This is a genomic window from Leptospira yasudae (genome assembly GCF_003545925.1).
Taxonomy (GTDB): domain Bacteria; phylum Spirochaetota; class Leptospiria; order Leptospirales; family Leptospiraceae; genus Leptospira; species Leptospira yasudae.
The window spans coordinates 656686-714356 of sequence record NZ_QHCU01000001.1; the positions used below are offsets into that span (position 1 = coordinate 656686).

55 protein-coding genes (2 of these 55 only partly in view) are annotated in these 57671 nt (G+C 44.8%); 30 read left to right on the forward strand and 25 right to left on the reverse strand.

The features are described 5' to 3' along the window. Both DLM76_RS03255 and DLM76_RS03260 read right to left on the reverse strand, forming a co-directional pair. Positions 1–802 carry the 5' portion of a HEAT repeat domain-containing protein gene (locus tag DLM76_RS03255; protein WP_118954983.1) on the reverse strand. Its footprint begins 77 nt before the window's first position, so the window shows 802 of its 879 coding nt (coding positions 1–802); its start codon is at positions 800–802; its stop codon lies beyond the left edge, outside the window. 50 nt (positions 803–852) lie between these two features. Next, positions 853–1413 carry a polyhydroxyalkanoate synthesis regulator DNA-binding domain-containing protein gene (locus DLM76_RS03260; RefSeq protein ID WP_118954982.1) on the reverse strand — a complete coding sequence of 187 codons (561 nt, stop codon included), beginning with the start codon at positions 1411–1413 and terminating at the stop codon, positions 853–855. 76 nt (positions 1414–1489) lie between these two features. On the opposite strand from DLM76_RS03260, the gene DLM76_RS03265 reads away from it, so the two are divergent. From DLM76_RS03265 to DLM76_RS03275, 3 genes are all read left to right on the forward strand, one after another. Then, complete coding sequence (locus DLM76_RS03265) at positions 1490–2362, forward strand: hypothetical protein (protein ID WP_118964333.1); 873 nt, start codon at positions 1490–1492, stop codon at positions 2360–2362. Between the two features lie 55 nt (positions 2363–2417). Then, positions 2418–2615, forward strand: coding sequence for a KTSC domain-containing protein (locus DLM76_RS03270; RefSeq protein ID WP_118964334.1), 198 nt, complete (start codon positions 2418–2420; stop codon positions 2613–2615). A 68-nt stretch (positions 2616–2683) separates the two neighbouring features. Continuing rightward, on the forward strand, positions 2684–3151 hold the full coding sequence (locus DLM76_RS03275; protein WP_118964335.1) for a MarR family winged helix-turn-helix transcriptional regulator: 468 nt from the start codon (positions 2684–2686) through the stop codon (positions 3149–3151). A gap of 3 nt (positions 3152–3154) precedes the next feature. Here DLM76_RS03275 and DLM76_RS03280 read toward each other — a convergent pair whose 3' ends face one another. Then, positions 3155–3691, reverse strand: coding sequence for a peroxiredoxin-like family protein (locus DLM76_RS03280; RefSeq protein ID WP_118964336.1), 537 nt, complete (start codon positions 3689–3691; stop codon positions 3155–3157). A 172-nt stretch (positions 3692–3863) separates the two neighbouring features. Here DLM76_RS03280 and DLM76_RS03285 point away from each other — a divergent pair, with 172 nt between their 5' ends. Continuing rightward, positions 3864–4793, forward strand: a complete 930-nt coding sequence (locus tag DLM76_RS03285) for an alpha/beta fold hydrolase (protein ID WP_118964337.1) — start codon at positions 3864–3866, stop codon at positions 4791–4793. Positions 4794–4814: 21 nt separating this feature from the next. Here the strand turns inward: DLM76_RS03285 and DLM76_RS03290 are convergent, their stop codons facing one another. The 3 genes from DLM76_RS03290 to DLM76_RS03300 are packed head-to-tail and all read right to left on the reverse strand — an operon-like array spanning position 4815 to position 6226. Next, on the reverse strand, positions 4815–5360 hold the full coding sequence (locus DLM76_RS03290; protein ID WP_118964338.1) for a GyrI-like domain-containing protein: 546 nt from the start codon (positions 5358–5360) through the stop codon (positions 4815–4817). Positions 5361–5367: 7 nt separating this feature from the next. After that, complete coding sequence (locus DLM76_RS03295; protein WP_118964339.1) at positions 5368–5874, reverse strand: hypothetical protein; 507 nt, start codon at positions 5872–5874, stop codon at positions 5368–5370. A gap of 1 nt (position 5875) precedes the next feature. Next, positions 5876–6226, reverse strand: coding sequence for a PadR family transcriptional regulator (locus DLM76_RS03300; RefSeq protein ID WP_118964340.1), 351 nt, complete (start codon positions 6224–6226; stop codon positions 5876–5878). 234 nt (positions 6227–6460) lie between these two features. On the opposite strand from DLM76_RS03300, the gene DLM76_RS03305 reads away from it, so the two are divergent. Genes DLM76_RS03305 through DLM76_RS03315 form a run of 3 tightly spaced genes read left to right on the forward strand, consistent with a single transcriptional unit; the run spans position 6461 to position 8713 of the window. Continuing rightward, a complete protein-coding gene (locus DLM76_RS03305) occupies positions 6461–7291 on the forward strand; it encodes an ankyrin repeat domain-containing protein (RefSeq protein ID WP_118964341.1) in 831 nt (276 codons plus the stop codon). Beyond that, positions 7288–7974: a TetR/AcrR family transcriptional regulator gene (locus tag DLM76_RS03310; RefSeq protein ID WP_118954972.1), complete on the forward strand. Its 687-nt coding sequence runs from the start codon at positions 7288–7290 to the stop codon at positions 7972–7974. Before DLM76_RS03305 ends, DLM76_RS03310 begins: the two co-directional genes overlap by 4 nt. Further along, positions 7958–8713 (forward strand): PPK2 family polyphosphate kinase, encoded by a 756-nt coding sequence (locus DLM76_RS03315; protein WP_277749312.1) that lies wholly within the window; start codon positions 7958–7960, stop codon positions 8711–8713. The genes DLM76_RS03310 and DLM76_RS03315 overlap by 17 nt, the downstream gene beginning before the upstream one ends. A gap of 268 nt (positions 8714–8981) precedes the next feature. On the opposite strand, the gene DLM76_RS03320 is transcribed toward DLM76_RS03315, so the two are convergent. Both DLM76_RS03320 and DLM76_RS03325 read right to left on the reverse strand, forming a co-directional pair. Next, a complete protein-coding gene (locus DLM76_RS03320; protein WP_118964343.1) occupies positions 8982–9740 on the reverse strand; it encodes an LIC10244 family PerRA/PerRB upregulated protein in 759 nt (252 codons plus the stop codon). Between the two features lie 251 nt (positions 9741–9991). Next, a complete protein-coding gene (locus DLM76_RS03325; RefSeq protein WP_118954969.1) occupies positions 9992–10753 on the reverse strand; it encodes a YqjF family protein in 762 nt (253 codons plus the stop codon). 461 nt (positions 10754–11214) lie between these two features. Between DLM76_RS03325 and DLM76_RS03330 the strand changes: the two genes are divergently transcribed. The 3 genes from DLM76_RS03330 to ccrA all read left to right on the forward strand — a co-directional run bounded on the left by DLM76_RS03330 (position 11215) and on the right by ccrA (position 14602). After that, complete coding sequence (locus tag DLM76_RS03330; protein WP_158586364.1) at positions 11215–12543, forward strand: M43 family zinc metalloprotease; 1329 nt, start codon at positions 11215–11217, stop codon at positions 12541–12543. A 23-nt stretch (positions 12544–12566) separates the two neighbouring features. Continuing rightward, entirely contained in the window at positions 12567–13091 is a 525-nt protein-coding gene (locus DLM76_RS03335) for a hypothetical protein (RefSeq protein ID WP_118964345.1), read from the forward strand. Positions 13092–13354: 263 nt separating this feature from the next. Continuing rightward, complete coding sequence (gene ccrA, locus DLM76_RS03340) at positions 13355–14602, forward strand: crotonyl-CoA carboxylase/reductase (RefSeq protein WP_118964346.1); 1248 nt, start codon at positions 13355–13357, stop codon at positions 14600–14602. A 231-nt stretch (positions 14603–14833) separates the two neighbouring features. On the opposite strand, the gene DLM76_RS03345 is transcribed toward ccrA, so the two are convergent. Next, positions 14834–15817 (reverse strand): phenylacetate--CoA ligase family protein, encoded by a 984-nt coding sequence (locus DLM76_RS03345; protein WP_118964347.1) that lies wholly within the window; start codon positions 15815–15817, stop codon positions 14834–14836. Between the two features lie 277 nt (positions 15818–16094). Here DLM76_RS03345 and DLM76_RS03350 point away from each other — a divergent pair, with 277 nt between their 5' ends. Next, complete coding sequence (locus DLM76_RS03350) at positions 16095–18971, forward strand: SpoIIE family protein phosphatase (protein ID WP_118954964.1); 2877 nt, start codon at positions 16095–16097, stop codon at positions 18969–18971. After that, positions 18961–20571, forward strand: a complete 1611-nt coding sequence (locus tag DLM76_RS03355) for an N-acyl amino acid synthase FeeM domain-containing protein (RefSeq protein WP_118954963.1) — start codon at positions 18961–18963, stop codon at positions 20569–20571. Before DLM76_RS03350 ends, DLM76_RS03355 begins: the two co-directional genes overlap by 11 nt. Here the strand turns inward: DLM76_RS03355 and DLM76_RS03360 are convergent. Beyond that, complete coding sequence (locus tag DLM76_RS03360) at positions 20559–21503, reverse strand: alpha/beta hydrolase (RefSeq protein WP_118954962.1); 945 nt, start codon at positions 21501–21503, stop codon at positions 20559–20561. The genes DLM76_RS03355 and DLM76_RS03360 overlap by 13 nt on opposite strands. Positions 21504–21726: 223 nt before the next feature. On the opposite strand from DLM76_RS03360, the gene DLM76_RS03365 reads away from it, so the two are divergent. Further along, positions 21727–24075 carry a phosphatase domain-containing putative toxin gene (locus DLM76_RS03365; RefSeq protein WP_118964348.1) on the forward strand — a complete coding sequence of 783 codons (2349 nt, stop codon included), beginning with the start codon at positions 21727–21729 and terminating at the stop codon, positions 24073–24075. Positions 24076–24106: 31 nt separating this feature from the next. Here DLM76_RS03365 and DLM76_RS03370 read toward each other — a convergent pair whose 3' ends face one another. Together DLM76_RS03370 and DLM76_RS03375 are read right to left on the reverse strand one after the other, a co-directional pair. Beyond that, a complete protein-coding gene (locus tag DLM76_RS03370; protein WP_118964552.1) occupies positions 24107–26245 on the reverse strand; it encodes an adenylate/guanylate cyclase domain-containing protein in 2139 nt (712 codons plus the stop codon). 76 nt (positions 26246–26321) lie between these two features. Next, entirely contained in the window at positions 26322–28436 is a 2115-nt protein-coding gene (locus tag DLM76_RS03375; RefSeq protein WP_118964349.1) for an adenylate/guanylate cyclase domain-containing protein, read from the reverse strand. 177 nt (positions 28437–28613) lie between these two features. Here DLM76_RS03375 and DLM76_RS03380 point away from each other — a divergent pair, with 177 nt between their 5' ends. The 3 genes from DLM76_RS03380 to lsa25.6 all read left to right on the forward strand — a co-directional run bounded on the left by DLM76_RS03380 (position 28614) and on the right by lsa25.6 (position 32135). After that, on the forward strand, positions 28614–29915 hold the full coding sequence (locus DLM76_RS03380) for a sugar-binding protein (RefSeq protein ID WP_147455773.1): 1302 nt from the start codon (positions 28614–28616) through the stop codon (positions 29913–29915). A 718-nt stretch (positions 29916–30633) separates the two neighbouring features. Continuing rightward, entirely contained in the window at positions 30634–31380 is a 747-nt protein-coding gene (locus DLM76_RS03385) for a hypothetical protein (RefSeq protein WP_147455774.1), read from the forward strand. A gap of 83 nt (positions 31381–31463) precedes the next feature. After that, complete coding sequence (gene lsa25.6, locus DLM76_RS03390) at positions 31464–32135, forward strand: Lsa25.6 family adhesin (protein WP_118964351.1); 672 nt, start codon at positions 31464–31466, stop codon at positions 32133–32135. Between the two features lie 29 nt (positions 32136–32164). Here lsa25.6 and DLM76_RS03395 read toward each other — a convergent pair whose 3' ends face one another. Continuing rightward, positions 32165–32578, reverse strand: a complete 414-nt coding sequence (locus DLM76_RS03395) for a DUF1761 domain-containing protein (protein WP_118954956.1) — start codon at positions 32576–32578, stop codon at positions 32165–32167. An 83-nt stretch (positions 32579–32661) separates the two neighbouring features. Next, entirely contained in the window at positions 32662–33573 is a 912-nt protein-coding gene (locus DLM76_RS03400) for an AraC family transcriptional regulator (RefSeq protein WP_118954955.1), read from the reverse strand. Between the two features lie 125 nt (positions 33574–33698). Here DLM76_RS03400 and DLM76_RS03405 point away from each other — a divergent pair, with 125 nt between their 5' ends. From DLM76_RS03405 to DLM76_RS03420, 3 genes are all read left to right on the forward strand, one after another. Then, positions 33699–34550: an NmrA family NAD(P)-binding protein gene (locus DLM76_RS03405; RefSeq protein ID WP_118964352.1), complete on the forward strand. Its 852-nt coding sequence runs from the start codon at positions 33699–33701 to the stop codon at positions 34548–34550. 186 nt (positions 34551–34736) lie between these two features. Further along, positions 34737–35282 (forward strand): YbhB/YbcL family Raf kinase inhibitor-like protein, encoded by a 546-nt coding sequence (locus tag DLM76_RS03410; protein ID WP_118954953.1) that lies wholly within the window; start codon positions 34737–34739, stop codon positions 35280–35282. 393 nt (positions 35283–35675) lie between these two features. Next, the gene (locus DLM76_RS03420) at positions 35676–37016 is read left to right on the forward strand and encodes a hypothetical protein (RefSeq protein ID WP_118954951.1); all 1341 of its coding nucleotides are present in this window, start codon (positions 35676–35678) and stop codon (positions 37014–37016) included. 239 nt (positions 37017–37255) lie between these two features. Here the strand turns inward: DLM76_RS03420 and DLM76_RS03425 are convergent, their stop codons facing one another. The 3 genes from DLM76_RS03425 to DLM76_RS03435 all read right to left on the reverse strand — a co-directional run bounded on the left by DLM76_RS03425 (position 37256) and on the right by DLM76_RS03435 (position 39435). Continuing rightward, positions 37256–37834 carry a DNA-3-methyladenine glycosylase I gene (locus tag DLM76_RS03425; RefSeq protein ID WP_118964353.1) on the reverse strand — a complete coding sequence of 193 codons (579 nt, stop codon included), beginning with the start codon at positions 37832–37834 and terminating at the stop codon, positions 37256–37258. A 216-nt stretch (positions 37835–38050) separates the two neighbouring features. Further along, complete coding sequence (locus tag DLM76_RS03430) at positions 38051–38452, reverse strand: DUF952 domain-containing protein (protein WP_241548169.1); 402 nt, start codon at positions 38450–38452, stop codon at positions 38051–38053. Continuing rightward, on the reverse strand, positions 38422–39435 hold the full coding sequence (locus DLM76_RS03435; protein WP_118964354.1) for a DUF2804 domain-containing protein: 1014 nt from the start codon (positions 39433–39435) through the stop codon (positions 38422–38424). The genes DLM76_RS03430 and DLM76_RS03435 overlap by 31 nt, the downstream gene beginning before the upstream one ends. 288 nt (positions 39436–39723) lie before the next feature. Here DLM76_RS03435 and DLM76_RS03440 point away from each other — a divergent pair, with 288 nt between their 5' ends. The 5 genes from DLM76_RS03440 (at position 39724) to DLM76_RS03460 (ending at position 45803) form a co-directional block, all read left to right on the forward strand. Next, positions 39724–41112 (forward strand): SBBP repeat beta-propeller lipoprotein, LipL53 family, encoded by a 1389-nt coding sequence (locus tag DLM76_RS03440; RefSeq protein WP_158586365.1) that lies wholly within the window; start codon positions 39724–39726, stop codon positions 41110–41112. A 71-nt stretch (positions 41113–41183) separates the two neighbouring features. Then, the gene (locus DLM76_RS03445) at positions 41184–41879 is read left to right on the forward strand and encodes a hypothetical protein (RefSeq protein ID WP_118954946.1); all 696 of its coding nucleotides are present in this window, start codon (positions 41184–41186) and stop codon (positions 41877–41879) included. A gap of 58 nt (positions 41880–41937) precedes the next feature. Further along, positions 41938–43023, forward strand: a complete 1086-nt coding sequence (locus DLM76_RS03450; RefSeq protein WP_118964356.1) for a metallophosphoesterase family protein — start codon at positions 41938–41940, stop codon at positions 43021–43023. A gap of 1 nt (position 43024) precedes the next feature. Then, complete coding sequence (locus tag DLM76_RS03455; protein ID WP_118964357.1) at positions 43025–45343, forward strand: ATP-binding protein; 2319 nt, start codon at positions 43025–43027, stop codon at positions 45341–45343. Positions 45344–45410: 67 nt separating this feature from the next. Then, on the forward strand, positions 45411–45803 hold the full coding sequence (locus DLM76_RS03460; protein ID WP_118954943.1) for a TIGR04452 family lipoprotein: 393 nt from the start codon (positions 45411–45413) through the stop codon (positions 45801–45803). Here DLM76_RS03460 and rlmD read toward each other — a convergent pair whose 3' ends face one another. The 6 genes from rlmD to DLM76_RS03490 are packed head-to-tail and all read right to left on the reverse strand — an operon-like array spanning position 45804 to position 50756. Next, the gene (gene rlmD / locus DLM76_RS03465; RefSeq protein ID WP_118954942.1) at positions 45804–46985 is read right to left on the reverse strand and encodes a 23S rRNA (uracil(1939)-C(5))-methyltransferase RlmD; all 1182 of its coding nucleotides are present in this window, start codon (positions 46983–46985) and stop codon (positions 45804–45806) included. It abuts the gene before it with no gap. 37 nt (positions 46986–47022) lie between these two features. After that, on the reverse strand, positions 47023–47634 hold the full coding sequence (locus DLM76_RS03470) for an ankyrin repeat domain-containing protein (protein ID WP_118954941.1): 612 nt from the start codon (positions 47632–47634) through the stop codon (positions 47023–47025). Positions 47635–47692: 58 nt separating this feature from the next. Beyond that, complete coding sequence (locus tag DLM76_RS03475; RefSeq protein WP_118964358.1) at positions 47693–48541, reverse strand: helix-turn-helix domain-containing protein; 849 nt, start codon at positions 48539–48541, stop codon at positions 47693–47695. A gap of 23 nt (positions 48542–48564) precedes the next feature. Beyond that, positions 48565–49185: a GNAT family N-acetyltransferase gene (locus DLM76_RS03480; protein ID WP_118954939.1), complete on the reverse strand. Its 621-nt coding sequence runs from the start codon at positions 49183–49185 to the stop codon at positions 48565–48567. Positions 49186–49236: 51 nt separating this feature from the next. Next, complete coding sequence (locus DLM76_RS03485; protein WP_118964359.1) at positions 49237–49878, reverse strand: CBS domain-containing protein; 642 nt, start codon at positions 49876–49878, stop codon at positions 49237–49239. A gap of 2 nt (positions 49879–49880) precedes the next feature. Continuing rightward, on the reverse strand, positions 49881–50756 hold the full coding sequence (locus DLM76_RS03490) for a J domain-containing protein (RefSeq protein WP_118954937.1): 876 nt from the start codon (positions 50754–50756) through the stop codon (positions 49881–49883). Between the two features lie 146 nt (positions 50757–50902). Between DLM76_RS03490 and DLM76_RS03495 the strand changes: the two genes are divergently transcribed. The 6 genes from DLM76_RS03495 (at position 50903) to DLM76_RS03520 (ending at position 57079) form a co-directional block, all read left to right on the forward strand. Then, positions 50903–52804, forward strand: a complete 1902-nt coding sequence (locus DLM76_RS03495; RefSeq protein ID WP_118964360.1) for a carbon starvation CstA family protein — start codon at positions 50903–50905, stop codon at positions 52802–52804. Next, entirely contained in the window at positions 52801–53349 is a 549-nt protein-coding gene (locus tag DLM76_RS03500) for an NUDIX hydrolase (RefSeq protein WP_118964361.1), read from the forward strand. Before DLM76_RS03495 ends, DLM76_RS03500 begins: the two co-directional genes overlap by 4 nt. 64 nt (positions 53350–53413) lie before the next feature. Further along, entirely contained in the window at positions 53414–55192 is a 1779-nt protein-coding gene (gene lsa66 / locus DLM76_RS03505; protein WP_118964362.1) for a fibronectin-binding adhesin Lsa66, read from the forward strand. 6 nt (positions 55193–55198) lie between these two features. Then, positions 55199–55945 (forward strand): NRDE family protein, encoded by a 747-nt coding sequence (locus tag DLM76_RS03510; RefSeq protein WP_118964363.1) that lies wholly within the window; start codon positions 55199–55201, stop codon positions 55943–55945. Positions 55946–55953: 8 nt separating this feature from the next. Further along, the gene (locus DLM76_RS03515) at positions 55954–56334 is read left to right on the forward strand and encodes a PilZ domain-containing protein (protein ID WP_118954932.1); all 381 of its coding nucleotides are present in this window, start codon (positions 55954–55956) and stop codon (positions 56332–56334) included. A gap of 154 nt (positions 56335–56488) precedes the next feature. Next, positions 56489–57079 carry a class I SAM-dependent methyltransferase gene (locus DLM76_RS03520; RefSeq protein WP_158586366.1) on the forward strand — a complete coding sequence of 197 codons (591 nt, stop codon included), beginning with the start codon at positions 56489–56491 and terminating at the stop codon, positions 57077–57079. A gap of 73 nt (positions 57080–57152) precedes the next feature. Here the strand turns inward: DLM76_RS03520 and DLM76_RS03525 are convergent, their stop codons facing one another. Together DLM76_RS03525 and DLM76_RS03530 are read right to left on the reverse strand one after the other, a co-directional pair. Further along, entirely contained in the window at positions 57153–57503 is a 351-nt protein-coding gene (locus DLM76_RS03525; protein ID WP_118964365.1) for an LIC10260 family lipoprotein, read from the reverse strand. After that, positions 57500–57671 carry the 3' portion of a hypothetical protein gene (locus DLM76_RS03530; protein ID WP_118954929.1) on the reverse strand. It continues 167 nt past the right edge of the window, so the window shows 172 of its 339 coding nt (coding positions 168–339); the start codon falls outside the window, past its right edge; it ends in the stop codon at positions 57500–57502. The genes DLM76_RS03525 and DLM76_RS03530 overlap by 4 nt, the downstream gene beginning before the upstream one ends.

Consider the following 57671-nt stretch of genomic DNA (forward strand, 5'->3'; position numbering starts at 1 on the left):
GCACGTTTTGTTTGTCCTCGATCAACAGCGCTTGACGAAGATAAAATTCGGCAGCCTTCAGATCCACTTCTCCAAGAGCCATGGAAACTCTGTAACGAACGGAGGGATTCTCGCTTTTGAGCATATCGCAAAGTGAATAAAAACTTTTATCCGCGACTTTCATGATGTTAACGATCGAGTTGAGAAGCGCCGCTTTCGTAAAATCGTTCTTTTCCTTTTCCAAAGTGGAAACGAGAAAGTTCACAGTTTCCTTCCGGTTCATATATTTCAAACCGTCCGCAGCGGAAGCGCGGATGTAATAGTTCGGGTGACTGAGAGCGTTTACGAGAACGTCTTCGGATTCTTTCGCATAAGGATAACTTCCGATCGTTCTTAAAATTTCGCCGACCGCGATCACCATCGTATAATCATCCTTAGACGTAAAATAAGGCTCGTCCTTTTCTTGGATGGTGGGTTCGAGTTTCTTGTATTCTTCGATGGTCGGTTTAATCGCGATTTCCTGATCCATTACGGCGAGCGCTTGAGCGACCGTAAACTTGAGATAAGGATGATTTTCAAGGGACTTAGGAACTTTCGGATTTCCGCGAAGCGCGTTCAGAAGAGGACGAACGGCGAGTTTGTTATTCACAAACTTGAGATAATCCGCGGCGTCGACTCTTTCCTCGTAGGAGCCGGTATCGAGCTTTCGGATCTGTTCGAAATACGCTCTATCGGCGTATTCTACCGCCTTATCGCCGCCGGCAAATAAAGGCAAAACACTGATAGAAGACAAAATGATAGAGATCGAAATATTCTTAAACATGGAATTCCCTCTCTTGTAATATCGGTTTTTGAAATCTTCGGCTTAAAGTTTCAGGCTTCCTTTTCTTTTACACTTTCCGCAATTTTGCGGATTTTTTCGGAAAGGTCTTCCAATGGTAAATCGGTTTCGGCGGATTCTTCCAGCTCTTTTCCGATTTTTTTGAGGTCTTCTTGAATTCTAAGTTTGTTTTCGGAGGCGCGGCTGGCCATGTGGGTCAACAGGTCGTCGCGGTATTCGGTCGCCATTTCCAACTTGAGTTCGCCCAAGGAGATCATGGATTGAAGAATTTTTTCCAAACGATCGCGAGTCAGATAACTCGCACCGATTCCGCCTAAGACCAACCTTCCGAACAAGGAACTTATGTCCTTACCCGTTTCGCGGATCAAAGCGGAAAGCATGAAGTTGGAGAATTCTTCGTTTCTTTGACCGAGAGAAACCTTGAGAAAGGTTTGTCCGAGAATTTTCGGAGTGATATCGGAACCGGACATATTATCGATCACACGGATTTCTTCTCCGTTGATGATCATCTCCGCGACGTCTTCGAGAGTAATCGTCTTACTCGTCTCGGGGTCGTAGAGTCGTCGATTCGCGTATCGTTTCAGAAGTTTCATTTTAATTGGTTGCGTCTTTTACGCGTCGCACAATTCTAGAATTCGCCGGAAAAGCCTTCGGTCAAGCAAAATACCCATGGCAAGCCTACTGTTCGATTGTCTCTTCTTAACCGGACTTACCAAAAAAGAAGAGAAGCTTCTCCTCTCTCTCTTGGATTGGAAAGAAATTTCAACGCAGGAATGGGCAGGAGCGGGAAGATTTCCGGAAACGGGACCGGGACAAATCGTCGTTCGTAAATCGGTAGAACCCGATTCTTTGCAAACGGCGATGGATTGGTCCAAACAACCTTTGTTGATCGGAAGAATCGAATCCGCCCTACTCAAAAATCTCTTCGAACACGGATTGAATTACTTTCTCGATCTAAACCGACTACAAATCGTTGACGTTCCTCTCGAAACGCTTACTCAAAAAAAAGAATTAACTTCGATCGTCATCGGACCCGATCCGCTTTTATACCAACGAATCCGCGCTCATCTCAAAGTATTGGGATGGGAAACGGTTCCTTGCAGGGAGCTAACGTCGCTCAACGATCGATTTAAGGAATACGAACCCGGACTTCTTTTCGTCGACTGGGAAAGAACGAACGTAAGGGAAACCGTCGATCGATTAAGGAATCTTCCCCAACGAGCGGTGTTTCCTCCCGTAATCGGAATCCGCGACGTCAAACGCGAAAATCTGTTTCAGGATCTCTCCGCGGGAATCCGCGATTTTTGCGAGGATCTATATTCAGAAAAAGAAATATTAGAAATATTGAATCATTCGATTTTCGAACCCGAAAAGGAGAATTTCGGAACACAACCGTTTCGACGAATGGTTTTCGAGTTCAGAACCGGAAGCCGACCGACGGGAATCCGAATCGAAAAGACCGCACCGATCCGGTTTTCCAATTCGAACCTGGAAAAAATCAAACTCGGAAAAATCCTGAGTTGGATGTCCGAGTTTCTTTAGGAAAGGACGGAAAACTCTTTCCGAATTTCCCGTTCCGATTAGGGTAGAATCCGGTATGCTCGAAACGCACTACATATCCTCTCCCGAAATCGAATCGATCGGCTACGACTTGGAAACCGGCGATCTTGTAATCCGTTTTCGAAGCGGAGAAGAAAAAAAATACGCGGACATTTCGAAAGAAACATACGTGTCTTTGATGCAATCCGGATCGAAAATGAAATTCGTCGAAACGCTCGGCGAGCCGCTTTCTTAAACGCGGTTCAAATTTTATTATTGAAGCAATGATTTTTGAAGCAACTATGGATTTACGGAGAATGAACCATGTCCTCTTCCAAAGAAACCAAAACCTCCTCTTTGATCGAAACCGCGTTCGCATATTACTTTCATCGAACCGATCGTCTATTGAGGCTGCACTTCACCAAGCTGATGACCGATCACAAAGAGGACATCACCGTCGAACAATGGCTTTTACTGAACCAACTCTCCGTAACCGGAAGCGCGTATCAAACCGATCTTGTGGATAAAACGTTCAAGGATAGACCCAACGTAACTCGGCTATTGGACGGATTGGAAAAAAAGGATCTTGTTCAAAGGGAAGACGACTCCGAAGACAGAAGAAAATTCAAAGTCGTTATTACTAAAAAAGGAAAGGCTCTTTTGGAAAGAACCGTTCCAAGAATGCTGAAAGAGAGAAAACTCATCTACAAAGGATTGAGCCCTTCCGATCTTCAAACCTTGAAACGGATCTCGGAAACCATCGAAGCGAACGTGTTAGACGGCAGGATCTGAACTTCAATTCAAATGAGTTTCCAAATCCTGAAGCGGAATATGGTCCGTAACTTTTTTGGAAAACTTGGCGATCTGCACCCGTAAATCCGGACCGATCAAAAACTCCGCGGGCATTCGATCCATCTTCATCCCCGGAACCAATTTCATTTCAAAACCCATTTCTTCCGCTTCCTTAATTTCCTTTTTGGAAGTAAGAATCGTTTTGAAAACTCCGAGCCAGGAAGTGCCCACACCGTATAAACGATATAACTTTTCGGAAGGATCGGGGATTAAGGAAAACGGAATCGATTTTTTTCCTACGCTTTCCCGAATACTTTCGGGCGTGGATTCGAAAACCGCCAGAATCCGAAGCCCCTTTTTTTCAAGTTCGGGATACGCCTTTAAAAGCTGATGAACCCGTAAATTACAAAGGGCGCATTCCGCGTTTCGAAAAAAGGCCAAAAGCGTATATTTACCTTTCAAATCCGCAAGACTGATGTTTTTTCCCAGATAATCCCGCACCGCGAAATCTTTAGCCGTGTCTCCCGTTTTCAGTTTCATAAAAATCTCCTTTCTGATTCTGTTTTTAAGTTTAGACTCATTTTGTTGCCTAAGCAACAATTATTTAAGCATCATAAATCGAAAATAGGCATTTTTTACTCGGATTTTTCGCAATCACCAAGGGGAGAAAAACCCTTGACTTTCGTTCTTAAAGCCCTATTTTCCTCGGATCATGAAACGAATCACGATCGCAGTCTTATCCCTTTCGGTCTTTATTCTTCTCGCGCTTCCCTTTCTTGCGGACGGAGAAAACGGAGTCATCGATGCGGAAGTTCGCGCAAGAAGCGGCGGTTCGTTTGCACAAGGAAGAGACGGGTCGATTCATTATCAATTCGAAGGTCCGGAAAACGGCGAGATCGTAGTCTTGGTTCACGGTTTGTCCATGCCGCTTTTTATCTACGGCCCGATATCGGCCGTTCTGCAACGCGAAGGATTTCGGGTATTAAGAATGGATTTATACGGAAGAGGACTTTCCGATAGACCGGAAACTCCGTATAACAACGATCTCTATGAAAGACAGCTTTCCGATCTATTCCAATCTCTGAATATTCAAAAACCGGTACATTTAATCGGAACGTCTATGGGCGCCTTGGTCGCGATCCATTTCACCCTCAAATATCCGGAAAAAGTGAAAACGCTCGGACTCATCGCCCCTGCCGGATTGCCGATGGAAATTCCATTGGTGGCAAAATTGTCCCGTCTTCCGATTTTGGGAGATTATATGATGAAGTCGTTCGGAGATCGGTCATTGCTCCAGGGAACCAAGAAAAGTTTTTACGAGCCCGAGAAATTTCCCGACTTCGGTTCCCTTTTTCAGGAACAAATGCAATACAAGGGTTTTAAACGAGCGATTCTTTCCAGCTTGAGAAACATGCCGTTAGAATCCTTCGAAGAAGAATACAAACGTTTAGGAACATTCAAAATTCCTAAATTATTAATTTGGGGAAAAGAAGACAAGGTGGTTCCGTTTAAAAACAGCGAACTTGCCTTGCAACTTCTTCCCGGAATCGAGTTCGTACCGTTAGACAACGCAGGTCATATACCGCACTATGAAATTCCGGAAAGAGTCGCTCCAAAATTGGTCGAATTCTTAAAACGTTAAACGAACGTCATAGAAACCGAGTCAATCCAACGAAAGAAGATAAGTCGTCTTATACGTCGTAAGGGGTTCGTAGATTTCCATCGAAGCTTTTCCTTTGATATCGCATCCTTTTTCTTCGCAAGCTCTGAAAATCTTCGGATAAACCTTATAAATTCCTAAAAAGATCGAAAGAAAATTCTTAAGAGGAAATTCCGCGACGAGATATTTTTTCGCTGGAATGGTTCTCGCCTTCAGTTCGATGGAAAGACCGTCCGGAATTTTGGAAATGGGTTCCGCAAAAATAGCCCCGACTTCGCTACGCAGTTTGTCCTTCGGAACTTCGTTCGGATTGTCCAAATAGATCCCGAATAATTTAAAGTCCTTGAATCCTTTTTCGGGAAGTTCCTTCTGGAGAACTTCGAACGTTAAACCGACATTGCGATAATCTCCGATTCGCTCGTGCGAAAGAATGTAGAACGGCCCTTGTGTTTCTTCCCGAACCTGAACCCGATCGAATGCGCCCATATAAAACAAAAAACCGACGAGCGCCACGCCCAAAACTAAAATACTCAACGCGAGAATTTTCATAACCACCTCAAAGAATTAAAATTAAGAAGAAGGGAACGATCAAACCGTAATTCAAATACAGCCAATACGAGTATCGATTCAAAACGGTTCGTTTCTTTTTTGAGAAGAACAAGTCGCGAACCAAAAGAAATCCGGCGACGAATAAAAGGAAAGGAAGAAAGAACTCCGCGGACTTGTTTCTTTCATACGGAAAGTTGTGAAAGAATTTCAGCCAGCCTTCCCCTCCCACGAAAAAACTCGCGAAGATCGAAAGCAAAAACAAATCCCAAGGAATCAGAATGAAGATTCCGAACGCAGTACTGCGATTGTGCCTCCAAACGAGGGAAAAAACCTTTTGTTCGCTCGCAATTCTTTCCCGAAAACCGGACAAAAGAATATCAAACAAATCGAATATTCTAAATTTTCCTTCCGTATACGAATCCTCCAAACCGCTCAGAATCGCATTCTTATACGTTTTGGAATAAGAAGAAGGATAAGCGAATTCCACGAAGAGTTGAAAACATCGAAAGATCATCTTAGTTTTCCAGAAGATCCAATTTCTTGGCCCGTTTTAATGCGGATTCCATCTTTTTCAATTCGTGGATCAAAATCTCTTTTCCATCCGGAGTGATTTCATAATAGAGCCTTCTTGGGTCGTCCCCCGGTTCGAGTTTTCGTTTGGAATGTCGAATCCAACCGTAACCGCGAATCGATTCCAAGGTTCGATACAGAGTTCCGGGGCCTAAACGAAAATTTCCTTCCGAAGAAATCTCGACCGATTTTGCGATTCCATATCCGTGCTGCGGCCCTTCCGCCAGTGAAAGCAGAATATGAAACATAGCCGGAGTGATTCCTTTGATTTCGGAGAATTCTTCCTTGGCTCTCATATATATCCATTATAGATATATTCATATCGGACACAAGTAATTTTTCGTTCCAACACGGGGATCGCATCTTCACTTCGAAATTCTCTGGGGGAAACGCAAACCACGATAAAAACTCGGGTCATTCTCCATTTGGAAAAGCTCCACGGATTTTTTTTGAACATGTTCAATTTTTTTGATTGAAAAAATTCGGTGAAGGTGTTATTTTTTGAACATGTTCAAATTTGGAGTTAAATTATGAAACGCATCTTTGTTTGGGCTCTATTCTTCGGAATCAGCGCCTCGGCCTTTGCGGATTCCCAATCCGATTTCTTTGAATCGGTTCGAATCGGGAATCTCGCGAAGTTGGAAAAAATCTATTCGGAAAGTCCGTCGATGTTCGACAACACCGATAGTCGCGGCAGATCCGCGGTTTTTTACGCGATCGAAAGCGGAAACCCTTCCGTAGTTCAGTTCGTGTTGGATCGCAACAACAGGATCGACACACCTGATAACGCGGGAGAATATCCGATTCACTACGCAGCGAGAATGCCGGACAGCAAAATCGTTGATTTGGTTTTGATTCGCGATTCTTTCAGCGGCTATCTGACACGCAACGGAGAGAACGCTCTCGATATCGCATCCCATTACGGAAACAACAGCGTCGTCGCGTATCTGTTGGCGAAAGGTCTTAAGTATTCGAAGCCGGGTTCGGGTCCGTTCACCATCGGACTTTACGTCGGATATTTGATCATCAGCATCCTAATGACTATCTGGGTTGCGAGAACTCTTTTCAACAACGGAAGAATTTTTCTGATCCAGATGTTCAACGGGGAAGAGAAACTCGCGGATTCGATCAATCATCTTTTGATCGTCGGATTTTATCTGATCAACATCGGCTATATAAGCCTTTCCTTGACCTCCAGTCAAAAACCTTTAGACCTGGCAGAATGTATCGAAATTCTCACCACAAAAGTCGGTGTCGTACTTTTGCTTCTGGGAGCGATGCACTTTTTCAATCTCTTCCTGTTCGCAAAATTCAGAAAGAAAATTTCCCACACTTTCGGAGAAGCTGAAGTTCCCGCATGATTCGGAAAAAATCGAAAACGCAAAAAGAGACCGGCAAGTCGCAACAGACCCGGTCTCTTCTTTTTAAAACCGCGATTTCCTTATTTCAGAAAGAAGGTTATGACGAAACCACGATGCGCGCCATCGCGCAAAAGGCGGGCCTTGCGGTGGGCGCTTCGTATTATCATTTTAAAACGAAGGAAGACATCGTTCTGGAGTTTTACAGACAGACTCAAGACGACGCAAACATTCAAAATAACGAATATTGCAAAATCGAATCCGACTTGAAGGCCAGGGTTAAAAACGTCATTCGATACAAGTTGAGCCAGTTTCAAGGATACGAAAAATTCCTGCACGTACTCGCAAGGAGCGGAGGAGATCCCCAGCATCCTCTTTCCCCTTTCAGCAAAGAAACGAAGCAGATTCGGGAAGACGCGATTTCTCTTTTTAAAAACGCGATCGATTCCTCCAAGGATTCTCTGCCTTCCGATTTAAAGGAAGAACTTCCCTCGTTGTTCTGGCTCTTTCAAATGGGAATCATTTATGTTTGGCTGTTCGACGGATCGGCTCATAAGAAAAAGACCGAACTTCTTTTGGATAAGGGTTTGGATCTTGTATTTCAACTTTTAAAACTTTCCTCATTGCCGATCTTTCGATCGGTCCGCAAATCCATTCTATCCATAATCGATCTTTTCAAACAATAACGCGCAGGAACCGGAACGTATGAATCTCGAAAACGCAGACACTCTTCCTCCCAAAGAAAAAATCAAAGAAGAAGTCCTTCTAAAAACGGAAGAGTATCTCAAAGAACTTTCCGGACTTCAGGAAAAATTATACGCGCAGAAAAAACGTTCGGTCTTGATTCTTTTGCAGGGAGTGGACACTTCGGGAAAGGACGGAACGATCAAACACGTTTTTGCGGGAATCAATCCGCAAGGATGCTGCGTGAAATCCTGGACCAAGCCGAACTCGGAAGAGATCCAGTACGACTTTTTATGGAGAATCCACAAATACGTTCCTCCGAAAGGGATGATCTACATTCACAATCGATCGCATTACGAAGACGTGTTGATGCCTAAGATTTTAGGAACTCTTTCGGAAAAAAGAATCGAAGAACGATTGGAATCGATCCGCGATTTCGAAAAACATCTTCAGCGCGAGAACGAAACTCTGATTCTTAAATTCTTTCTGCATATTTCCAAGGAAGAGCAAAAACAAAGAATCACGGAACGCCTATCGGATCCCGATAAAACCTGGAAATACGATCCGTCCGATCAGACGACGCAAGACCGTTGGGACGATTATCAAAAAGCGTACGAGACGATCTTTCGATATAAGGAACAGGAAAAAGAATGGAACGTGATTCCCGCCGATAAGAAATGGTTCCGCAATTATCAAATCGCCAAAATTCTTTGCAAAGAATTGGAAAAGATCGTTTCTTAAATCGGCAAATAAGAACGTGTAAGAGACGACTTGCATTTGCGGATAAGAATCACGAAAACGTCATCGATGAAATTCTCAATCCGCAAAACAAAAAAGGCCGAATTTTAACATTCGGCCTTTCAACTCCTAACTAAGAAGTCCGGTTGTCGTTTTACAGCGTGTCTCAAATCTTAATTATACTTTGATAGAAAGGCAAGCTGCAAGGTTCTGTCCCTGACGCTGCGATCCTTAGAGAGCAGTGTCATTGAGTTTTCTTTGGGACAGGTTCTTATAAGGCCCGATTCATTCCCTTTTTAGAGGCAAAGACGCCGAGAATTTTCAACTGCGCTTCCTTTACCTTTTCCGAGCTATCGTAAGAATCGTCCGACCTCATCAATTCCTTCATGAGCCAGCGGGAGGATTCTCTATCAAGAAAATCTAATACTTGAATCACGAGCTTTTCACGCACGCTTTTCAACGCCTCCGCAAGATCGGGAAGACTCACTTGTCTCAACAGATCCTTCAGCTCGTTGTAAGAAAGAGAATGAAACGCGCGGCTCAACAGTATGTCCGAATCGATCTGCGGTTTCGAATTGCAGAATTCCGCGTAAAAATCGTTGAGAAGGATCGTATCGATCTCCTTTCTTTTCTGAGTTACGAAATTCCAAAAACTTTCCTGATACGATTCCCCGAAATAAGAAGCCACTTTTTCCAGAAACACGGTAATGTGCAGCTCCTTCTGAATCGCCTCCATTCCTTCGAGTATGATGATTCTATCTAATAATTCTTTTCCTTCGTAATTTCCGGAAACGATATAACCTTTCAGGATATTGTGGACGTTTTCCGCATCCATTCCGATTCCCATCAGATCGAATCCCTTTCTCAGAAGAAACGGATGTTCTTCGGAATCGAAAGCATCGATCAAAAAATATTTTCCAAAGACATAACACTTCTCGCTGAGTTCCAACATCATCCCTAATGTTTTCAGACTTTTTTCGCGATCAGAGTCTTTGCAGATAAGTTGATCGGGTCGTATGTGTGCCAGCATGCCTTCGTTTCTCCGAAATGGTATTGTCGATTCTTGATAAACCTCGTTCCGTTTTAAACGCGAGATTTCAATCAGTGAATTCTTTGTGAATAAAGATGCATCAATAGACGTGCGAATGCTTTTTTTTCAAACCCTTTTCCGACATTTTCCGAAGGAAAACCGCAAATTCTTTCCTCAATTTTCGTCGCTTCTAATCCCTTCGTTTTAGTTTGGACCGCAAATGGACTCTTCGTATTCAAATTCCATCAGCCTTAAGTCATGGGAATCATCGGATACAGAGCTACTTTCAAAGATTGCGAGTAATGAATCAAAGGTTCGGTTTGTAAAACGGGGATTCTATGACTTTGCAGAATCGTGTTTTCGTAGATTTTACATTCACCTTTTTGCAACGGCCAGGGAAGATGATGCACTTCGGCGCGGTAAATTCTTCCCGAAGAATCCTTACAATAAAGACAATATCGTTCGGTCAGCCAATGCTCCAGCGTTCCCGGCTGCGATCGATACGGTTCGGAAATCGGTTGATAGACCGCGTAAAATCTGGCGTGGTTCGCGCGAGCATCGGTTCGATCACTATAAAATGTTTTTTGAATATTCTTTCTTTGCAATGTCATATCCGCGTTGAGATACGGAAGATGAAAGAATTTTCTCGCGATTTCAACAACCAGGGGATTGCTCGCATCCAAACTGAAGAAATATACGCCGGGTTTATCCTGGGCTCGAACGTAGGTTCGGACGTTCAATTCTGGAAAGTAAGAAAGCCAAGGAAGCGGCGGAAGATAGGCAGGCCGTACGCCTTTCATGCGAAAGGGAACCAATCCTATATAGGCTTTTCCTTGATGCGTGTCCGCGTTCAATCCTTTCGGAAGAACCTCTTCCAAAAAGCCGATCGGAATTTCCCAGTGAAGGAAGGCGAGCTCTTCCCAATACTGAATCATGAACGGTTTCGCTTTCGGCAAAGCCCAAGGTCGATGTGCGGTTTGGCTCAGTATGGATGAAAGTGAATTCGGATTCATCGCGGGATGAATTTACATTCTCCATTGGGAACGAATAGAAGTTTTTGCGGGAACTTCTGCATTTTGCGAAAGGCTTTAACGGATAAAGGCCGTATTCTCTTTCAAGGTAAAGCGATTCGTTTTGAAGAGTAGGAAAAGTTCTTATATCGATTCAGCCCTAAAGTAAGACACGACCTGTTTCTTTTTTTAATTTAAATCTTACCCCATGACAGAAACTCGTTTTAACAAGACGCTTCAGCCGCAATCGATTGATTCGAAAGAATGCGACACTTACGCACATATCATTTTATAAATACGGACACCTCCGCTAAAAATCAAAACGGTCTGTCTGCTTTCTCCATCCACTTCGATAGGAATAGACAAAGGTTCCCTATATGAAAAAGAATTTTAAAAAGTTTCTCCTCTCATTCTTAATCGGTGTTTCATTCGTAAATTGCCCCGGAGGCGGTGGCGGTTCGGATATGTCCTCCCTTCTTTTCTTGGTTATGGGTAATGGAACCTCCAATTCAGGCAGCAACAAACCGAACACACCGGCTGCAGCTCCCTGTATGGAAAAGAATTCGTTTACGATTTCCAGCGGAACTGCTTGGACCTTCAGCGGACTTCCCTACTATTACTCGAGCGCAAAAACGTTCATATTATCTCCATCGAAACCTTCTTCGATTTTTTATGCGAAACAGGATCATTCTTTCAACGATCCGAATACGGATTATCGTCCCGTACTTCCGACCTTTTATGATTCTTCCGGTAACAATTTCTTAAATAGAGAACCTTGGAACGTGTTTACGGTCGCTTCGATGGCTCCGTACGGCTCCAACGGTTTTTATTATGCGAATAAGTATGTAAGCAACAGCTCCTCCTCGGGACAACTCAACGCGGTGGACTTTAATTTTCCGGTCAATCCGGCCACGACAAACGCGAGTGCTTCGATCGTTACGAACTGTAGAAAGTTGGACTCTGATGAACAATTCTTTTCCACAGGCGGAGGTTCTTCGAACACAAACGGGTTGAGCAAGGTTTGGACCAATCGCAGAAAATTGAATGTGAATCTGATCTTTATCAAAGACGGAATCAACCGTGCTTATCCGAATCCGACGGAAGCGGGTTTACAAACCGCTTTGGATCGATGGAAATCGATCTATTCTCAAAACTCGGTGAAAATCGACATTCAATTCACGGTCACGGAATTGGATTCTTCGGAATTTCTTTCCCTTTCTTCTCTTTCCACGGATTTTTATTCGGTCGCCGGAAGTTTGGGAAAACTATTCGTATCCACTTCTTCCATTCAATCGGATACGGCTTTAAATCTTTTTATCGCAAGAGATGAAACCGAAGTCGGCGGGGTTCTCGGTATTTCCGGCGGCGTTCCGGGCAGCGTCGGTCTCAAAGGAACGCCTCAATCCGGGATGATCGTGTTTATCGAACCGCATCGTTCTTCGGGGACGGTGGGTTCCATTCTCAGCGCCACGGACCAAAGTTTTCTCGGCGATACGATGGCTCATGAGGCCGGTCATTTTCTCGGATTGTTTCATACGGTGGAACGCGCAGGTCAAAGCGGGTCGACTTATCCGAACCGAACGATGGATCCTCTGATCGAAACTCCTCTTTGCACTTCCACCCGAAACACGAACGGAAACGGAGTCGTGGACATTTCGGAATGCAGCGGCACCGGTTTTTTCGACTCGGGCGCTTTGAATCTAATGTTCTGGGCAGGAGACGGCGTGACTCAACAAACGCAGCTCACCGGAGAACAGGGTTGGGTTTTAAGAATGAACCCCCTCGTTTACTAAACTCAATTAGGAAATTCTAAATTATGAAACGCTTAATCTACCTTATTCTTTCGATTTTGATTCTTTCCGTTCCGGTTTTTGCGGAGAATCTGGACCAACAAAAACTTTCCAATATCAAACGCGCCCTTTCCGTTACGAGACATCAGGAAGACCTGAACGAACTTAAAACGGAACTCGAATCCTACGCGTCGGACCCTTCTCCCTATTTGATCGCGGTGATTCAGGAACCGGGAACCAGGGTTTATATCCGCACAAGAGCTTTGAATCTGCTTCAGTTTTATTCCTCGGAGTCAAACGCGCAGTTCTTGGAATCGAAAATCTCCGCCAACGACGAACATGATTCCGTCCGTAAATTCGCGATCCGTAGCTACGCGATTTCACAAAGAGGCCAATCTTCGAAGGTTGAGTCCTTTTTAGGAAAATTCAAAACCGATTCTCACCTGGGGGGTTTTGTCCAGAGAACCCTGAAGGAATACAACACAAACGGCCAATTGGAAAAGAAACATTCCCCGAATCGGGAATTCGACCGTTCTCATTTGAAAAAGTAAGTTTTGACTCCTGGGTTAGCGGAAAAGGCCCTTTCGGTGATTCCGGAGGGGCCTTTTTTGTGGGAACTCTTACATTTTTGTCGCACGAAGAAATTCCGTTCTTCCCGCGACTGTAGGAACTCCAACGTTTCATAACTTAAGGGATAATTCCCCTTCCGAAGCCGTCAGAACTCCTTCAAAAACGGGCCGATTCTCCCTAAAAACGTAGGAACTCCCCCTAAAATTGGTGTAGATCAAATACCAAAGTTCAGAAATCTGTGCACATGAGCCAAATTGAATCCGTACCAATCGGAACCCTCCCACCCTTGGGACAGGTTCCTAAAAAAATGTATGCGCAGGTCGTTCGTCCCGAGCGCTACGGCGATCCGATCAAAGCAATTCAGGAAGAACTCATCGATGTTCCAGAAATAGCTCCGGACGAGGTTCTCGTCGCGGTAATGGCAGCCGGTGTAAATTATAACAATGTTTGGGCCGCTCTCGGATTTCCCGTAGATGTTATCGCCGCAAGAAACAAAAAAGGCGAACCGGAAAAGTTCCATATCGGCGGGTCCGATGCATCCGGGATCGTTTACAAAGTCGGTTCCGAAGTTAAGAACGTAAAAGTCGGTGACGAAGTCGTTCTTCACTGCGGAATTTGGGATAAAAACGATCCTTGGGTCAAAGCGGGAAAAGATCCTATGTTTGCCCCTTCTCAGTTGATCTGGGCTTACGAAACCAACTGGGGATCCTTTGCACAGTTCTGCAAGGTTCAAGATCATCAGTGCCTTCCAAAGCCGAAACATCTGACTTGGGAAGAAGCCGCCGCCTATATGCTCGTAGGAGCTACCGCATATAGAATGCTCCACCACTGGAAACCGAACGACGTACAAAAAGGCGACGTGGTTCTGATCTGGGGAGGTGCGGGCGGACTGGGCGCAATGGCGATTCAGATCGTAAAAGCCGCAGGCGGAATCCCGATCGCAGTCGTTTCCGAAGACGATAAAATCGACTTCTGTATGAAACTCGGCGCGGCAGGCGTAATCAATCGTAAGAAGTTCAACCACTGGGGAGCCCTTACCTCCGAAATCAACAAGACGGAAAAATTCGTAGAATGGACGAAGGCCGCTCGCGAATTCGGAAAGGCGATCTGGGACATCGCAGGAAAAGGAAATAACCCGAAGATCGTGTTCGAACATCCGGGTGAAACCACCATTCCTACTTCCATGTTCGTTTGCGAAACGGGCGGTATGGTAGTGATCTGCGCGGGAACCACGGGATACAACGCGACCGTCGACTTGCGTTATCTTTGGATGAGACAAAAACGTCTCCAAGGTTCTCACTTTGCGAACGACGAAAACTCAAAAGGTCTGAACGACTTGGTCATCGACAAAAAAGTAGATCCTTGTCTTTCTAAAACCTTCACATGGAACGAGACTGCACACTCTCACCAATTGATGAAGGAAAACAAACACCCGGCTGGAAACATGTCCATCCTGGTCGGAGCCGAAAAACCCGGATTAGGAAAGAAATAATTTCTTTTTCCGATTCGATTTCAAACCCCGGGGGCGATTCGCTTTCGGGGTTTTTTATTTTAAGGGGGGAATTCGGCCGCGTCCGTCTTACGACGGACCGCGCTCTCAGCTCCGGTCAATAAATTGAAAAATGAATTCAAAATAACTCAATTTATTGACCACGCTTCGATCGCTCGCGGAACGATTAAGCCTCACTGAATGCTCGAAAAGTAAAATATTTCGGGTCCGTTTTCAAACCAAAACGGGCAGCTTATTGGAAGGATGAATCCGATTCAGCTTTTGTTTCAAAAGAGAATACGTTTTTCCCTTAATCGAGTAAGAACCGATGTTCGCGGAATCGCCCGAATAAAAAACCCGAGCCTGTTCCGTGCTGATCTGCACGTTGGTCAAACCGAGATTCAAAAGTTGTTCCACCTCGTCTCTGAAGTCGAAGGACCGATCCCCTCTCCTTCTAACGTCCACGATCTTACCCGATTTGCAAAATACGTCGTCCCCCATATCATAGAACTTACCGATCGGAAACAAAAGATCCGGAAAATTATCCTGAACGATCAACGGATGCCAGCCGTCCGATTCCAGAGGAATTTGAAACGAAAACCGCTCTTTCTGTAAAACGTAGACGGATTCGTCTTCTGCGCTCGTAAACGTACGCAGTGCAACGGCGGGCATCTCCGTAGAACCGTATTGTTCGATGAGAAAAATCCCCGGAAACCTCTGAAAGATTTTCTTAATATCGGATAAATAAATTCTTTCCCCGCCTAACTTGATCGCTTTGAGATTGGAAAGGGAAACCGAAGAATCGTCGATCAATTCGCGAACTACGCTCGGATAACAGGAGATCACGTGAGGATCGAAACCGTCCAACTGATCGACTTCGTCCAATTGAAAGGATCGCATGGAAATCGCTCCCATCTGCAGTTTTACGGCGGCCTCGGTATGCGAGATCCCGCCGAATAACGCGATCCGTTCCGGATAGGATTGATAGAATTCGACATAAGGCCGAATAACCCGCTTTGCGATGTCGGCGACGTCGGCTTTGGAACGAGGGATTAACAACGGTTCGGAAGTGCTTCCGCTGGAAGCCTGAATGATTACATCTTCACCGATAGGTTTTCTTTGAAGGAACGATTCAATTTCGGATTCCGTTAACTTTCCGCTCTGTAGAATATTCAAATATTCCTGTTTAATATAATCCTTTCCCACATATCCGCTCATTTTTCACCTTCTTAAATTTAGATCTACGATCGTTTATTTTTTGCGTTGCATTAAAATTAGAATATTCTCTTTTACTATATTCGAATGTCCGATAACGGAATACTCTAATGTACTTATAATCTAACTGTAAATAAACGCGACTCTCCTTTCCATTTCGCTCGTTCTATAATAATCAAATTTCAACGAGGAAATAAATTTACAGTTTGACTCAATTATTTCAACTCCATTTAATATCCCTTCAGAATTTTTCACGCCTTCGATTCGAAAAGGGACAACAATGACGAATTTTCTCCAGCTCAATTATTACTCGATCGGCTATATATCCGGAACGATCTTTTCCACATTCCTATTGGTTTATCTTTTGAGTTTAAAGGGGAAGTCCAAGCAAACTTGGATTTTAGTCGGTTATTTCTTTTTTGCACTGCTTCTAAACGTCGGATTCGTATTGAGAACTTCGGTATTTACGCCGGACATCGCGAAACCTGCGAGCTTTGTCATCGCACTTTATACCTGCTTTTCCAACTTAGCGCTACTTTCTTTTATCTATTCCTTTCCTAAGAACCGCAACAAAAAGGAATCTTATATTTCCTTTTTCATTGTAGCCGGATTGGGAATCTACGGTTACGCGTATTATATATTACAAAATCTTAATTCTGAAGTATTCTACAACTACGATACGCAGTTGTTCGAATTTCAGACGCCGCAATCGACGGCTCCGATGGGGCTAATTCACTTTCTGACTTTCCTATGGATTCTTACGATCATCGTCCGTAAAACGATCGGAGAAGAAAGGGAACTTCGAAGAAGGGAAAACAACCCGGATAACCGGTTCTTTCATCTTTTATCTTCGAACGCGAGGATGCTCCGCTCTTTCGGTTACGCGGTCATTCTTCATACTTGCTTTTCCGCGGTGTATGTTTTATACGCGGCGAACAAAATTTCCTTCGCCGATTTCCAGTTGATTCTGACTTCGGCAACCAGCATTCAGCTCTTTATCTATACGGTAATCTATCTCAACAATTCTCCGCAGCCTTCCTCCTTTATGGTGAAGATCGTCGGAGTAACTTTGGTTACGACCTTAACGATTCTCAGCATCGTTTCGAGAATCACGTTCCGAATCAACGAAACCTATTTTGACGAAGCAAGAAATATAGAGATCGAAACGATCATCAAGAACATCGGTAAATTGGATAAAACCGTAGTTCCGGAAAACGTATTATACGTGTCATCGCGCCCGAAAAGCGACGGCTTATTCGCCGCAAGCTTTAAGGTGGAACACAAAAAATTGAATGCGGTTCAATCGAAACTTTTGTTTCAAAGCGAAGCCGCTGAAATGGGAAAGTATATCAATCGCTTTCAAAAGAAGGTTTTATCCTCCAAAAACGAATGGAAGGATTACTACGGTCTCGACGAAAACGCGTCCGTTTCGGTTTCCAATCGGATGTATCGTTCGCTTAAGTTAGCGAACGGAGAAACGATTCTTCTCGTTCGTTATTTATTCAAAAACGGAGATTCCATTTACGAAGTGGCCTATCCCTATTCTTCTTATATGGAAATGGTCGGATCGATCGTCGTCAAGATGGCGACTCTGATCGTCTTTACCGCTTTGCTGATCCTATTACTGTTTCCTTATCTATTTCACGGAGGATTGATTCGTCCTTTGATGTCCCTGTTGAGCGGAGTCAAAGAAGTGAACGAAGGTCAATACGAGGTTTCTGTTCCCGTTCAAGCGGAGGATGAAATCGGATTCTTATCAAGATCCTTCAACCACATGGTCGAATCGATTCGTTCCGCTCAGGAAAAACTCAAGGACTATGCGGAAACACTGGAAGAAAAAGTGGTCGAGAGAACTCACGAACTTCAACAGAGTTTGGAAAAAGTTCAGGAACTCAAAACCAAACAGGACGCTGATTATTATCTAACTTCCCTTTTGATTCAACCCTTGGGTCAGAACAAATCCTCGTCCGAAAACGTATTCGTCGAATTCTTAACCGAACAGAAAAAGAAATTTCAATTCAAACGTTGGGCTTCGGAGATCGGAGGGGATCTTTGCGTTTCGAGCAAAATCACTCTCAAAGGAAAAAGTTATTCCGTCATTCTCAACGGAGACGCGATGGGAAAATCCATGCAGGGAGCCGGGGGAGCCTTAGTACTCGGTTCGGTATTCGAAGCGATCTTGGAACGTTCGAGAAATTCCTTCGACGTCATGAACCTGTTTCCGGAACGTTGGTTAAAGAATACTTTTATAGAACTTCATAATATATTCACGAGTTTTGACGGCACGATGCTCGTATCCGTATTCGTTTGTCTCTTAGACGAAGAATCCGGTCTTCTCTATTACATGAATGCGGAACATCCCTTTCCCGCCTATTATCGCGACGGTGTCGCGAATTTTCTACCGCATCGATTCTTTTATCGAAAACTCGGAATGCCGATCAACATGGAAACGAGCCTTCATATCAATACGTTCCAATTTCAACCGAACGACGTTCTATTGATCGGTTCGGACGGAAGAGACGATATTCTCATCGCCGACGAAAGCGGAAGCAACATGAACGAAAACGAAGAACTCTTTTTACGCTGTGTTGAAAGAGGAAACGGAAACCTTCAGGAAATCGTCCGCGAAATCAAACGAATGGGAGAAGTTACGGACGATATTTCCCTGATCCGGGTGGAATACAAATTAGCCGGAATGATAGAGCCTGCGGAATCCGAAGAGGTCAACAAAACTTATACGAAGGCCCGTCAAGAATTCAAACAGAAGAATTACGACGACACGATTCCCCTCCTCGAATCCATACTCGCTAAAGATCCGATCTATCGTAGAAGCAGAAAAATTCTCAAGCTGCTTACCAACGCCTATATTCAAAAAAAGCAATATCAGAAAGCGGCGGAAATCGCATTGCACTACAGCAATACGTCGCCCGAGGATTCGGATTGCCTCTTCATTCTTTCCAAATGTTATAAAAATTCGGGAAACATAAAAAACGCGACCGACTTCGGAGAAAGACTCAGACTTCGAAATCCGGAACATAAACAAAATCTGATTCATTTATCGGAGATCTACCAGACTGCGGGCGACGTAAGCCGCGCAACGATGCTGATCAACGAGGCAAAATATTATGAGAATAACGGAAACCACAGTGAACAGTGAAGAAACCTTAGTTTCGAATATTAAAAAAGTAAAACAATACGCCCCCGCTTCGGAAAGAAGGGAACACGGCCGGATCGACGTTCGCATGGGCGGAGATATTCTCTTATTCGCCTCTCACCCGAACTGGAAGGAACCGAGAGAGTTCCGCGTCTTGGATTATTCCTCCTTAGGTCTCGGAATCGAAAGTTTGGATAAGAATCCGAGTTTGTTAAACGAAGAGTTTCAGGAAAACATTTCGATCCAAGTGGATTTCAGACTTTCGCCGAAAGACGCGAATCCCTACAGCTTCGTTTGCAGAGTTGCCAACAAATCGCACGCACCGGACCAGCCGCTTCGAGTAGGCCTGCATCGGATTTTGGGATCGGAAGATATATTCACGGATAAATTCGACGCGTTGATGGAAATTTCCGATCAAATTCCTTTGTTCGGGTTAATGGATCATCCGTTTTTGTACGACCAAACTTCGCTTATCAAAGTTAAAAGAATTTCCAAAAAACTATTCCTGATCGAAAACTACGATCAATCCCTTGCGATCTTTCCCTCTATGGAAATCGTGTTCAGCCTCAATCTATTTTCGGGCAACGAACCGATCCATGCAAAAGTCGAATCGGTGCGCCCGATTCCCGGAGGAATCAGTTTTCTCGCAAACATCGATTTTCTTTCGGAGAACACCGAAAAGGCGATCGTACGTTACTTTTTGCGTCTGATCGACATCGGTCCGTTCGCTTTGCGTAAACTCGGATTCAACACTGCGAACATTAAGAACATCATGACGTACCGTTTCGTCAAATCGCAGCAGGAATACGTGGAAGTTTTGAAGTTAAGAAAACTTGCATATTCAGCCGTGAAAAAACTGAGCAAGGAAGCCGATCTTAGCGACGTTTCTCATTGGTATGATCCGAATTGCAGAATCATAACCGCATGGCACCACAATCGCTTGATCGGAAGCGCGAACGTATTCTTCGCAAACGGAGAGGACATTCCGTTCGAACTGCAAAGACATATCAAACCGGAGGAATTCAAAAAGCTTCCGAATCCGAAAGATATGATCGAAGTCGTCGGTCTATGCATGCATCACGATTATCGCAAAAGCGATATTCTTATGGGAATATTCGAGCGGATTTTTCACGTTCTTATAACCACCAACAAATCCTATATCGTGGCGGCTTCCGATCCGTATCTTTGGAAAGTCTATGAACCTTTGGGTTTCGAAAAAACGGGAATCAAATATACGCTTCACAAAACTAGGGAGTTGGTTTTGGATGTAATCATCGTACATCGCAGAGTGGGAACCTACGGAGGTTTGAAATTGGACCCGATGCGCTGGAACGAACTCTATCGCGATATGTCGAAATATCTCGACGGGCAAGGAGCGCTTCCGAAAACGATGGGATACAAAATCTTATCGCCGATCTATAAAACCTACATCGAATACGCTAAGTTCTTGGATAACTCGCATCAGATGATAAAACAGACGCAAAAAGGGATCATACAATCGGGAATCGTTCAAAAAGTTTTGGATTATGAAATCATAAAACGATTCATCGACAACTATCAGTCCGAAAACGGAAAAAATAACGGAATTGATCAGAATCCTTGACGGGGAATGAGATTGTAGAACGGAGCGATTCGATATCGAGCGATGAAAGCTCGAATGATATCCTCGTATGCCTTCGGATTTCTGTTCCAATTTTCGCTGTGTTTCGCATTCCACGTTGTTAGGTGGATTTCCTTTTCCTGCACGGCTAGTTTGGAAAAAATCCTCTCTGAATGGGAAGGTAGAGTCGCAATGTCCGCGGCGGAATGCATGAGCAACGTAGGAGTTTTGATATCTTCGGCAAAGTGTTCGGGAGAAGAATCCTTTAAATCGGCGCCGGATCGAACACTGGCAAGCCAAATCGCGGAAGGCAACATCGTTAAGATTAAGGAAGAATACTTTACGATCGCACGTTCCCGAAAAACTACGGTGGCCTTACTGTAAGGTGAATCGGCGAGCAGAAAGGAAAATCGTTCGCCTGATTTTGCCAAGGCGAGCAAGGAGATCGACGCCCCCATAGATTGACCGGCAATCGCAATCTCTGAAGATTTAAGCCCTGTCCGATTCTTAAACCATTGAATGATTTCGAGCAGATCGTCCTTCTCATAATAACCGTATGTGGACGAATCCCCCGTACTAAGACCGTGATACCGAACATCGTAAACCAAAGAAGAACAGCCCAAACGATAAAAAAACTGGGCGTATTTTAAGACCGCATAACGAGTTACGGTATAACCGTGCGTGATAACGGAACCGCATCGTTTTTTATTCTTCGGCTCGAATAGCCAAGCTTTGATAGTAACCTGATTCAACGGAATCGTGACTTCGAGAGGATGATCGTCTAATCCGAATTTAGCGAGCGATGTGATGTTCTGCTCTTGTTTATCTTCTTCTAATGTCTTTTTCTTAAAATGGATGATTTGATCCGAAAAATAAAACACGGCGCCCGCGTACAAAACGGAGGTTACGGTTAAAAACAAAACGAATCTTTTCATGCAAGAGCCACCATTCGGAAAATGTAATTTAATGAGATCGAATCTTCAGTCAATCGATTATTGCTTAGAATTTAGACAAAATGACAAAAAAAAGTTTTTTACCTAACAAATGGATTAAAATAATCGAATTTAACAAATATGCGCGATAATTTTAATATTATTCTATTTTCATAAACCAATTGATTTTTCCGATCGGATCGATATTCTTTCCATCCCGATCGATATGCATCCACCGAAAGCGATTCTTTTCACACAGTGCCTTCAAAACGACTTCACCGCTTTAATAGAAAAATACGATCCGCTCCCCAACGCACTTCACGTTGGATATCTGGAAGCGAAGCGTCTTCTGGGAGAAATGACCGAATACGGACCGATTCATTCCTTAATTGAATGGGCTTATTCCGTCGATCCGCAGGATCTTTGGATCATTCATATTCGGGATTGGCACGATCTTTCCGATCCGTCCCAAAAAGAACATCTCGCACAATTCGGATCTCATTGTATCAAAAAAACCAAAGGCGCCGAGTTCGTATTCGAACCTTGGATTCAAAACGAAAACGATCGTCATCACATCGTAAACGCATCCGGATTAAACGACTTCGTGGATACGACCTTGGAAAAAATTCTCGCGCCGTTAAAGGGACATTCAATCAAAGTGGGAATCTCGGGAGTTTGGACCGAAGCAAAGGTGCAATTTCTTGCATACGATATTCGAACCCGATATCCCGAATGGGAAATCGCGATTTGTCCCGCACTCACTGCGTCTTCTTCCATCGGAATGCACTTTATCGCGCTGGATCAGATGAAGGAAATTCTGGGAGTAAAAATATTTCCTTCCATCGGCGCCTTCACTTCCTTTCTGAGCGGAACCGTTCCCAATCTCGAAAAAAGAATCACACATTCCAGAATTTCATCGGATCATTTTCGATACGAAGACGGATATAAGGTGGGCAACACGGACGAAAAACTTCTTCTGTATCTTTTCCGCGATTGCAAAGACGTGGAGTTTCGATGCCTGGACGGAGGTTTTTCGGGGAATGTCGTATTAAAATCCAAATCGATGGATCATATCGGACACAACCAAGTTCCTTCGGTGATCAAAATCGGACCGAGGGATTTGATCGCCAAGGAAAGAATTTCGTTCGAAAGAATCGAGGAAGTCCTCGGTAACAACGCACCTTCCATCGTGGACTTCGCCGAATTGGAAAGCAGAGGCGCGATTAAATACCGTTATGCGGCCATGCTCGAGGGAAATGTGCGGACTTTCCAAAAGACGTTCGAAAACTCGGAAGATATCCGAGAAATCGAGTCGATCTTGGATACGGTTTTCCTAAAGCAGCTCGGAAAACTCTACGAAGCCGCATCCCAGGAGAAATTAAATTTATTAGAATATTATGATTTTCAATCCAAATACGCCTCGAGCGTTCGCAAACGCGTCGAATCGATTCTCGGCAAACCCGCCGACGGTTTGACCTTGGAGATAGAACCCGGCGTTTTTATATCGAATGTCTGTAAATTTTACGAAGAGGATTTGATTTCTCTGAAGGAATATTCCGCCGTCGCTCATTATACTTCTTATGTTCACGGGGATTTAAACGGTGCAAACATTATTCTCGACGCACAAAACAACGTTTGGCTGATCAACTTCTTTCATACGCACAAAGGACATATCCTAAAAGACCTGATCAAACTGGAAAACGACATTCTGTTTATTTTCACTAAAATAGAAACCGCGGACGAATGGAAAGAAGCGATTCGATTGAGCGAGGAACTTTTGAAAATTCCGGATTTAGGAGTTCCGATTCCGTCTCAACCCCGGCAACCCTTCGGATATCCGAAGATCGCAAAGGCGTATTCGGCCATCGCACGTCTTCGATCGTATTATCCTTCTCTAATACAAATGGACAGAGATCCGTATCAACTCCACACGGGCGCGCTTCGTTACGCAATGCATACGCTATCCTTCGACGAATCGAACGAATGGCAAAAGAAATGGGCCTTGTATCACGGAAGTCTTTGTATCGACGCGATCCGAGAATATATCGAACGATCCAAAACTCTTCGCATCGACTACTTGAAATCAGATCGAAAGGAGTCGAGTCTTTCCCGAATCGGACTTACCATTCTTCCGGGAAGAAAGGACCGCGATCGGAATTTGGAAAACGATATTGCGACCATTCGAAAGGAAGGAATCACGCATATTCTCTGTCTTTTAACGGAAAACGAATTTTTAGAATACGGAGTCAAGGACTTACGAAAAGAATATCAAACGCACGGCTTAAACGTATATCATTGTCCGGTCTTGGACCAGATGGCTCCTTTGATCGATCAGGCGATTCCGACTTTGCAATGGATGGACCAAGCTCTTTCCCAAAACGGAAAATTACTCATTCATTGCGTGGGCGGATTAGGAAGATCGGGAACGCTCGCGGCCGCTTATACGATCTGGAAAGAAAAACTCCGAGCCGAAGAGGCGATTTCCCTTGTCCGAGAATCCAGAAGTCCGAGGGCGATCGAATCGGGAATCCAGGAAGAATTCCTTTCGAACTTCGAAACAAAATTCATACATTAGAATATTCTAAATTTACAAAATCGAATCGAGCTTAATCGCCTAAAAGAGTGACGCCCTGCCAATTTTCGGGAACGCCGAATCTGCAGTTGTGGACGGACTTTTCGAGATACACTCTCGCGGCCTGATCTGCCCGGTTTTTTTCCAAGATACGGTTGAAAACGACGCAGGCTTCTTCGAAATGTTTTTCGCGAAACAGAAGAATTCCCCGTTCAAATTCCTCCCTCGTATTCATATAGGAATCGATCAGACTTTCGGGAAGTCCGTTGAACACTTCCAAAACCGTGTAAACGCTTCTTTGATCCCGTATTTGAATCCGATCCAAAACCCTGTAATAATATTTGGAGGAATTCGTTAAACGAAATAAGGTCGAGTCCGTAATCAACAAAGATGAATCGTACATTCTCGATAATTGTCCGATTTTAGAAACGACGTTGACAGAAGGAGATATGACCGTGCTTTCCATCCGTTCCGCTTCTCCGATCGTTCCGAGTAAAATCGGTCCGGTATGAATTCCGCTTCCGGAACGCACGGGATCTTTTCCGTTCGCGATTCTTTCCCGATTGAATTCTCTCAAAATGCGCTGAATTTCCACCGCGCTTTCCAAGGCTTTTTCCGGTGCAGGCGGAAAAAGCGCCAAAAAACCTGCGCCGAAATACTTGTCGATAAAACCGTCCCGTTCTCGGATCGCAGGTCCCACCTTTCCCAAAAAGGAATTGATGAATTCGAAATTCTCCTTTCCGCTCATCTTTTCGGAAAAATCGGAAAAGGTCCGAATCTCGTTGTAGAGAAGACTCATCTCCTCTTCGGCGATGTCTCCTAGCTTAATGTCAAAAATATCATGTTTATTTAATATTTTTAAAAGTTCTCTCGGAACAAAAAGCCCATAGGAAGAATTCACCTTTTTTAAACTTTCGGACATATCTTCCACCGCATCGAAGGCCAAAGAATATCTTTTGGCGAGAAGAAAGGCTTCCGAAAAAATCAGCGCGATTAATCCGAACGGCGCGAGAATAAAAGTCGGGATGATTCTTTTATTGTAAAAAATATCCTGACTGTAGGCGAGAAAGATCGCGGACATTCCGATTAAGATCGCGATCGCTCCGGGCCTCTTCCGAAACAATGCAAGCGCCAAAACGTAAAAACCCACCGCAAAACACAGGAACGTAAAAACATAATAATATTCGATTGTTCCTGTGAACAAGACCGGGTCCTGCGAAATTACGATTAAAGAAAAAATCGAAGCGACAAATACGATCGCGTAATGAATCTCTTTCCGCATTTCATCCGGGAACAAAGCGCGCAAAAACGCGGTGGTGATCGGAGGGATCAGATAGAAACTCAGATATACGATTCGCATATGAAGAAGATACGGGAAGCCGGGAAACAACACTTGAATCAAATTTTGCCCCGTGGTGATTTCCCGAAAACAGAACACGAAACAAAGAACTCCGAAATACAGAAGAGCCGCGTCCTTCTTCCTTAAAAAATAAAGAGTGAAATGATACAAAGCCATCGCAATGAGAAAGCCTAAAACAAAAACGTCCACGGTCATTCTTCGTTCGCGCAAACGAATGATCTGATCCTCTTTGCCGAGGATCAATCGCGCGGTTAAACCGCCTCTCGCGTGATAATAATTGGAGATAGGAATTCGAATCTGAAATTCTTTCTTTTGAACTTGAAACGGAAGAATCTTTACGTTCCATTCCGGCGTGGAAGTGTCCGCGGTTTTTCCGAGAACTCCGTGCGCTCCGATTTTAGTTGCGTCGATCCAAACCTCGTACGCGGTTTCGGAGGTTTCCGCCAAAATCGCCAAACTGCCGATAGGATAATTTTCGGGAAGAATGACTTTCAAAAAGTAAGTCGCGATTCCAGTGCCGGGATAATTTTTTCCATCTGCGTCTTTGATCCGAGTCCAAGCCTTCGGAACGGGCATAAGCCGGTTTTTTTCCGGCTCTACTTCCGATCGTTCCGCGAACTCGTTCCAGCGAAACGTCCAATCTCCTTGCAAAGAAACGGGACCGTGCTCTTCAAAATTCCAAGAACTCAGATCGATCACGCCGGAGGAAGCCGAAACGAAAGGACGTTCCGATTCGGCGGCACATCGATTGAATAAAAAACAAAAAAGCAGGAAAACGAAAACACGGCTTCGAATTAGGTGGAACGAAATCATGGAGTCTTTTCTTGATTCTTTCATCCGTTCTTTAACTCGGTCAAGTTGAATATTCGACTTGCAGGGGTTCGTCGATTTAGACGTCCAAGACGGTGATTCCGTCCCAATTATTCGGAGAGCCGACCCTGCAGTAATGAATGGATTTTTCGAGATACCAGCGGGCGGGTTGATCCAACTTGTTTCTTTCCAAAACCCGATTGAAAATAACGCAGGCTTCTTCGAAATGTCTTTGTCTGAAATTGAAAATCCCCCGTTCGAACTCCTCTTTCGTATCCATAAAAAGATTGAGAACGGAATCCGATTGTCCATTAAAAACTTCTAAAATCGTTACGACCGAGTTGTGGCCTTTCAATTGAATCCGATCCAGAACGCGCATGGAATATTGTTCCGGTTTTTCCAAACCGAATAAAACGTGATCCGTAATCAAAATGGAAGAATCGAACATACGGCAAAGTTGCCCGACTCTCGTCGCGAGCGTAACCGAAGGAGAAATCACCGCGCCTTCCATACGTTCCGATTCTCCGATCGTTCCGAGAAGAATCGGTCCTTTGTGCAGTCCGGTTCCCACGCGCACGGCTTCCTTTCCTTTTCCGATCCGATACATATTAATTTCTTTTAATATATTTTGAATTCCTACGGCGCTTTCCAACGCGTCTTCGGCTTTTTGGGAGAATAGGGAAAGAAAGGCGTCCCCGAAATACTTGTCGATAAAACCGTTCTTATCCCGGATTAGAGGACCGACTTTTCCGAGATACGAATTAATGAACTCGAAATTCTCCTTTGCCGAAGACTGATCCCCGAGAAACTGCGCGGTTCGAATTTCGTTGTAAAGAATCGTCATCTCTTCTTCCGCGACATCCCCGAGTTTCACATCGATAAAGTTGTGTTCGTTCAGAATTTTTAGAAATTCCCTCGGAACGAAAAGACCGTAGGAAGTATTCGTTTTGTTAAGCGACTTTGTCAGATCCACGATCGCACCGAATGCCTGCGAATAACGACTCGCAAGGAGATACGCCTGCGAAAAAACCATCGCCAAAAGCCCGATCGGAGAGAAATAACCCGTGTTGATGATTCTTTTGTTGTAAAGAGTGTCCTGAAAAAACACCGCGAAGAACACGAGCAGCCCGCTCAGAAGGAGAAGCGCTCCGCTTTTTTTCTTGAGAATCGACGCAACCAGAATGTAAAATCCGTAAAAAAACACTGCAAACGTAAAGATATAATACGCGTCGATCGTAGCCGTAAAAAACAAAGGAGAAGTGATCGCAACGATGGCGGCGGACAAACCTCCAAAAATTAGAATTCCGTAATATAAATACGAATTAAACTCGGACGGAAATAAGGAACGAAAGAAAGCCGCAAAAACGGGAACCGCCAAATAAAACGAAAGATACACGAACTTAGAGTGAATCGAATAGTCCAGGCCGGGCAGCAAAACCTGAATAAGATTTTCTCCCGTACTCGCGGAACGAAAACAATAGATCAGACAAAGAATACCGAAATATAGGACCGATTTTTCATCCTGTCTCAAAAGAAACAGCGTAAGATGATAGAGCCCCATGATCGCGAGACTTCCGAAAACGAAAACTTCGAGCGTTAATCTTTTTTCGCGGATCGATTGAATCGCCGAACTCTTTCCGATAAAGAATTTTCCGGTCAACCCGCCCCGTGCATGATGAAAATTGGATATTAGAATTTTCAAAACCGGTTCCTTTTCCGTGTTGTAAAAGGAAAAAATCTTTTTGTTCCATTCCGGTCGGGAAGTTTCCGAACTGATTCCAATGTCTCCGATCTTTCCTAACTTTTGAGAACCGAGATACACCTCGTATGCGGTTTCCGAAATATCGGCTTGCAATGCGAGTTCCTGATTCACGAGAGAATCCGGAAGTCGGATTTTCAAAAAATAAGTCGCATATCCCAAGGAAGGAAAATTCTTTCCTTCCTCGTCCGTAAGCTTGATCCAAGATTTCGGCACGGAAGCAAAGGAAGAATTTTGCGGCCACGATTCCGAAGAAAAGGTTTTCCATAAAAAACGGAATTCTCCTTCGAGAAGAGCCGGTCCGTTCTTTTCAAAGTCCCAATCCTGCAGATCTAAAATTCCTTTTTCCGCTTTGGGAAACGGTACGGGTTGGATCCAATCGCAGGAGCAAAACGTAAAACAAAGAAATAAAACGAATGAGCGAAGAACGTTCATGTAGAATTCGAACCTATTCGAGATTATGCTTTGTTAAACGAAGAGGTCAATGAATATTCAAACTACTTAAATCAATTTCGATTTTTGCGGAATCCGAATCGGCCGGTCCGTTATACAAATCAAAGAAAACAAAGAACATTCTTTACAAGAATTTCAAAATCGATTGTTATTCATTCCATGAAACGTCTTCTTTTTTCGATCCTAATTCTTTCCAATTTCGTCGTATTCGGAATCGAACCGGAAAATTTCTCCGCGATTCAAAAACGTTTTTTAGAAGAAGTCAACAAGAACAATCTCCCGTTCGAATTCGAGTTCGGCAGCGGAGAAGAATCCTGCAAAAACGATTTCAACAAAGATGGAATCGAGGATCTCGCGATGACCATGCGCGTAAAACCGGGGGATTCTTTGGATAGTCCCGCGATGGATCAAAACGGATTTTTAGCGATCGCGCTCGGAGATGCAAACGGAGGTTATCGATTCGATTCCATGATTCCGATGATTCCCTGTAATTCCTGCGGAGGAGTTTACGGAAGACCGGACGTAACTCTCGAATGCGGAAACGGAAAGATCAAGATCAGTTCTTACGGAGGTTCGAACTGGAGATGGTCGAACTCGGAAACGATTCGATGGAAGTCTTCCGGTTGGGAATGGATCGGAACCGATACGCATAGTTATCATACTTCGTTTGGAGACGGATTGCGTTCTTCCTTCAACCGGATCAACCTCGATTCCACCCGAAGTTACGAAGGCAGAATGGAATCGGAACAAGAATCCGTTCCCCCAAAAGCCGAAGTTCGGTTTAAAAAAATCGTTTCCGCTTTGACCAAACAAAAACTTTCCATGGATGAATCCTGGGATTCGTTGTCCGTTCTCCCGTTTGAAATCCAAGATAAAAGTTGGATGACCGCAAAAAACAAAGATTGGAAAGGACCGCAGGACCTTTCGTTCCGAGTTCGATCCGCTTGGAATTCCGATACGCTCGGACTGCAAATTTCGGTTCGAGACGACAAGATTCAATTCTGCAAATCGAAATCGGACGACTGCGACGCGATCGAAATCGTTCTGGACCCGGACTCGAGTCTTTTGGATTTCGATACGAATTCCGGTGTTCGCAAAAGGCTCGGTTCCCAAGCCGCAATCGTTTCCTTGAGTTTATCGGAAGAAAAGAAAGTCCGTACCCGACTGAATCGGAAAGAAAACCCTAAGAGCGGAATCGAAACGAAACTCATTTCGACAAACGACGGTTATTCGATCCTCTGTAGAATTCCGTGGACGGTTTTCGGAAAAGAAAACGTTTCGAGATTCCGAAACGGATTTAAGTTTTTGGCGAGCGTTACCGTTCAGGATTGGGACGACGAATCCAAACCGATCCAGCGATTGTCGACTTCTCCGATCAAAGGGAGCGATCCTTATACTTTGGGAGAACTCGAATTGATTCCGGAAAAATATTCCCTTGGTCCTTGGAAACAGGAGAATTAAGAAAATTGGGGTTCGCGACCTTTATTTTCGAAATTTTCCAGTTATTCAACCCATCAAAGAATGACTTCTTCGAAAATCTCAATCATAGGGACAGAAAAAAGACTACAATTACAAACATTAAAATGCTCAAGACCTAAAGGCACAAACATTTCCGAAGAATTAAACTTAAAATATTCTATTTATTTAATATTTAATTCATAAAAGCAAGGCTTTCCACAGAGAACAGGATGATCTTACGCATCCTGCAAAATAGCAGTCTCCATTCTTAAATATAATTGCATCCATCGGCGGAACACGATCTCAAGACCGATCCTCAGTTTTCAAAACCTTCCCCTTGCCAAAGAGTCTTTTCACACCTTGTCTCAACATCAAAGAATTCTATAACCCTGCAAAAGCACCGCATTATAGAACGAAGATCATTTAATTTATCAAAGATTCTCATATAGCAAACTTTCAAAAAGATAATTCAAAACACTGCTCAAATTATCTTCTATCAACGTTTATTGATCAATTCTATTTTCAAAAATAATCATTAACGAATTAATTAATTTCATATTATATTATGAATAATAAATATTCTAAATTTATTTCATTTACATTGATAAAAATAATGCACAGATTCCATGTGATTCAGCTTTGTTATTTGACCATAATGACCACCTTGAATCATAGATTCATTAGTGATATTTTAATCACAAATCACCAAGAGGATATTTCAATGAAACAAAACATGACCAAATGGATCGCTGTCGCAACGCTTGCGATGGCATTAGTAGCCTGTAAGAAAAGTGACGATGGAAACGATGACGTCGTAACGGCTGGATTAATTTACTTTCTCGATCAAACCAGTGGAAACTGCGCATCTATCAATAAGGTTAATGCTACACAGTATTTTGCAATTCTACTTTCGACTCCAAAAGGAGGCTGCAACCAGGCTACTATATCTGGAACAGATTTAGCTTCCGCAAAAGCAATTAGAGCCGCGCAGTACGATGGAGCGATTGCAATTGCAAACTCAATCGGCTGCTCTTCGGCTGCAATCACCACGATTACGAACGCAAAGAACGCCGCCATCAATGCCATGACGCAAGCGACTTTCGATACTTCTGTTTCAAATACTCGCTATACTCCGGTCGCCGACCTGAGAATGGAGCTAATGGGCGTATTGACAAATTCCAACCCTGCTTATACAGAAAGTGAAGTAATGGCCCTCAATCGCATGAGCGTTGAGCAAACCATTGCATTTCAATACATACAAACTGCGATCAGCACTGCCGGTTTAGAAGCGGCTTGCGTAACTGCTTTCAATAACAAAAGAACGGCCGATTTCAAAGGTTTCTCTTTTGCCGACCCGACAGCCATTTCGAAAGCCACAATAACAGGAATCGGACTCGGAATTTGTTCCTACGGAAATGCCGCGATTCCCGCAAATATGAAATGTTCAACTCTTAGCGAAATGTTCTGATTCGACTAAGCGACATGAAGTAAACAAGGTTATCTTTTTTTAGGATGACCTTGTACAATTCAGAAATATGAATAATCTAAAAAATGACTGCTTATTTTCTCTTGATTCTTTTACTCTTTACTGTGCAAAACTGCAATCCTCCATTTGAAACGACCTCCCACGACCAAAACAAAGACGGGCAAATCGACAATCGGCTTTATACGAAATCGGATTCGAAGATTTCTATTTTTATGGAAACCTTCGAATATCAAAAGAATGTCCCCGATGATTGGACCTGGTTGAAGATGGACAGCAAGAATCCGCAGTCGTATCAAACTTTTTACAACGAGATCGCTTCCAAAGATCCGGATAAAGTCGATATTAAGATCTGGTATGGACCCGATAACCTAAAATTAATCGAAAAAGACGATAAGGATTCGGACGGTTTCTTCGAAACGACTCAATATTATAATCGTTTCGCAAAGCCGAAACTAACCTCAGGTATCATTGCAAGAATTGAAATCGATTCCGATCAAGATGGAAAATCTGATCTCTGGATTTATCCCATGAAACGAATGGAATTGGATACAAACAAAGACGGAATTCCGGATAAAATGAGCGCCGATATAAAAGTAATTTCGGAAGTTTTAAAAAGCTTTAAATCCTTTTCACAAAAAAAAGATTTATTAGAACTTTCGCCCCATCAATCCTGGGCAATTCATCCTGAATTCATCCAAGATGAATCTTTAAAAGCGATGATTCCATTTTCTTTATAATTTTTCACGAATGCACAAACAAGAAAACGTTAACCGATTCCCAGTACCGCACCGCCTACGATAAAACTAAGGAGCGTATTTCCCGCATTCAATGCGATAAAAACGGGGGATTTTCGTTGCGGCTCCCACAAATTGCGGGAAAAATCATCGAGAACCAAAAAGAATAACGCGATGATTCCTCCTAACAAAGCGGACTGCCCGATACTGCGAAAGTCCATCCTTCCGATCATCCAATCCAGCACCAAAAATTGAACGAGGGAAATCGCGATCGCCGTAAAATACGTCGTGCCCATGTTGTCCTTATTCAAATCCTTTTCCTGAGCGTTTTGAAGTTTCATCCATAATTTGCCGAATACAGTATACCAGATCATACCGACGATAAAGGACGCTACCGTCGCCAAGATCACGGACAAAGGACGAATTCCGTAAAATTCTGCGAACATAAAACCTCCTAAAAATTAGGAGAATAATTTTAAACCAAAGAAACCGTTTGTCTGTTAGAATTAATGCGAAACGTTCTTTTTTTTCAGGAAACGTTTCTGATTTTTTGAGCGTCCTCGTTTCGTGGAGAAACTCCGTGGATTCTTTTAAACGCTTTGGAAAAGGCGAAGGCGGAGGAATATCCTACAGTTCGAGCCACCTCTTCCAACGTGGCGCCTTGATCCTGGATCAGACTTCTTCCTTTTTCGATTCGAAGTCTTGCAAGATAATCCATCGGTGTACAACCTAAAACGTCCCGAAAACGATTCGCAAGAGAAGCTCTGGAAATTCCCACGGCCCTCGCAAGATTCTCCAGTGTCCAAGAATAAGCCGGTTTCTTATGAATCGCTTCGAGAGCGGCAAGAATCTTTTCGTCCTTAAAAGCGCTTCTCCATCCTGGAGAAAGAGCCGGATGCGTTTCGAGCCAATGACGAATCACATAATAAAGAAGAATATCCGTAAGTCTTTGCAGAATTAGATCGGAGCCGAGTCCGGAATCGACTTCCTGAGAAATCAAAACCAAAGTCGTGTGCAAAGGATGATGCGATGGAATTTCTCCCGAACGAATCAGAATATGATCGGGCAGTTCGTGAAAGAAAGGATGTTGACTCGTTTCCGGAACCTCGTAACGAACCGAAACGAAAGTCGTGATCGGAACGCCTTTCAGATCGGATTCTTTCGGAAAGATCTCCCGAAATTTTCCGATGTCCATGGTCTTATCGTTCGGAGAGGATACGAGTTCATGATCGAATCCTTTTGCGATAAATAGAATATCACCTTTTTCTAATGGAATACACTTTCCTTTAAAACGAACGTAACAAGAACCCTGCGAAAGAATATGAAAACCTCCGCTTTTGTCGCAGGGGAACTTTAAACCCCAAGATTTATACATCGAAGTTCTCGCGAGAATGTCGTTCTTCCAAGCGGCGGCGGTTAAGATTTCGGAAAGCAGGTCCATATCTTGAGTTTACATCAACATATCTAAAAGTCGAGTAAATTATACGATTGGATATGCTTTTTAGATCATAGGACATAGCCGGATTTCCGGTTTTCGGTTATTCTTTTCCTCAGGAGAATCCGATTATGAAAATTTTTGTTTATGCGGCGAGCGGTTTGGTTTCAGGGCTCGTTGTGGAGAATTTATTGGCAAAAGGGCATGAAGTCTATGCTGCTTCCAGAAAGCCCGAAAGCGGAAAACAAGCAAAGAATCTGCATTGGGTAAAAGCGGACGCTTCCCAGCCGAACGAAGGCTTGGAAGTTTTGGATCAAGTAGACCGCGCCTTCTTTCTTTGTCCTCCGGGTTATACTGACCAATACAGCGTCTTGAATCCGTGGATCGAAAAGGCAAAGTCTAAAAAATTACAAAAAGTTGTACTCATGACCGCGTTCGGAATCGATCATTCACCCGAAGATCTTCCGTTTCGAAAATTGGAAATCGCCCTGGAAAAATCGGGACTTCCTTACAACATCATTCGTCCGAATTGGTTTATGCAGAACTTTCAAACCTTTTGGATCAGCGGAATCCTGAAAGATAAGAAGATTTACTTCCCCGCAGGAAACGCAAAGACAAGTTTTATCGATGCGAGAGATATCGCAGCGACCGCGACTACATTGCTGCTGGACGATTCACATAACGGAAAAGAATACGCGCTTACCGGAAAAGAATCCATCACACACGACGAAGTCGCTCAGAAATTATCCAAGGCGACCGGACTCAAAATCGACTTTGCGGACATCACCCCCGAAGACTTTAAGAAGGGTTTGGTGGGAGCGGGAGTTCCCGAAGATTACGCGAACGTTTTGGTGTATATCGCGGGTAATTTGAAGGAAGGACACGCAGCTCCAATCGTAGATTCGGTAAAACAAATCACCGGAAAAGAACCCATCAGCTTTGAACAATACGCGAACGACAACCGGAAAGTCTGGCTGAATTAAGAATTCAAGAAACGATTAGCCCGAAATTTTCGGGCTTTTTCATATTCAAAAATCATCAACTTCCGAAAACGTAGCGAATATTCCTTTCGACCCCTATTTTTTCTAAAAAACGGAAACTAAGTCTTGCAATCCGTCTAAGTTCCTGTTGAACTATAAACTTAAGTTTAGATAGGAGAATTTCGTTTTATGAAAATCAAAGGACTCGCGTTCCTGTTTCTGATTTCCGCGACTCTGCTCCATGCGGAACCGTTCCAATTGAAAAGCCCCGAGCTTTCTTCCGGTAAGCTGATCGCCAACGAACAAGTGTTTAACGGCTTCGGATGTTCCGGCGGAAATATTTCTCCGTCCTTGTCTTGGACCGGACTTCCGAAAGAAACCAAAACGATTGCGATCACCGTATACGATCCGGACGCTCCGACCGGAAGCGGATGGTGGCATTGGGTGGTATTCAATCTTCCCGCGACTACGACTTCGATTCCGGCTAACGCAGGAAATCTTGAAAAGAATCTTCTTCCGAAAGAAGCGATCCAAAGCAGAACCGATTTCGGCGCGGCGGGTTACGGCGGACCTTGTCCACCGCAGGGAGATAAACCTCACCGCTATTACTTTACCGTTTACGCGCTCAAAGATAAGATCCCTGCGGATCAAAATTCTTCCGGAGCATTGATCGGCTTTTACATCAACTCTTTGAAAATCGGAGAAGCGAAACTGCTGGCGAAATACGGTCGTTAATAAAAAAGCTTCCCGTACATAGCTCGGCCGCGTCCGCCTGATTGTAATCCGTAAAGAAAGATTCAATCGTACGTGCAGGCGGTCGGGCTCTCCACTTTAGTCAAGTTATTGCAAAAGATAAAACCGAAAAAGGAACTCGGATCTTAGGATGCAATAACTTGACTCCGTGTCGATCCCTCGCGGATCGGAATCGAAATTTCCTTTTACGTCGAGAATCGATTCTTCCTCGAACCCTGCTTCTGCATCAATCTTGATAAACGACTTGCGTATGTATCGATCTTTCGTTATTTATCAATTCAAACTTTCACAAAAAGTTCTTTGCATTGGCGCAAATAAATTCTTTACAAATTCGAATTCTCTTTGAGACTTTCTCTCCCACAAGGAATAGATATTATGAAACGTTTATCGGCTTTTTTGATTCTTCTTATTTGCATTTCTACGTTCTCTTTATTTGCACAGAACAACTCGCTTTGGCAGACGGTCTTCGGCGGAGAACAATACAACGGAATGAAACCGAACGAATGCCCGGAAGAACTTCCCTCCGGACTTGTCTCCTTAAAAGACGGAAGTTTCGTGATAACCGGTTCCGCAAACGATTGCAGCCGACAGGATTCCAACGTGAAGATCGAAAAGAAAATCTACGGAACCGCTTGGTCCGCCAAGATCGACACGAACGGGAATCCGGTCTGGTGGAAATATCTCTTTACGAGCAAACCCGTGGATATGGAAGGATATACGATCGGAATTCATAATTTCGAAACCATCCAAAATCTGCTCGCAACCCAAGACGGAGGCTTTGTAACTGCGGGATCGATCGGCAGTGCAACCTACAATCGCAAACTGATCTTTTCGAAATACGACGATCGCGGAGAACTTACGAGCGATCGAATCATTCCCGCCAAGGAAATCTGCGACGGATTTTGCGGAGAGGAAGATCCGCACTTGTATTCGTTTCAAGAACTTCCGAACGAAAAGTTTCGCGGTCTTGTTTCCGTTTCTCATCGGGTTGAAACGGAAGAAAAGAACGGAAACACGACTACGATCGTAAACGCAATCAAAACGAGCTTTTTATACGTTCTTTTCGGAAAAGACGGAAGCGTTAAAAACGCGAAACACATTCCCGATCTTTCGTTCGCTCCGAATGCAAGCGTCGGTTACGAGGAAGGAATCGTGCTTGCGGTAGGCACGGATAATGTGTCCGGTCGCGAATCGCAAAGAGACGTGATCGTTCATCGATACGATTCGGACGGAAAACAACTCTGGAAAAAAACATTTGCGACTCCCGGAGCGGAAGACTTGGCGATTTCCCTTCTCAAACTTACGGATGGAAATCTGCTTTTGTCGGGCGGAATCTCCGGTGCGGGAAAAGACGCGGTGTGGCTTTTGAAACTTTCTCCCAAAGGCGAAACGATCTGGGAAACCAAACAACGATTAGGCGGATTTAACTTTTTAAGTCTGATCATCGAATCGCCCGATCAGGGTTTTTTCGGAGTATTGGCGGGCGGAGAAGGTCCGATGACCGTGATTAAGTTCGATTCTTCCGGTAAAAAAGTCTGGGAGAAAAAACATACGCAGCGTCTTTATATGGCCAACAAAATTCTGAAAAACGAAAAGGGCTACGTGCTCCTTTCTTATACCAAAAAGAAACCCGCGCAGTATATCGACGCTCTTTTGATTCAAATGGATTGGGACGGCAATGTTTCGAAAGATGCTGTCCGCAAGAATTTTCCTTAGTTCGCGATTTTAGAGAGCGAGTTATCCAAAAGCGAGCAGGCAAGCGCGCCGGTTTTCAACAAAATTGGAATTTTAGCGACCAACTGTTCCGACAGGAAGATCGGAATTTTGTTGAAGGGACGGGGATTTTCTGTTAGAGGGGAAATTGTCCGGATTTCCTCCCACCACCTCTCCCCCCACCCAAAACAGGGTGGGGCCTGCAAGTTTTACGATAAAATCGTAGGACCTACAACAAAGTTTCACTTCTTCGGTTTCTTCTCGTATCGAAAACAATCCAGGGTGTGATCCATAACCATTCCCGTCGCCTGCATAAATGCGTAACAAATCGTCGACCCGACGAATTTGAATCCTCGTTTTTTCAACGCCTTGCTCATCGCATCCGACTCCGCCGTTTTACTCGGAACATCCCGCGTCGTTTTCCAAGAATTATGGATCGTTTTATGATCCACGAATCCCCAGATAAACTTGTCGAAGGAACCGTATTCTTTTTGAATATTCAAAAATTCTTTTGCGTTTGCGATCGCCGAACGGATTTTCAATTCGTTGCGGATAATTCCTTCGTCTTTCATCAAGGATTGAATTTTCTTTTCGGAATAGGCGGCGACTTTCACGGGATCAAAATGATCAAAGGCCTTGCGGTAGTTGTCTCTTTTTTTCAGAATCGTAATCCAGGAAAGTCCGGCTTGCGCTCCTTCTAAGATTAAGAACTCGAACAGAGTTCGATCATCGTGAAGCGGAGTTCCCCATTCCAAATCGTGATAGTCGATATAAAGGGGATCTTTCGAGGCCCAAGTGCAACGAGTGACTCCTTTCTTCATCTTCCGCAAGCTCCTTAAAAACGAAACTGCGTTTGGTGAAAGATATCACAAACACAGTAAATCGTTTTTTTAAAATTGGTCCGACAAACGATCAAACAAAATAAGACTTGTAATAAAATCGAAAGTGATCTCGTAACACAGCTCCGATCGAACAAACATTGAATGTTAAAAATAGAACGCCTAAAACACCGGGCCGGGAATGGAATCCAATTCGCCTCAATCTAAAAATGGAAACCGAAATTTTCCGTCCGCATCGGGCAAAATCGCCACCGCCTTTTCGATCGCATCCGTATTCAAAGGTCCGTAGATATGAGGAAAAATATTCTTCCCGTCTTCTTTGGAAAACTTGGGAGAATCGGAAGCCTCGTATTTCAAAGGGGATTTCAATCGATCGGTTTTTACGTATAAAAGAACCAAGTCCGTTCTTCCCGAAAAGATCCGGTTGGCCGTGTCCTCGACTTGATTCTTTTTAGAGCTATGGATAAACCCTTCCGTACGTAAGGATTCCGTACTATAAAATCCGTTTTGCAACGCCGCTTCGTAATCCTTCTTCGCGGCGAGATTATAAATCCATTCTTCGGAAGAATTCACCATCGCGCGATATGATCTTCCGCCCAACCTTGTCCGTTGGAAATCTTATATTCGTTTTTGCCGAGACGGATCACTCCCTCGAATTTTCCGATCATCTGATGAACGGAAGACGCGAACAATCCGGTATTCGTCGCGGCCTTTCTGTGAAATTCGGGAACGAACTGCAGATCGATCGCTTGTGAATCCTTCGTATAAAGACGCCAAGGTTTCATCCAATTTTCACGATCGATTTCAAACACCGCATCCGAAGGAATCTTGTAGATTCTTCCGTTGATTAAAATTGCGTTTTCGGTCGTGCCTGTTCCGTCCGTCCAACCGGCGCCCAAGTTCATTCCGATCTTATCGTTCGCGTTATGCTCCATCATCGACGCCCAATTCCATTTTGTGGAATACGGCCAAACCCCCCTTCCGTAATCCAAACAAGCGAACGAAGTTTCCGGACTGAACTTGTATTCCATCGCTCCGTAACGAACGGTTCCTTCCGCTCCGACTCCGAACAACTTCTCCGTAAACTGAAATCTTCTTTTGGACCAAGGAACGACAACGTTTAACGTTTCCCAAGTTTCAGGAACGGGAACGAAGATTTCCGCCTGCACGGGGATTTTGTTGCTCGGCGAGAAGTTGATCGACAATCGGTAACCTTCTTCTTCTCTGAAGAATTGCAGACGTGCATTGTTTCCGATATAAGTCGCGTTGCTTCCCAACAATTGTCCGAGACTGACTCCCGATCCGAACGGAGTGATGATCGTTCCTTCTTCGAAATCGCCCGTTTTCCGATTGAGCCAATATACGAAGATGACTCCCGCATAATCCACGTCCGAAATCGTGAACGAAGCTAAGAAGTTCTCGTCATAGATACACCAATAGTTCCATTTCTTTTTTCTTAAGTAGTGGCCGCTCAGATTACATCTGTGTAACGGCTTTTTGGACCAGCCGACGGCGTTCAAGTTTAGGTTTCCGGATTTATCGCAAAGGTTCGTTTCTTGTCTGATTTCAGTCTCTAAGTTCATCTGAGGAAAAACTCTTTTTAAGGATTCAATACGGATACCACGGTCGCCCTTCGGAAGTCGACTTCTTTCTAACGCGTTTCTAAACGGAGAATTTCCGCAAAGCTGCGTTATCGCAACGGATTGCGCTGAAACGGCATCGCTTCGATTCCCCTATTCGCGTTAAATTTCTTTCCAAACGGATCAAACTGTGATACGAATTTCGAATATCGTCTTTCTGAAACAATGCGAACGGGAAAGGCGATGTTCTGCTTGAGACGGAAGAATTCTCCATTTGGAAAAACAGCTAATATGAAATATTATCTTACGATTCTCATCCTTTGGATTCAATTGCACGGTTGCATGCCGGCCAATCACATGAACGTAGGCGATCCGGGAACGACCGAGTATTGGCTGGCTCAGATCCTAGGAAGAATTCATCCTCTCATCTTTCGGGAAAACACCGGAACCTTGGAATGGACCGAGCTTTTAGGAAAGTCGGGAGGAACCACACTCGGCAAACACTTGGCATTGGATCCTTCTCTCTTGCCGATCGTTATGGGAGAAACGAATACGAATCTTTTCACCGGTAGTTTAATCGGCGTTCAAGATTTGATCGTCGCAAAGTACGACTCGTTCCAGAATAGAATCTGGACGAAACAACTCGGCGCTGCGGCCGCGACGCTTACCCTATCCCGTATGGCAGCCGATTCGGCCGGAAATTCGTACGTGCTCGGTTATACGAACGCGCCCTTTTCCGGTCCGCTAAGCAGCGGTCAGGATTTATTCATCGTAAAACTCTCCGTAGACGGAAACCCGATCTGGATCAAACAAGCAGGACCGACCGGAGGAAGCTACTTCGTAAATCCACTGGGGATCTGCGTGGATACCGCGGGAAACGTCTATGCCTCCGGAGATTCGAACGGTCCCTTCGGCGGGGCTTATAGCGCTACTACGAATACGTTCGTCGCTCAATTCGATTCCCAAGGAAACCAAGTTTGGGTTAAACAATTTTTCGTTTCAGGCGCGAACTCGAACGGGGGAAGTATCGTGTGTGATGCGGCTTCCGGTTCGGTATATTTTACCGGATGGGGCGGAGCCAACTTTCAAACGGAAACGGCTCCCGGGATCGGCGGAAACGATATGTTCATCTTCAAATACGACTCGAGCGGAAATCGACAGTTCGTCGTCTACCAAGCGCAGAGCGGACGAGAGATTTTATCGGGACCGATTGCCACCGATCTTTCGGGAAATATTATCGTGGGAGCAGAAAGTAACGCCGATTTCGGGACCGGAGCTACGGGAGTAGGTTACTTCGGATCGATCTTAAAATATAATTCGAGCGGAACCCTTCTTTGGGGAAGACAACTCGGTGAGGACGTCGCGTCATCTCAGACTTCCGTCTACGATCTAAGAACGGATCTCGCGGGCAATATCTTTGTCACAGGAATCACAAACGCGAACTTGATCACCGGCGGTTCGAGCAGCACCGGAACAAACGATGCATTCTTTGCAAAATACAACCCAAACGGAGATTTGCAATGGGTCCGTCAGACCGGCGTCTCGGGAAGTTCGATCCAAGGTTATGGAATCGTCATCGATCTGGAAGGAACGATGTATTCGGTCGGTCATACGAACGCGCCGATGAACGGAACCGCATTGAACGGAACCCAGGATTTGTTCCTCGTCAAATACCGTTAAGCCGCTTTCGTTCGATTTCTTTTCTGTTCAAAAAAGATCGGTTTGAGACAAAGGACTGAAAAGCGACCCTCATGAACCGAAATCGAAACATCATCCACGTCGGACTCAGCGATTTATTTCTACCGATCGTGGTCCGATCCAAATCCGAGATCTTTCAGTTTCAATCCAAACTCGAAGAACTCGGAATCGAAATCACGGGAACCAATTACGGACCGAATCAGAACGTACTCACAAGACAACTTTCCCAATCCATGCTGACGATCCAGGTCGTCAACGCGGGACAGAACATTACGCAATTGCTCATCATCTCCGAAAACCCGGACGGTTCCTTGGAATCGATCGAAGAGGATTTCGAACGGGTTCTCGAAGCGTTCGATCAGGTTTGGGGAATTCAAGGGAAGAATGTCGTAAAAAGCGATCTTACGATCCGCTTATTGATCGATTCTTCCACAGAACACGCGTTTGGTGAAATCTGGGAAAAAAGGCTGCGTCAAAGCAGGGACAGCCTGCAGCAGCTTGGGCGACCGATCTTAGGCGGCGGACTTCGATTCGTATTGCCTCCCCTGAATCCGCAGGACGCCGAGGACCACGGAATCGAAATCAAGATCGAATCTTTCTTTCCCGATCCGCGCAAAGTATTCATCGAAGCGATCTTTCTCTGGGGCGCGCCTCGGATGATCTCCGAAAAATGGAACGCATCCGACCGAATTCAAAAAGTCATTCATTACGTGGAACAAAATCTGATCCCTTTTTTGGATCAGGCTTAATAGAACCTTCCGAATTTGTCCGGGGACAAGGATAAACTTTGACGGCAGGAAGCAGAACATGATTCGATTTTTACACACAGCGGATGTACACCTCAGCCAAAAGGAAAAGGAATATTCCCTTTCCGTTCTCAAAGAAATCGTCGCGGCGGCAAAAGAGGAAGAATGCACGCATATCCTCTTCTGCGGAGATTTGTTCGACCGAAACTCGGACATCGCCGCTCTTAAGGAAGAAGTCAAAACGATCCTATCTTCCTTTACCGGAAAAATCTTTTATATCCCCGGGAACCACGAAGAACTCGGACTCGCCGAAGGCGCCTATCCGATCACGGCTGATCTTTCTCCCCTTTCCTATCCGCAAAAGGGAGAATCCTATAAACTCTGGACCGAGGAAATCGGCGGAGTGGAAGCGGAATTCTTCGGATTTCCGTTCAATAGAATTTTAGATTATTCGAATATTCAATTTAAGGAAAAAACGGTAACGTATCGGATCGCACTGCTCCACGGAACCGAAACCAAACTCGTGGAATATCTCGGACCTTCTCCCGAAGAGGCGGATTCGATTCTCGATTCCAAACCGTTTCAGGAAGCCGAGTTCGACTATCTCGCGTTAGGTCATATTCATTCCGAACGTTCGATCACATCCGGCGCGATGATCAAGGCCTATCCCGGTTCGCCTCGGGTCGTTTCCTCCGGAGAATTCGGTCCGCGCACGGTCAACATCGTAACGCTCGGAAAAAACGGAACGCCGGTTCTCAAAAAAAGAATTCTTTCTTCCGCCGGAGAATACAAAGAATTCTCCCTAACCGCGACCCTAACGGGAGAAGTTCCCGATCTCGCAAAACTTCCCGCGTCGATCTCCAAACAGGATTCCGTTCGGATCAAAGTTTCCGGAATCGTGGAAGACGAACACGACGTAACGGAACTTCTCAAACGATTTCCCGAAACCGCGGACTGCAGAAAAATAGAAGTCAAAACCGGCGACCTGAGAACTTCGAGCGTCTTGATCGACAACCCGGTCGCTAAACTATTTTATGAAAAGCTAATGGATCAAAAATCCAAATGGAACGGAGACAATCCTCCCGATTGGAACGAAATCTTAGTCTTGGGTTTGGAACAAATCGAAGACTTCGCGGGGAAGAATTGATATGATTTCCGCGCTTCAACTGCTAAAATTCGGCAAATTCGAAAAGGCGGAATTTACGCTTTCCGAATCCGTCACGATCTTTCACGGAAAAAACGAATCCGGAAAAACGACGATCTTCGACGCGTTACGACTCGCGATCGGAAGCAAATTTCTTACCGCGAGTCAAGAACCGAAAAAGAGCATTCTTTCCCGATACGGAGAAAAGAGTTTGGACGGTTACAAGGTTGTAGGAGAAGTCCCCGAACTTTCCAAAGACGCCGCGCCTCAATACGTTCACTGCGTTTCCCTTCGCGAAGGAGAATTGGAATTCGCGTTTCACAACGACAAGATCATCAAACCCGACTTTCTCCGCAGTAAACTGCTGAACAACGGAGTCAACCTCGAAGGAATTTCGAGTTCGCTTAACAAAATTCATTCGCCCAAAAAGGGAAGCGCTCCGGCCAACGCGTTCGACAAACTCAAAGAAGAGATCGCAAAACTCAAAAGCGGAAGAATCGAACTCGTGACGAACATCGAAACGCTTCACGCCAGAAATAAGACCAAAGTCGCGCAAGAAGAACGGCACAACCGGGATCAATCCAAAGAACTCGAAATCCGTAAACAACTCGAAACGATCGAAAAAAACGCGGCCCTCGATGCGAAGATCCAAAAGAAGATCAAACTCGTGGAAACTCTTTCCGAAATTCTTCGATTGAAAACCGCTCAGGAAACGTTGAATAAAAATCTTCTGTATTCCAAAGACGAATCTTCCGGTTTTGAAAGTTTTCAAAAGGAAATCGAGACGTCGGAAAAAAACCTTTCCGCTTCGACAACCCTGCTCCAAGACAAACAAAGCGCGATCGATTCCAAAAAGAGGGAAATCGAATCCCTTCAAAATCAGCTCGGCGTTTCTCAAAAGATGAAACAGAAAGCGGAGGAATGGAACGAAAGGATCGACAAGGTTCTCCGCGAAGAAGGATTTACCGAAGAGATCCGCACCAGCGAATCGAATCCCGCTCATAGAATTTTGGGAATGATTTTGACGGGACTCGGTTGTTTCGGCTGGTTAGGAGTCATCGGTTCTCTCGTTTTCGCAAACCTGGGAGGTTTTGAAATTCTTTCCGGTTCCTTGATTTCCACGAGTCTCGTCGCGCTCGGAATCTACTTTCTCACGCGAAAAAAGGAACTCGTATCCGTCCGATACAATTCCGAAAAGGAAAAGGATTTCGTATTAAAAATTTCCGGTCAATGGAACTTAACATTTCCCGAATATTCCATTCCTTTGATAGAAAAAATAGAAAACCTAAGACAATTCTTCGCAAAACAAATCCAAAACAACGAAGTAAAGAACCACCAGATCGAATCTTTGGAAAAGGAAATCCGGACGTTTAGCGGAGACACCGATAAGATCCGCGACACGATTCGTCTGGAAACCGAAAAGATCCAAAACCTTACCTCCAAACGGAATTCTTGGCTGAACGATCGAAGGGCTTCCACGATTCAGGAATACCACAAACTCATCGCCGAATTTCAGGCGCAGACCAAAAGTTTTTCCGAAGGTCTCAAAAAGATTCTCACCGATCACGGAGCCAAAACCTTGGAGGATTTGGAGATCCGCTGTAAAACGGCGATTTCCACGATGGAGGAAATTCCGACCCAGTTTCCGAACGATCCGGAACGACATCTTCGAGAAACGAAAAAAAAGGAACTCGAAAAAGAACTGCAGGACCTAAACTCGGAATTACAAAAATTGAATACTGCAATCCAAGTGGAGGATGCGCTCATTCAGGATTCCTTACCGGAAAAAGAAAAGGCTTTGATCGAAACGATCCAATCGATCGCCGAAAAGGAAATCGAATTCTCCCGAATGGAATCCAAACGCAGATCCGCAAAAATCGCGCAGGACATCGTGGAAGAAATCTCCAAAGATCAATCGATGCAGTTCGCGTTCGTAGCCTCCGAGATCGGAAAAGAAATCAATCGAATGCTTCCGAAACGAGAGGTTTCTTTCGAAGCGATCGACAAAAAAGAATCGATCAAGATGAAGGATCAGGCCGGTAATCTGCGATCCATCGATCATCTTTCGGGAGGAACGGTCGCTACGTTTTATCTGATTTTTAAATTGTTCTTAGCGCGCAAGACGGTCCCTAAAAACGGAATCTTATTACTCGACGAACCCTTTGTACATCTCGATCCGGGAAGAATCGAATCCGCACTGGAATATCTGAAACAATTTCAAAAAGAGACTGACTATCAGATCTGCTTCTTTACGAAACAAGCGGAGTTAGCGGATATCATCGCAAATTCGTTTCCGAAATCGAAGAAGATTCCTTTATCATGATTTTCGAATTGACTTAAGAATTCTTCTTTTTAGGCTTTTATAAAAAAATAATAAATCGAGGTCTATTTTGAAAACGCTCATTCATCGAATTCTTCTGGCGCTTCTTCTCTTACAAGTTTATAACTGTTTACTCTTTGATACGCTCGGAGTGGCTCCGGGAAGAATCAAAGGCTCCGAAGCGGCCAACAATATCCGCGACGCTGCGATCGTAACCGACCTGATCAATTCGACGATTTTAAACGGACGTGCAAGCGTTTCTATCCTCAGTCTTTTGGCGGATCAACTTTCGGGTATCAAATCGGACGGAACCTATGTGAAATCCGAAGTGGACGATTGTGTTGCGGAAATCAAAGGGCTCAGCGGATATCTGATCGGTTCTGCGCTTACGATCGTGCTTCAATCCAAATGTTCTTTGGAAGCGGATAAGGTTTTCCTCGATTCTCCGTTCCCGGAAATCTGATCAACGCGTAAACACGGAAACGCTTTCGAGATGGCTCGTGTGAGGAAATAAATCCACGGGCGTCAGTTTCTCGTATCGGAACGACTTTGTCAGTTCGAGCGCGTCTCTTCGAAGCGTTTCCGGATTGCAAGAGACATACAGCACACGATTCACTTTAGAATTCAATAATATCTTTTTCGTCTCCGGATCCAACCCTTCTCTCGGCGGATCCACAATCACCACGTCCGGCTTTTCGCCGATCGCATTCTGAAGCGACTGTAAAACCTTTCCTTTGACAAAGGCCGCATTTTCGATTCCGTTCGCTTTGGCCGCGCCGATCGCGGAACGAATCGAATTCGGATTCTCCTCAAGACCGATCACCCGTTTCGATTTGGAAGCCACATACAGGGAAATCGTTCCGATTCCGCAGTATGCGTCCACAACGACGGAATCCGCGGGTAGATCCTCCACGACAAGATCATACAGATTCGTGATCTGAAACGGATTCACTTGGAAGAAGGTGGAAAGACCGATCTGAAAATCGAGATGCCCGATTTTTTCCTTCACGAAATGTCTTCCGAACCAGGTCGTCTCCTTATCGCCTAACACAACTTTTGTGTTCCGCAGATTTACGTTCTGGAGAATGCCCACGACTTCCGCTTTCGACTTCTCTTTAGATAAGAATTGTTTGATATACGAATGCAGACTGTTGGTCAGATTTTTTCTTCCGGGAATTTCGGCTGCGTTCGTGACGATTCCCACGAGAATTTCCTGGGTTGCGTGCGCTTTTCGAAGTACGATATGCCTCAGTAGACCGCTTCCGTTTTTTTCGTAGTAAGGACTGATGTTTTCCGTCCTCGCCCAATGACGAATCGCCGCCGCGACGGTCGTCAAATCCGCGTCCTGAATTCTACATTCCTTTTGATCGATGATGAAAGTGTTTTCCTTGTTGTGTAAACCGAGTGTCAGAACGGATTTTTTTCCGATCTTGCGATGACCGAAAGGCAACTGAACCTTATGACGATACATCTGGTCCTTTGGACTTTTTACGATCGTTCGTATATCGAGCCCTTTAAAACCGCCGAACTGTTTTTCGATCTCTTCCTGTTTGTGTTGAAGTTGTTTTTCATAACCGATATGCAATCGGTCGCAACCGGCGCATTCGGGGTAGTGTTGACAGGATTGACTCGCGGGAGGTTTCATTCTCCTTTCAGGCTTTCGCGCCTTCGCGGCGTGTCAATCACATCAGATAGATTTTTCCGTGTTTGTCCTTGATCATCGGATCGGCTCCGTGTTTTAAAAGGAGTTCGGCAAACTCGGACATACCGTGAGAAGACTTTGCGAGATTCATACAAGTGACTCCGTCGAAATCCTGTACGTTCGGATCGGCTCCGCTTTCCAAAAGCAAACGAAACGGCTCCAGCTTTCCTTCGTTTACGCAGTGATGCAACGGACTCATTCCGTTTCTATCCTTTTGATTCAGATCAGCGTTTCCTTGAATCAAAACGTTCATCATTTCCAAGGGAGAATCTTCAATGATACAATGTAAAAGCGGCGTCAAGCCGGTGTTCTCATCGGCGAGATTGGGATCGGCGGAAAATTTCAAAAGGGTTCGGACGATTTCAAGCCGTTCGTATTTGATCGCGAGCGATAAGGGTGTTACACCGTGATACAGATTCGCATTCGGATCCAACCCTTTCTCCAAGACCTTTTGAACTTTGGAGACGTTTCCGCTTTTGATCGCTCCGAAAAATACGAATCGTTTCCAAAAAGAAGCGGGGCCGGCTTTCACAAAAATCGAATCGACTTGCATACGATCTTTTTCCATAATTACTTCTTTCATCGACTTCATTTTATCCTTCCTTTAACAGCACAACCCGGATCTTCGTTCTAAAATATCCTAGGATATTCTACCGGAAAAGCTGGGGTCTTGTATTGTAAAAAAGGGACAAAGCCTGGTTTTTCAATCCGTACCAAATCAAGGGAGAATAACCGGAAAACGCGACGAATTCCTTCGTAAAATGAGCTTGGTCGTAAAAACCGGCGTCCAACGCAAGATCGCTTAAACTTCTGTCTTCCGATCGCATCCAAGCGGCGTTTTGAAAACGGACGACTCTCGCGAATTCCTTGGGATTGTAACCGATTCTTTCCTGGAATTTTCGCTCCAAGGTTTTTTTGACCAAGCCCAAATGTTTGGAAAGTTCGGAGATTTTGATTTTTCCTTTGGCGTGGAAAATCCGAAGAACCGCCTCGTTCACGAAAGCGTCGTTCGACTTATGAGTATTTAATAATTTACTAAAATACTGATCGGATATGCGAACGCGGTTTTCGAAGGTTCGTGCGTCTCGAATTCGTTTTATAAAATCGGAATATTCGGATGTCCCCGGAATTTCCAAATCGGAAAGATGACTGTTCACTTCCTTTGCGGGAATCCGGAACAAGGACGAAAACGCTCCCGGAAACAATCGAACGTTAAAAAATCCGACCCTTCCACTCGGAGCGATCTTAAAATTGGAAAGATGATTCCCTACGATATGTCCGTTTGATGAAATCCATTCCTCCTTTCCGTTTTTCCAAGAACTGAACCGAATCGGATCTCCGTACGAAATATGAAGTTCGTTTTCGACCGACGCAAAAATCGTCGGAAATTCCGTTCCGTCCTGCATCGTCGTATCCGAATCGGATTCGGATTCCCAGCCCCAATAACATCCGATCCATGGAGAAAGAATCGAATTCGGTTTAGCAAAACGGATTTTCATTTCGGTTTAAAATTCTTACTTTTTTACTTTAAGGATGTTCTTTCGACTTCCATATAGTAATGATCCGGAATTTTTCCGGCAGGTCCGGAAAACGCTCTCGCTTCGATCGTCCGAAACCCGAGTCCTTTGTAAAGCGCGATGGCGGCCTCGTTCTTTTGCGAAACGTCCAAAGAAAGCGTTTTGAAATCCGGAAAACAATTCGCCATAAACCGAATGAGTTCCTTTCCGATTCCCTTTCCTCTGTGCTTTTCCGAAACGGCGATATGTCCGAGATACAATCTTCCCGGTTTGGGAGGTTTGATCATTCCTTCGGTCGTCAAGCCGCGACCCATAACCTTCGGTGCGGAAAGACCATATACGGAAATAATACGAAGCGCGGTGCCTCCGTTGAGCAGCAGGAAGGAAGGCTGACGATAACTGAGGATCGCGCCGACGACTTCTCCCTGAAGCTCAGCTACAAAGTGATTCGTATAAGAGATCGTATTGCCGCGTTTGATAAACGAAGAACGTAAAAAGTCGAACGGAGTCTTATCGTTTTGCGTGAATACGTAATCCCAAGCGGCGGGTCCGGAGGAATAAATCAAAGGAACGATTGCGTCCACGTCTTGGAGTTCGGAGGGACGGATTTGAAGGGAAGGTTTCAATGGGTTACTCTCTCTTTTTTTCGCACAAGGCTAATCCATGTTCGCTTCGACTCAAGCGAGAAATTCCCTTTCGTTCACTCGCAAGATCGCCCTCAAAACGTCGCTGCGCGTGATCATTCCGATGACGTGAATCGATTCGTTCACGACGGGAAGACATCCGATTCTTTCTTCGAAAAGAACTTTCGAAATTTCACCGATACCCGCGTGAATCTGAACCGATAAAACCCGGGTTTTCATCATTTGTCCGATCGTTTTACCGAGTTCCGATTCGTCGGAATGACCGAGTTTCCAACGCATCCAATCGCGATCGGAAAGAATGCCGCATAACGTGTTGGAATCGTCGAGAACGGGAACGTGCCGAAACCGTTTTTCGATAAAGATTTCCTCCGCTCTTGCGATCGGATCCTGTTCGAGAAAAAAAACTACGGGAGAACTCATCAAGTCCCGCGCGGTCAGTGAAGAAAGGGATTCTCCTTTGTTGGAGCGGACCTTTCCCAAGGAAGAAGAGGCCTTGTATTCGGAACGGATCTCTTCTCCCACTTTAGAGGATCGAAGCGGAACTTCCGTTTCAGATTCGGATTTGATTTTCGAAACGGCGGGAGAAGGAGCGATCGAATGAAGAGGATGTACGATCTCCGGTCGAACCGGCGGAACGTAGGTTTCCGAAACGCCTCTCGTCACCCAGAAAAACAAAACTAATTCATCCTTAGGATCAGATAATTGTACGAAGCGATGATCCTTTGCGTCATTTCCAACCCGTCCTTGTTCACGTCGGGGTGATATTTCTTAATCAACTCTTTGAATCGTTTTTTAAGTTCTTCTAATGTACAAGGACCGTCGAATCCGAGAACGTCGAGATGTCTCTGCGTTTCCGGGTCCATTTCCTGAAAAACCGAAACTGGCTTTTTCTTTTTCGGTTTTTTACGGAAGGTTCCGAACAGATCGTAATAGGCGCGATCCCGATATTCTCTCGTGATCTCGCGGAGATGAAAGACCTTCGTATTCAGAATCGAAAAGATATGATTCTTTAAAAAGACGTCCGCACCGTAATCGTTTTGGATCGATTTCAGTTCGATAAAATCGGAAATTCCGTTTTCCACGATTCTCTCGAAATTGAACTTATCGTCGAAGTACGAATCGAACGCGTCGTCGAAGTCCAACGTCGCGGACGATAAAAGAAGGAGTAGTTCCCGATCGAGTTCGTGTCTTTCCAAACGCGATTGGATCGTTTCCTTCAGACCGATCTGAAGCTCGGCGAGATAATTATCGTCGAAGTATATTCCGTTTTTTGCAAATTCATCCCCGATTCCCTCTATCTTGAGAATCTTGGATAAAAGCTGAATGAGGGAATCCGCGTGCGTTTCGTTGAATCCCGCGGCGGCTCGGGACGAAAAATGCACGTCGTTTCGGAGATCGTAGAAGATTCTATAATAGTCTTCTTTGCGGATGTTTAAAGCGGCTATGATCTTTTCCACGGGGATATACCATTCGCAATTCGTACATCCCGATTGAATTTCGAAAATAATATCCTCTAACGAGGATCGGATCTGATCAAAACTTCGAGTCTGCATACTCTTCTACTTCCAGATTTTCCACCCTTGCAAATCCGTTCATCAATTCTTTTTCCAATTAGACTTCTGGAATCGGAAACGGAAATCTTCCCGAACATCGAAAAAAGGTTTGCTCGGATCGTTTCTTAACCTCATCCATCCTTATTATGCTTCCTTTAATCGCCGTTCTTGCTTGTTTTCTTGTTTATTTTCTCGGTTACAAATTCTACTCGGGCTATATTTCCAAATCGATCTTCGATTTAAAGAGCGATCACGAAAGCACCCCTTCCCACAAGCTGAACGACGGAGTGGATTACCTTCCCACAAAACCCATCGTATTATTCGGTCATCATTATGCGTCCATTGCCGGTCTTGCTCCCGTGCTCGGTCCCGCCGTAGCGGTCATCTGGGGATGGTTGCCCGCGATGATCTGGGTCGTATTCGGAAGCATCTTTGTGGGTTGCGTACACGACTTCGGCGCGCTCGTTGTTTCGGTCCGCAATCAAGGCAAGAGCATCGGTCAAGTCGCGGAAGATTTGTTAGGTCATCGTGCGAGAAGTTTGTTTCACGCGATCATCTTCTTCTTAGTCGCGTTGGCGATGGGAGTGTTCGTTCTTGTTCTTGCCGAGATGTTTTCCGCGGACCCGAAAGCGCACATCAAACCGGTCGTCAATGAAACCGCAACGCTTCCCGCTTCCGAAACGAAAAAGACGGCTTCCACCGCTGCGACGACCGTCGCGGATACTAAAACATCCAAAGAAGTGCACGATCATCCCGGCGAAATCAGAACGGAGGAAAAACCTTCCATCAAGTTGAGAAGTCATTTTCCGGAAGCGGTGATTCCTTCCGCGGCCATTATGATTCTGGCGATCATCATGGGATATCTACATTACAAAAAAGGAATGGATCTCACTCCTCTTACGATCTTCAGCGTTCTTGCGACCTTATTCTCCATGATCTTGGGAATGCACGACGGAATCCTTTCGTGGACCGGACTCAATCACGTGGAAACATCTCCTTCGACCGGAACATGGAAATACATTTTGTTGTTCTATGCGTTTCTGGCATCGGTGACTCCGATCTGGTTGCTTCTGCAAAGCCGAGACTACATCAATTCGTTCTTATTGTATTTGGGAATCATTCTGATCTACGTCGGATTTTTTATGGGGGGAATGCTCCAGCAATTTCCTTCGTTTAACGCCGAAGCGATCCGAACCGACTCCATCGGACTCGATCTGATTCCGTTCGTATTCATCACGATCGCGTGCGGAGCGGTTTCGGGATTTCACGCGTTGGTCAGCTCGGGAACCACGGCCAAACAATTGGATCGGGAAATAGACGCAAGACCGATCGGTTACGGAGGAATGATCGGCGAATCGTTGTTAGGTTTGTCCGCCGTGATCGCCTGCACGATCGGTTTCACTTCTTCGGAAGAATGGTCCGGCTTTTATCGTTCCTGGTCCGGCATTCAAGGTTTAGCGCCTCAAGTCGGAGCGTATATCTACGGGACCGGAAGATTCTTATCGCAGATCGGAATTCCGGAATCCTTCGGACAAGGATTTATCGCGCTGATCGTCATCAGCTTTGCGTTGACTTCTCTGGATTCCGCGACAAGACTTCTTCGTTACAACATCGAAGAGATCGCCGAATCGACCCGTATCTCTTGGATTCAAACTCTCGTCGGAAACCGATACGTTTCGAGTTTGATCGCGTGCGCCGCGATCGGCTTTTTCGCGTTTATGGAAATCGAACAGGACGGAAAGAAGAAACCGGCGGGACTTGCTCTCTGGAAACTCTTCGGAACGACGAACCAGCTTCTGGCTGGACTTGCGTTGTTGGTGGTGACCATTTTTCTCCTCAAGTCCAAGAAAAGAATCAAAGTCTCCTTTATCCCGATGTTGTTCGTGTTATCCGTGACTCTCTGGGCGATGATCCGAAACTTTTTCGACTTTTTAAACGGCCCTTCTCCGAATATACTATTGGCAGGAGTCGGCGGAACGTTGATCGTCCTCACGCTTTGGCTGCTGGTCGAAGCAGTTCTAACCTGGAATCGCATTAGAAAAGTATGAAATTCTGTAGTTCTTGCGGATCGCCCGTCGTTTACAAAATCCCGGAAGGAGACAACCGGTCCAGACACGTATGCGACAACTGCGGAACGATCCACTATTCCAATCCTAAAGTGGTCGTGGGAAGCATTCCTATTTGGGAGAATCGGATTCTACTTTGTAAACGCGCGATCGAACCCAGAAAAGGATTTTGGACTTTGCCCGCGGGCTTTCTCGAAAACAGAGAAACGGTGGAGGAAGGAGCGATTCGCGAAACCAAGGAAGAAGCGAACGCAGACATTTCCATCATCGGATTGCAGAGCGTCTACAGCATCCCTCATATCAGTCAGATTTATATGTTCTTTTTAGCCGACTTGGTGGACGGAAAATTCTCCATTAGCTCCGAATCCGAAGAAGTGCAACTTTTTTCGGAGGAAGAAATTCCCTGGGATCAGCTCGCCTTTACTTCGGTTTACTTCGCCTTGAAAAAATACGTGGATGCTCCCGTTAAAAATTCCCTGCATCTCGGAAACATCAGAGATCGCAAAACCCCGCCGAAAGAATCCTGAAGAACGCAGAACCCGTTCTTAAAAAAATATGGGAAAAAAAACGTACTAAATTAGAGTGTACTGCATGCGGAACGGAATTCGTTTAACAAAGACTGCGGTCCTCTTTCTTCTTCTGATATCGTTTCAACTGCGCGCGGATTCCTTTATTAAAACGAACTCGGATTCATTTTCTCCGAACTGGGACGGAAAGAACGACGTTCTCGAATTTAAGATTTCCAAGTCCGCTCTTCCCCGTCTCGCCGATTGGGAACTCGTCGTTAAGAACTCGGCGGACGACGTTGTAAAAACGTTCAAAGCGGATCATAGAAGAAAGAAAGGATTCTCCCTTTTACCGTTTTTACAAGACGACTCGAAATTATCTCCGTTGGAAATCGGAATTCCCGAGTCGATCTTTTGGTCGGGCGAAGACTCGAAAGGATTTCTTCTCCCCGACGGCGAATACAAATATCGATTGAGATTCGTTACGGAGAATAAGGAGAATTTATTGTCCGAAGAAAAAACGGTCGTATTGGATTCAAGACCGCCGAGTTCGGAAATCAGCGCTAAAACCCGAGTCTTGTTTTTAGGAGGAGATCGAAATTCCTCCCGCCTCAATATCTCCCAAAAAGTTTCGGGAGAATCCTCCGATTTTTTTACCGGAGAATTTCTGGATTCCGAAGGAAAGATCGTTAAGTCCTACACTTGGAAACAAAAGGACGTCCCTTATATTCTGAGTTGGGACGGAACCGACTACACCAACAAACAACTGTCAGGCGGGATTTACAAATACCGTTTGGTGGGAAGCGACAAAGCGCGAAACGAATCCGTTTCCATACTTTCCGATTTAACGATCCGCACCGAAACGATCGGAGTGGATTTGTTTTCCGATTCCAAATTCTATTCGTATCTTCCGGGAAGCTCCAAAAACTCCGCGCGGTTTTCCTTTTATATTTCTCCCAAGATCAAATCGGATTCGTACGAAATCGAAATCTTTCAAAAGAAAGGCAACGAGGAAAAGAGCGTCTATCGTTTCCGCGACACGGGCGAACCGAACGCGGAATGGAAATGGGATCTTCGAAACCAAGCGGGCGATCTCGTCGGCGGCGGAACTTATTTTTATCGTTTAACGGTGCATAGCCGATACGAGCGTCATCAATCCATTCCCTCATCGTTCGAAGTTTCCAAAGAATCCTTCGATTTGGACGTGTCGGTTTCCGTAAAGGAATTCACTCCGGATAACGACGGTAAAAACGATCTGCTTAAGATTCTTCTTTCACACTCCGGAATTCCGCTTCAATCCTGGGAAATCACGTTATACGAAATTCCTCCGTACACTTCTCTCAAACGAAAGATCAAGACCTGGAACGGAGAAGGACAACCCGGTTCGGAAATCCTTTGGGAAGGCCTCGACGAATCCGGTGTTCGAGTCGGATCGTTAAGCGAATTCTATTTTGAATGGAAATATACGGATATCTTCGGAAGAGAATCCACCGGTAAAGGCGCCGATTTCAAAACGGGAATCTTAATCCTGGAAGAGGAAGGCTCTCTTCGAATCTCCGTTCCCGAATCGCAGGTGGAGGCGAGATGGTGGAGTTTGCCCGGAAAAATCCGCTCGGTGTTAAACGAATTCCCGGGATATAAAATCGAATTGCAGTCCCATACCTCGCATCAAGGCGACGAGGAAGTCAATCAAGTCGCATCCGAAGACCGCGCCCGAAACGCATTCGAATACTTCTTTTCCAAGTCCGTTCCGTTCGGTAGAATTCGTTTCCGGGGTTACGGAGAAACGTTACCTCTAATTCCCGGTTCCGGAAAATACGAAGCCGATAAAAATCAAAGAATCGATTTTTTTCTTTCACCTTAATCCGTTATGTGCACCGCCATCATTTACAGAAATCCGGAACGAAAGATCTTCGGTTTAGGATTTAACAGAGACGAATCCGTAAAAAGAAAACCGTCTCTGGCTCCGACCAAAATCGGCAACGGTCCGGTTTATGCGATCGCTCCCTTGGACGGAGATTACGGAGGAACTTGGATCGGTGCGAGTTCTTCGGGTGAAATTTTTTGTCTTTTGAATTTCTACGAAGCGACTCTGAAGTTGTTGAGAAATCCAACAAGCCGCGGCTTGCTCGTGCGTTCCTGTTTGTTAAGCGAAGTCAAACCGGAACTGTTGAAAGCGGATGAACTTTCGAACTTCTATCCTTTCAAACTCGTAAGAATCACTTTGGAAAAAACGGAAATCTTCGTCTGGGACGGAAATGAATTCTCCCGTTCCGCCGATACGAGTACGTTTCAAATCTTGGGAAGTTCGTTTACGCAAGGACCCAAGGCCCAGGTTTCGAGAGAGGCCGTCTTCCAAGAAAATTACCGGCCGAAAACTCTTCCCAACGCGGAGGAATTCCTCGCCTTATCGAAAAATTTTCTGACCTCTCATCTGCCTGAAAAAGGAGCGCTTTCCCCTTGTATGCACAGAAGGGACGCACATACCGTGTCCAAAACGGAAATCGTATTTACGGAGAATGAGTTGACGCTCACCTACCAGGAAGGCCAACCTTGTGAATCACCGGAACCGAAGGTTTTCAATTTGACTTTGACGGATTTTTCGGTATTCGAATAGTATAACTTATGGCCGACACAAAGTCCTTATTCAACGACTCTTTCGAGTATAGAGATCCAGCTCTGCAAAAAAGAAAAAACGCGCGCGTAAAGATCACGTTGGATGCGGAGATGTCGATTAAAGGAAAACAGGAAAGACATCCGGTCACCATTCTCGATATCGGAACGGGCGGAGTCGCTCTGGATTCCAGAATGACGATGTTCGAAGGCGATCGCATTCATCTTCACACGAGAATCAACGGCAAAGAATTAACCCTCGAAGCCGAAATCATCCGTTCTTCCGGTAAAAAAGCCAACAGCATCTTCGTTAATATCGCGGACGAACACAAAAACGAAATCCAAGAACTCATTCATAAGAAGTTTTTTGAAAAAGAAAAGAAACTGAATTAATCGTTACTTCGCTTAACAAAACCCAAACCCGCTTTCGTTTTTAGATTGATCGCCGTCATCCAACGAGGAAGATCTTGATATGTGCTTCTCTTCAAAATCAACCGCTCCGGAAAGTCTGTATGCTAGGCTGTTCGCTCGGTTTTATGATCGGTTTATGAACGGTATCGAGACAAAGGTTCTTTATAACAGAAGAAAAGAACTGATAGCTCCTTTGCACGGAAAAATTTTAGAAATCGGGAGCGGAACCGGAATCAACTTTCCACTGTATGGAAGCAAAGCCGACGTAATCGCAATAGAACCTTCCCTCTCCATGATGGAAAAAGCTAAGGAAAGAATGGCGAACTTGCTTCAACCCTCATCCGTACATTCGAAAATTCGAATGGAGATCGGAGGCTTGGGAAATCCCGAGACCGAGGCGCTCGTCCCACCGAACAGTATGGACGCGATCGTGTTCACTTTGGTTTTGTGTACGGTTCCGGATTTGGAATATGCGATTCGTTTTGCGCGTTCTCGTTTGAAAAAAGGCGGAAAGATTCTCCTTTTGGAACACGTGCAAGCTCAATCGGCGGCAGGAAGAATTCTCCAGAACATCCTAAACCCGTTTTGGAAAAGATTCGCGCAAGGCTGCAACATCAACCGAAACCCGGTCGCGGTCTTGAAAGCGGAAGGATTTCGACCGATCCAAGAGGATCGTTTTCGGCATACATTGCCGTTTTATCAAGCGATCTACGAGTTCGGCGAATGAGAGATCGGTTTCCGATCGGAAACGAGGGAACAAATCATTCTTACCCAAAACGATACGAAGAACGTTTCTAAATTTATTTTTTTCCCTCGTCGCCCGCAACGATCGAATATCTCGTAACGCAAACAACGGGAATCAAAGGCAAGATGCAAAAGCCCGGTCGCATCACGACGTCGACGTTTCTCAAAACGGAAGATCCGGTTTGCGTTTCCATTTCCTTCAAATAAGAATGAACTCCCGATGCCGGAATAAAAAAGATCCCGAATCGAAACTTGCCGGATTCGATAGAAGAAATGCTTCCTTGGGAAGAAAGATTCGATTGTGGTTTGTCCAAAACGACGTAGGAAAGTCTACGCGGCGGTGAACCTCCGCAACTCAGCAAAATCTGAGTTGCAAACGTCAAAAAGGAAATTGCAAACCATCTCATTGACCCTTCTCCTTATGAATCTCACCGCTGTCCAAGGCGAAACCTTGTATCGAAATACAATTGAATGGAACCAAAATGCTCGCGGATTGAGTGACCTCCGCATCGAGAATCGTATCGTATTTCGTGTCCTTAAGGGCATTTGCGAAGGCTTGCGCGAGACTGAATTTA

What these genes read in the sequence shown, in the direction of transcription:
- DLM76_RS03380 (WP_147455773.1), top strand. Translation starts at nt 28,614, where the DNA reads ATGAAACGTCTTCTTTTTTCGATCCTAATTCTTTCCAATTTCGTCGTA.
- DLM76_RS03445 (WP_118954946.1), top strand. Translation starts at nt 41,184, where the DNA reads ATGAACCGAAATCGAAACATCATCCACGTCGGACTCAGCGATTTATTT.
- DLM76_RS03450 (WP_118964356.1), top strand. Translation starts at nt 41,938, where the DNA reads ATGATTCGATTTTTACACACAGCGGATGTACACCTCAGCCAAAAGGAA.
- lsa66 (WP_118964362.1), top strand. Translation starts at nt 53,414, where the DNA reads ATGCGGAACGGAATTCGTTTAACAAAGACTGCGGTCCTCTTTCTTCTT.
- DLM76_RS03335 (WP_118964345.1), top strand. Translation starts at nt 12,567, where the DNA reads ATGAAACGCTTAATCTACCTTATTCTTTCGATTTTGATTCTTTCCGTT.
- DLM76_RS03270 (WP_118964334.1), top strand. Translation starts at nt 2,418, where the DNA reads ATGCTCGAAACGCACTACATATCCTCTCCCGAAATCGAATCGATCGGC.
- DLM76_RS03405 (WP_118964352.1), top strand. Translation starts at nt 33,699, where the DNA reads ATGAAAATTTTTGTTTATGCGGCGAGCGGTTTGGTTTCAGGGCTCGTT.
- DLM76_RS03425 (WP_118964353.1), bottom strand. Translation starts at nt 37,834, where the DNA reads ATGAAGAAAGGAGTCACTCGTTGCACTTGGGCCTCGAAAGATCCCCTT.
- DLM76_RS03420 (WP_118954951.1), top strand. Translation starts at nt 35,676, where the DNA reads ATGAAACGTTTATCGGCTTTTTTGATTCTTCTTATTTGCATTTCTACG.
- DLM76_RS03510 (WP_118964363.1), top strand. Translation starts at nt 55,199, where the DNA reads ATGTGCACCGCCATCATTTACAGAAATCCGGAACGAAAGATCTTCGGT.
- DLM76_RS03435 (WP_118964354.1), bottom strand. Translation starts at nt 39,435, where the DNA reads ATGAACTTAGAGACTGAAATCAGACAAGAAACGAACCTTTGCGATAAA.
- DLM76_RS03265 (WP_118964333.1), top strand. Translation starts at nt 1,490, where the DNA reads ATGGCAAGCCTACTGTTCGATTGTCTCTTCTTAACCGGACTTACCAAA.
- DLM76_RS03440 (WP_158586365.1), top strand. Translation starts at nt 39,724, where the DNA reads ATGAAATATTATCTTACGATTCTCATCCTTTGGATTCAATTGCACGGT.
- DLM76_RS03410 (WP_118954953.1), top strand. Translation starts at nt 34,737, where the DNA reads ATGAAAATCAAAGGACTCGCGTTCCTGTTTCTGATTTCCGCGACTCTG.
- DLM76_RS03275 (WP_118964335.1), top strand. Translation starts at nt 2,684, where the DNA reads ATGTCCTCTTCCAAAGAAACCAAAACCTCCTCTTTGATCGAAACCGCG.
- DLM76_RS03515 (WP_118954932.1), top strand. Translation starts at nt 55,954, where the DNA reads ATGGCCGACACAAAGTCCTTATTCAACGACTCTTTCGAGTATAGAGAT.
- lsa25.6 (WP_118964351.1), top strand. Translation starts at nt 31,464, where the DNA reads ATGACTGCTTATTTTCTCTTGATTCTTTTACTCTTTACTGTGCAAAAC.
- DLM76_RS03300 (WP_118964340.1), bottom strand. Translation starts at nt 6,226, where the DNA reads ATGAGAGCCAAGGAAGAATTCTCCGAAATCAAAGGAATCACTCCGGCT.
- DLM76_RS03295 (WP_118964339.1), bottom strand. Translation starts at nt 5,874, where the DNA reads ATGATCTTTCGATGTTTTCAACTCTTCGTGGAATTCGCTTATCCTTCT.
- DLM76_RS03360 (WP_118954962.1), bottom strand. Translation starts at nt 21,503, where the DNA reads ATGAAAAGATTCGTTTTGTTTTTAACCGTAACCTCCGTTTTGTACGCG.
- DLM76_RS03285 (WP_118964337.1), top strand. Translation starts at nt 3,864, where the DNA reads ATGAAACGAATCACGATCGCAGTCTTATCCCTTTCGGTCTTTATTCTT.
- DLM76_RS03385 (WP_147455774.1), top strand. Translation starts at nt 30,634, where the DNA reads ATGAAACAAAACATGACCAAATGGATCGCTGTCGCAACGCTTGCGATG.
- DLM76_RS03395 (WP_118954956.1), bottom strand. Translation starts at nt 32,578, where the DNA reads ATGTTCGCAGAATTTTACGGAATTCGTCCTTTGTCCGTGATCTTGGCG.
- DLM76_RS03305 (WP_118964341.1), top strand. Translation starts at nt 6,461, where the DNA reads ATGAAACGCATCTTTGTTTGGGCTCTATTCTTCGGAATCAGCGCCTCG.
- DLM76_RS03350 (WP_118954964.1), top strand. Translation starts at nt 16,095, where the DNA reads ATGACGAATTTTCTCCAGCTCAATTATTACTCGATCGGCTATATATCC.
- DLM76_RS03470 (WP_118954941.1), bottom strand. Translation starts at nt 47,634, where the DNA reads ATGAAGTCGATGAAAGAAGTAATTATGGAAAAAGATCGTATGCAAGTC.
- ccrA (WP_118964346.1), top strand. Translation starts at nt 13,355, where the DNA reads ATGAGCCAAATTGAATCCGTACCAATCGGAACCCTCCCACCCTTGGGA.
- DLM76_RS03400 (WP_118954955.1), bottom strand. Translation starts at nt 33,573, where the DNA reads ATGGACCTGCTTTCCGAAATCTTAACCGCCGCCGCTTGGAAGAACGAC.
- DLM76_RS03490 (WP_118954937.1), bottom strand. Translation starts at nt 50,756, where the DNA reads ATGCAGACTCGAAGTTTTGATCAGATCCGATCCTCGTTAGAGGATATT.
- DLM76_RS03280 (WP_118964336.1), bottom strand. Translation starts at nt 3,691, where the DNA reads ATGAAACTGAAAACGGGAGACACGGCTAAAGATTTCGCGGTGCGGGAT.
- DLM76_RS03455 (WP_118964357.1), top strand. Translation starts at nt 43,025, where the DNA reads ATGATTTCCGCGCTTCAACTGCTAAAATTCGGCAAATTCGAAAAGGCG.
- DLM76_RS03325 (WP_118954969.1), bottom strand. Translation starts at nt 10,753, where the DNA reads ATGAATCCGAATTCACTTTCATCCATACTGAGCCAAACCGCACATCGA.
- DLM76_RS03475 (WP_118964358.1), bottom strand. Translation starts at nt 48,541, where the DNA reads ATGAAAATCCGTTTTGCTAAACCGAATTCGATTCTTTCTCCATGGATC.
- DLM76_RS03520 (WP_158586366.1), top strand. Translation starts at nt 56,489, where the DNA reads ATGAACGGTATCGAGACAAAGGTTCTTTATAACAGAAGAAAAGAACTG.
- DLM76_RS03290 (WP_118964338.1), bottom strand. Translation starts at nt 5,360, where the DNA reads ATGAAAATTCTCGCGTTGAGTATTTTAGTTTTGGGCGTGGCGCTCGTC.
- DLM76_RS03320 (WP_118964343.1), bottom strand. Translation starts at nt 9,740, where the DNA reads ATGCTGGCACACATACGACCCGATCAACTTATCTGCAAAGACTCTGAT.
- DLM76_RS03345 (WP_118964347.1), bottom strand. Translation starts at nt 15,817, where the DNA reads ATGAGCGGATATGTGGGAAAGGATTATATTAAACAGGAATATTTGAAT.
- DLM76_RS03310 (WP_118954972.1), top strand. Translation starts at nt 7,288, where the DNA reads ATGATTCGGAAAAAATCGAAAACGCAAAAAGAGACCGGCAAGTCGCAA.
- DLM76_RS03260 (WP_118954982.1), bottom strand. Translation starts at nt 1,413, where the DNA reads ATGAAACTTCTGAAACGATACGCGAATCGACGACTCTACGACCCCGAG.
- rlmD (WP_118954942.1), bottom strand. Translation starts at nt 46,985, where the DNA reads ATGAAACCTCCCGCGAGTCAATCCTGTCAACACTACCCCGAATGCGCC.
- DLM76_RS03495 (WP_118964360.1), top strand. Translation starts at nt 50,903, where the DNA reads ATGCTTCCTTTAATCGCCGTTCTTGCTTGTTTTCTTGTTTATTTTCTC.
- DLM76_RS03375 (WP_118964349.1), bottom strand. Translation starts at nt 28,436, where the DNA reads ATGAACGTTCTTCGCTCATTCGTTTTATTTCTTTGTTTTACGTTTTGC.
- DLM76_RS03365 (WP_118964348.1), top strand. Translation starts at nt 21,727, where the DNA reads ATGCATCCACCGAAAGCGATTCTTTTCACACAGTGCCTTCAAAACGAC.
- DLM76_RS03525 (WP_118964365.1), bottom strand. Translation starts at nt 57,503, where the DNA reads ATGAGATGGTTTGCAATTTCCTTTTTGACGTTTGCAACTCAGATTTTG.
- DLM76_RS03370 (WP_118964552.1), bottom strand. Translation starts at nt 26,245, where the DNA reads ATGATTTCGTTCCACCTAATTCGAAGCCGTGTTTTCGTTTTCCTGCTT.
- DLM76_RS03500 (WP_118964361.1), top strand. Translation starts at nt 52,801, where the DNA reads ATGAAATTCTGTAGTTCTTGCGGATCGCCCGTCGTTTACAAAATCCCG.
- DLM76_RS03330 (WP_158586364.1), top strand. Translation starts at nt 11,215, where the DNA reads ATGTCCTCCCTTCTTTTCTTGGTTATGGGTAATGGAACCTCCAATTCA.